This window comes from Mesorhizobium sp. WSM4307 (genome assembly GCF_007003945.1).
Lineage (GTDB): Bacteria > Pseudomonadota > Alphaproteobacteria > Rhizobiales > Rhizobiaceae > Mesorhizobium.
In genome coordinates this window covers 163,633-220,444 of the sequence record NZ_VFTB01000010.1, presented here as the reverse complement: position 1 = coordinate 220,444, position 56,812 = coordinate 163,633, and the positions used below count along the sequence as shown (strand labels likewise).

Sequence of the window (56,812 nt, the reverse complement as noted above, 5' to 3'; positions counted from 1 at the left end):
AGCAGCTGCTCGGCCATGCCGACATATCGACGACACAGATTTACACCCATGTGCTGGAGGAGCGGCTGGTGCGGCTGGTCAACGATCATCATCCGCTTGCCGACTAGGCCTCATATCGCTATGTGAGGACGACATTTCACCGCCGGGGGCCTTGGTTTCAAGGGTTCCGCAGTCCTTGCCTTCCGACGTATCGGTCCGCTCAAGCATGTACAATTACCTCGATTTCGAAAAGCCGGTGCAGGATCTCGAGCTCAAGATCCTCGAGCTCAAGAAGCTTGCCGAGAATGGCGAAGCGGTCGATGTCGCCGATGAGATCACCCGGCTGGAGAAGCGTTCGCGCGACGCGCTGCGCGATCTCTACAAGGCGCTGACGCCCTGGCAGAAAGTGCAGGTGGCCCGCCATTCCGACAGGCCGCATTGCGTCGACTACATCAAGGGCCTGTTCAGCGACTTCACGCCGCTCGCCGGCGACCGCAATTTCGGCGAGGACCAGGCGATCGTTGGCGGTTTTGCCCGCTTTCGCGGCGAGCCTGTCGCGATCATCGGCCAGGAGAAGGGCTCGGACACGACCAGCCGCCTGAGGCACAATTTCGGTTCGGTGCGCCCGGAAGGCTACCGCAAGGCGGTGCGGCTGATGGAACTGGCCGACCGCTTCAAGATCCCTCTGTTGACGCTGGTCGACACGGCAGGCGCCTATCCCGGCGTCGGAGCCGAGGAGCGTGGCCAGGCCGAAGCCATTGCCCGCTCGACCTCGGCCTGCCTTGCGCTGAAGGTGCCGTCGATCTCGGTGGTGATCGGCGAAGGCGGTTCGGGCGGCGCCATCGCCATCGCCACCGCCAACCGTGTCTACATGCTCGAACACGCCATTTATTCGGTGATTTCGCCGGAAGGGGCGGCCTCGATCCTTTGGCGCGACACCACACGCTCCAAGGACGCGGCGACCAACATGAAGATCACCGCGCAGGATCTTCTGGAACTAAAGATCATCGACGCCATCATCCCCGAGCCGATGGGCGGCGCCCAGCGCGCGCCCGAAACGGTGATTGCCGCGACCGGCGACCTCATTGCCAGGACGATGAAGGAATTTGCCGGCGCCAACACCGATTTCCGCGAACAGCGCCGCGAGAAATATCTGGCGATGGGCCGCAGCCTCTGACGGCATCCGCCAGCGGACAAGGCCATTGGAAGCCCCGCGCGCGGGGCAATGTGGCGGCAATGTGCAATTTCGCCACAAAAATGCCGCCGGATTCGGTTCAATGAAATTGCCGTGAGGGGTTGGTCGACGCTTGCGGTAAGGAATTTTCAAGGTTAACGGGCTTACGGTCCGTCGGTGTTCAGCATATGGGCTCGGCAGTTTCGCAGCCATTGGCCCGAGGGAAAAGACATAGCCGTATCCATGTTTGCCAAGCTCGCCCGCACCGGAGTCCTCGCCGCCTCGATAGCCATCGCCGGCTGCAATGATTCGTCGATGAAGGACTTTGCCCCGGAAGCCAACAAGCCGCTGCCGGACAAGATCCTTGCCGACATGAAGGCCAAGGGCATGGTGCGCACCTCCTCGGTGATGGCGCGCATCTTCAAGGAAGAGGGCAAGCTCGAGATCTGGAAGGCCAAGACCAATGGCCGCTACGACATGGTGGCGAGCTACGACATCTGCAAATGGTCGGGCAAGCTTGGTCCCAAATACACCGAAGGCGACCGCCAGGCGCCTGAAGGCTTCTACACGGTCCGCCCGTCGCAGATGAATCCGCGCTCCAACTACCATCTGTCCTTCAACATCGGCTTTCCCAACGCCTATGACCGCGCCAACGGCCGTACTGGCCAGAACCTGATGGTGCATGGCGCCTGTTCATCCTCGGGTTGCTATTCGATGACCGACGCGCAGATCGAGCAGATCTATGCCTTCGGCCGCGACGCTTTCCAGGGCGGCCAGACCGAGTTCCAGGTTCAGGCCTTCCCATTCCGCATGACCGCCGCCAACATGGCTCGCTATCGCAGCGACCCGAACTACGAGTTCTGGAAGATGCTGAAGGTCGGCTACGACAATTTCGAGGTCACCAAGGTGCCGCCGAAGGTCGATGTCTGCGAGAAGCGCTACGTCTTCAACCAGGTCGCCGCCGATGGCCAGACATTCGATCCGACCGGACCATGCCCGGCAACCACCCAGCCGGACTCGCTGAAGAGCGCCTACAACGCCTATCAGAGCACCTATGACGCGGCCTTCAACAGCGCGCTCAAGGCAAGCGTGCCGCCACCGAAGCCGACCATCGCCGGCATCAAGGAAGCCAGCATCGTCTCCGACTGGTCGAAGCGCCGGGCTCGCGGCGAGCGCGTGCCGATCGATCCGCCTTCGCTCAACAATGACGGTACGGTGACCGAAACGGCGCGCATGGGCCGCATCGATTCGCCGGCCGGCCGCAAGATGGCGGCACTCGACGCCGAAAAGGCCGCCAAGCAGAAGGCCGAGGAGCAGAGGCTGGCCGCCATAGAGGCCGCCAAGCAAGCCAAGGAGGCCGCAAAGGCACAGGCGCTGGCCGAAAAGGAAGCGGCCAAGGCGCAAGCCGTGGCGGCAAAGGAAGCGGCCAAGGCCGCCAAGCAAGCCCCGGTCGCCACCGCCACCATTGCCGCCCCGACGGAGGCCGCGCCGGAAGCCGAAACGCAGGCAGCGAGCGCCGATGAGAGCCGGGTGACCAAGCTGAAGAACAAGCTGCTCGGCATGTTCGGCGGCTGAGTTTGGTCTTGGCCGGGGATACCGCTGTCTACGATCTGAAAGGGCTGAACTGCCCTTTGCCGGTACTGAAGGCAAAGAAGCGGCTGGCGGGAATGCAGCCGGGCAGCCGGCTCTGGCTCGAGACCACCGACCCGCTCGCCGTCATCGATATTCCCGCCTTTTGCTCGGATGCCGGCCACCAGCTGATTGAAACAGCCGCAGTATCAGGCGGCCATCGGTTCCTGGTCGAGCGCGGCGGGACCATCTGAATTTCAGTGTGAAGCGCTATCTTCCGGCGATCGCCAGCGGATTGTTTTCCAGCGCCGCGCGGTCGGGCGTGTCGATCGACGGCCGGTTGGTGAAGGCGGCGAACAGCCTGCGCACATAGTCTTCCGGCATGTCGAGCGTGATCAGCACCAGCCGCGCGCCGCGCTGGCCGTTCGGCCAGGCGGGCAACCTTGCCGGCGGATGCAGGATCTTCTGCACGCCGTGGATGACCAGCGGGCGTGACGGATCTTCGCTGAGTTCGATCACGCCCTTCATGCGCAGCAGCTTCTCGCCATGCGTCGAACGCAGCAGGTCGAGGAACATTTCTATCGCTGAAAACGGCACCGGACCGTCATGGACAAGCGAATAGGAGCGCACGCGGGAATCGTGGCGATGGCCATGCCCATGACTGTGATCATGGTCATGACCATCGTGGTGATGGTCGTGGTCATGCGCCGCTTCCTCGCCGAGCCAGCGGCGCACATCGGCGGATTTGGTGGCGGGATTGTAGAGGCCGCAATCAAACAGCGCCGCCACGCCGGTCGTTGAATGGCCGGCATCAAGCAGTTCGGCACCCGGATTGATCTGCCGCAGGCGCGCCCGCAGCGTGTCGAGATCGCCGGCATCGGTCACCAGGTCGGGCTTGCTCAGCACGATGCGGTCGGCGACGGCGACCTGCTTGACCGCCTCGACATGGGCGTCGAGCGTGGCATTGCCATTGACCGCGTCGACCAGGGTGATGACACCGTCGAGCCGGAAAGCCTGGACGAGCGCCGGATGCGCCATGATCGACTGCAGCACCGGCGCCGGGTCGGCCAGCCCCGTGGTCTCGACGATGACGCGGGCAAGCCGGGCGATACGGCCGGTCTGCAGCCGGTCGACCAAATCGGCCAGCGTATCGACCAGTTCGCCGCGCACGGTGCAGCACAGGCAGCCGTCGGAAAGCTGGATGATCCCCTCGGAAGCCTGCTCGACCAGCAAATGGTCGATCGCCACCTCGCCATACTCGTTGATGATGACCGCGGTGTCGGCCAGCGCCGGGTCCTTCAGCAGCCGGTTGAGCAGTGTCGTCTTGCCGGCGCCGAGGAAGCCGGTCAGCACCGAGACGGGGATCGGAAACCCATTCATCAGGCTCTGTCTCTTTGTTTGAGCATGATCTTTTCCGAAAACCGGATTCCACTGTTCGGGATCATGCTCTAGTTCGCGACCTTGACCGGCTGGTCGCCCTGCGCGGCGGAACCGGCAACGGCCGGACCGGAGCCGGTCGGCGCCGGCCGATCGGGCCGCCAGCTCGGGATCGGCACGTCGGCATATTCCTGGCCGCCCTGGTCGAGCATCGCCTTCGGCGCCGGGCCGGTGGCGCCGCCGAGGCCAACGGCGACCAGCGTCGGCACATGGTCGAGCTTTTCCTGATAGGGCGATTTCGGCGCGTCCTTGGCAGCGGCCGCCGGCGGCGCCTCGGACTGCTCCTCCTTCGTCTTCTTCTTGCAGACCTCGTCATGCATGTCGTTGGGCGAAACCGTGTCGCCATAGGGCGCCAGCGTGGCGACGGTGGCCGAACCGGCCGTGGGCGTGTCAAACCCCTGGTCGAGCAGTTTTGCCGCGGTTTCGGCGCGGCTGACCGCCGACTTCTCGCCCAGCACAACCGCGACCAGCGTGCGGCCGTTGCGCGTCGCCGAACCGATCATGTTGAAGCCGGAAGGGCAGACGAAGCCCGTCTTCATGCCGTCGGCGCCGGGATAGCGGCCGATCAGCAGATTGTAGTTCGAAATGGCCTTCTTGCCGACCGCAAGACCTTCGATCGAGAACCACGGCGCATATTGCGGGAACTCGCGGCGGATCGCCATCACCAGCACGGCGAGGTCGCGCGCCGTCGTGTACTGGTCGGGCGAATAGAGGCCGTTCGGATTGACGAAATGGGTGCCGTTCATGCCGAGCCGTGCGGCTTCGGCATTCATCCTTTCGGCGAAGGCGGCCTGCGAGCCGCCGACATTCTCGCCGACAGCCATGGCGATGTCATTGGCCGATTTGACCAGCATCATCTTCAGCGCATTGTCGAGCCGCATCACCGAGCCCGGCTTGAAACCCATCTTGCTTGGCGGCTCACCGGCCGAGTGCTTGGTCACCTTGATCGGCGAATCGAGCTGGACCTCGCCGGCCGCGATCGCCCGGAAGGTCACATAGGCGGTCATCAGCTTGCTCAGCGAGGCCGGATACCAGCGTTTGAAGGCATCCTGGTGCTGCAGGATCTGGCCGTTCTTCAAATCGAAGACAACCACCGGATTGGCCAGCGCCGGTCCGGCCAGGACCGACAGCATGATCGCGCCAGCCGAGAATAGTTTGAGGAAATGCCTGTGCCGCATGATCTAATCCGAAATCGCCTCTTGCCCTGATTGCCCCTGGCTCCGTAAGATTTCGTTACGCGACCGCCAGCACAATGAGTCCGACCCTCAAAAACGGACCACATCGGTGCGGTGCTATTTACCCTATGTGACGCCAACATGGCAAAGTGCCTGACAATCACAATTCCAAAGCCCCGGCACAATTGCAAAACCCCGGGCACAATTGCAGAAGACCAGGCTGAAGCCGGCTGCTCCAACAACGAATGGAACCATCATGCCAATCCTGAACCGCGCCGCTGAAATGCAGGACGAAGTCGCCGGCTGGCGCCGGCATCTGCACCAGACGCCGGAGCTGAACTTCGATGTCTTCAAGACGGCGGCTTTCGTCACCGAAAAGCTGAAAGAGTTCGGCTGCGACGATGTGGTCGGCGGTCTCGGCAAGACCGGCGTCGTCGGCATCATTCGCGGCCGCCAAGGCGAAGGCGCCACCATCGGCCTGCGCGCCGACATGGATGCGCTGCCGCTCAACGAAATCACCGGCAAGCCCTATGCCTCGACCGTTCCCGGCAAGATGCACGCCTGCGGCCATGACGGCCACACGGCGATGCTTTTGGGTGCCGCGAAATACCTCGCCGAGACGCGCAACTTCGCCGGCTCCGTGGCGGTGATCTTCCAGCCGGCGGAAGAAGGCGGCGGCGGCGGCAACGAGATGGTCAAGGACGGCATGATGGAGCGATTCGACATCTCCAAGGTGTTCGGAATGCACAACATGCCGGGCCTGCCCGTCGGCCAGTTCGCCATCCGTCCTGGCCCCATCATGGCGGCGACGGCCGAATTCACCATCACCGTGAAAGGCAAGGGCGGTCACGCCGCGATGCCGCACGGCACGATCGACCCGATCGTCATCACCAGCCAGCTGGTCGGCGCGCTGCAGACGATCGCCTCGCGCAGCACCGATCCGGTCGAGGCCGTGGTGGTGTCGGTGACCAAGTTCCATGCCGGCGACGCCTACAACATCATCCCGGAATCGGCGGAGATCGCCGGCACCGTGCGCACCTTGCGCAAGGAGATCGCCAAGAAATCCGAAGAGCGCATCCGCACCATCTGCGACGGCCTGGCGACCGCTTTCGGCGCCAAGATCGAGATCGACTACCAGGCAAACTACCCCGTGACCTTCAACCATGCCGATGAGACGGTGTTTGCCAGCGATATAGCGGCCGATGTCGCCGGCGACGCCCATGTCCACCGCGGCATCCAGCCGGTGATGGGCGGCGAGGATTTCTCCTACATGCTGGAAGCCCGCCCCGGCGCCTTCATCTTCATCGGCAATGGCGACACCGCCGGTCTTCACAACCCGGCCTATGATTTCAACGACGAGGCCATCCCGCACGGCATGAGCTACTGGGTGAAGCTGGCGGAAACCGCGCTGGCCGCGTGATGAGCACTGCACAAGAGGCCGGCCGATTGCATGCGGCCGGCCTCTTGGCGAAACGGTCCGAAGCGGTTATGTGTCGGGCCGCGTGGTCCCGTAGCTCAGTAGGATAGAGCGGCAGATTCCTAATCTGTAGGTCACAGGTTCGATTCCTGTCGGGATCACCATGCATTTTCAAGTGCTTGGCGAAGAAGTACTGTACCTCTTTGCGAAATCAGGTCCGTTGAAGAGGACGACATCACGCCCTCATGCGCCCCCTTGATAGATGTCGGACCGCGAAGGTGAGCGGGAAACCTCGCTTGCATTGGCATTTCGGCATTCGTCTACTGCACTGGCTGACCGTGGCGGCGCTCGCGGCGCAAATCGCCATTGCCTTCGGGCCGATGCGGGGGCCGGGCATGGCGATGATGAACTGGCTGCCGCTTCACATGTCGATCGGCGCGACGATCCTGGCCATCATCGTCCTCAGGCTTTGCTGGCGCAGCTTCACCCGGGCCCCGGCCAGGCCAACCTCACGGTTCGTGCGGTTCGCGACGGCTTTCTTCCACATGTTACTCTACGTCACCATCCTCGCCGTCCTGATAACGGGATGGCTGGGCTACCGGCCAATGCCTTTCATGCCCCCCGCGCGGCTTTTTGGAACCTTGCCCGTGCCGCTTGCGCCATCCGTTGGCGCGCTGTCGGCAAGGGGTTTCGCGTTCGTGCATCAGAAGCTGGTCTGGATAATGCTTGGACTTGTCGGCATTCACGTCCTGGCTGCCATGGTGCATTTGGGGCTGTTGCGCGATGGCGTCATGCGAAGCATGGTCTTCGGCTGGCCGAAAACGGCCTCGCGCGAATGAGAATGCGGCCTGCGGTCGACGATGTGGAGGTGGCTCACGCCGTCGCCCACAACCCTCCCGCGACGATCACCGCATAGCGTGCAGCCTTGCCTGTCGCGACAAGAGCGACGAACACACCGAGGTTCGTACGCGCAGCGCCCGCGGCAGGGGTGAGAGCATCTCCGACAACCGGCAGCCAGGCAAACAAAAGTGTCCATTCGCCAAAGCGCCGGAACGTTCGAGACGCCTGCTCGTAGCGATCGGCGGTGACCGGAAACCAGCGCCTGTTGCGCAGCCCGTCAATGCCACGCCCCAGAACCCAGTTCAACACGGAGCCGAGCGTGTTGCCGATCGTTGCCACCATAAGGAGCAGCCAGGGGTCACCGCGGCCCGAGACGACAAGGCCGGCGAGCACCGCCTCCGACGAAACCGGCAGGACGGTTGCGGCGAGGAAGGCGCTGAGGAACAGTGCGCCATAGAGCGCCGCCACGCCGGACTATGCCTGCACGTCGACTACGCCCATCATGCCGAGCTGCTCATGCTCGAGGATATGGCAGTGATACATCCTCGGCCCCGGCCGGTCCTGCCGCAGCAGCAGCCTTACCGTCTCCCCGCGCGCGACATTGACGGTGTCTTTCCAGGCGCGATAGGCCGGCTTTGATACGTTGCCGCCGCGTTCGTGCTCGATCACCTGGAACTGCGTCCCATGCACATGGAATGGATGATCCATGTCCGCCTCGTTGACGATCTCCCAGAGTTCGACCTGACCAGCCTTGGCGACGACATCGATGCGCTTCATGTCGAAAGCGGCGCCGTTGATCAGGAAGCCCATCTCCATGCCGCCGGCGTTCATGGCCATGGTTTCGGTGAAGACGAACCGGCGGCTGACAGCCGGAGCGCCGAGTTGCGCGATCGGCCGCAGCCTGTCGGGAAGTGGCGGAACTGGGTCCGCCTCGGTCTGCGAGACATTGACCGTCAGCAGCGTCAGTCCGGCATCGGCTGGTCGCCCGGGACCCATCCAGCCGCGGTCATAATCTTGCGTGGTAAGCGCGGCCGCGCCGGGCTTGTCGAAAGAGACGACCAGTTCGAGCCGTTCCGCCGGGCTGAGCAGGATGTCGCCGGCCGCGACCGGGGTCTCCAGCAGACCGCCGTCGGTTCCGATGATTGTCATCGCCGCGCCGTCAAAGGAGAGCCGCAGAAAGCGCGCGTTGGTCGCATTGTAAAGCCGGAAGCGCCGCTTCGCACCAAAGGGCACCGTCAGTATGGGATTCTTCTGGCCGTTGACCAGCACATGGTCGCCGACGCGCCCGTTCATCAGGTCCGTCATCGTGTTGTCGGGCAAGCTGCCATCGGCCGCAAGGCGCAGGTCGGTGAACACCAGCACGGTATCGCCATAGGCGGCCGGGATCGGATCGGCCTTCGGCTTGACCACGAACGCGCCGGCAAGGCCGCGGTAGACCTGCTCGGCGGTCTTGCCGTGCGGATGCGGGTGATACCAATAGGAGCCGGCGCTGCCTTCCGGCAGATCGAAACTGTAGGTGCGGTCGGTGCCGGCGACGACCGGGTCCATCGGGTTGCCGTCCTGATCGGCCGGCACCGGCATGCCGTGCCAATGAATGGTGCTTGCCTCGTTCGCGATCCGGTTGGCGAAGGTGATCTCGACGCGGTCGCCCTCGACTGCCTCAATCAGCGGTCCGGGGCTGGTGCCGTTGTAAGCGAGGATCGGCGTGTCCAATCCCTCCGCAAAACGTGCCGTGGCGGACCCGGCCGTCAGCGTCGCCTTGAACAGGCCCGGCCTGCTGGCTTGGTTCGCCAGCAGGGGTAATTCGCGCAGCGCCTCGCCCTCGGGCAGAACCACCGTGCCTTGCGGCACGGCGGCCATATCGTGACCTGAGTGACCGCCCATATCCATGCCGGGCATGTCGTCCATCTTCATCTGCGCGACGGCACGCTTGCTCACAAGAACCGTCGCAAGACCTGCCGCCAGAAAACCTCGCCGATGCATCTTTCGTTTCCTCGACCAGTCGTTGAACACCCAAGGGTCCTAGGAGACTGCCGATGCCTGGCCACGTCAATGCGGCGTTTGGGCCGCCTGATCGACACGGCGCCCATAGTTCCTTGACATCGGGTATTTATCCGAAATTATGTAGGAAAGAAGGATCGCAGGCATGGCCGGAATCGCGCTTTCGGGCGTATCAAAGCACTTTGGCACAGTCGAGGTGATCCGCGACGTGAGCTTGGACATTCAGCCAGGAGAGCTGGTCGTGTTTCTCGGGCCGTCCGGTTCCGGCAAGACGACGCTGCTGCGGATGATCGCCGGCCTCGAAAGCATTGACGAAGGCACGCTGACGATCGACGGGGTACGCTCGGAGAACCTTGCGCCGGGCAGGCGCAACGTTGCGATGGTCTTCCAGAACTATGCGCTTTACCCGCATATGACGGTCGCGGAGAACATGGCCTTTGGGCTGAGGAACATTCGGGTCGCGCCGGATGTTATACGCCAACGGATCGCTGAGGCTGCGCGTATCCTGGAGATCGAAGCGCTGCTTCAGCGACGGCCGTCGCAGCTCTCCGGCGGGCAGCGCCAGCGCGTGGCCATCGGGCGTGCGATCGTCAAGGAGCCCAAGGCATTCCTGTTCGACGAGCCGCTCTCCAATCTGGACGCGGCGCTTAGAGCCCGCACGCGCGTCGAGCTTGCCGAACTGCATCAGCGTTTGAAGTCGACGATGATCTACGTCACCCACGACCAGGTGGAAGCGATGACGCTCGCCGACCGCATTGTCATCCTCAACAATTGCCGGATAGAGCAGATGGGCAGACCCGTCGATGTCTATGCACGTCCGGCGTCGCGATTCGTCGCGACCTTCGTCGGGTCTCCGGCGATGAACATTCTGCCTGTCACGGTTTCGGGCTCGGGCGACAGGCTCAATGCGCGCTTGACCGACGGATCGCTGGTCGAACTTCGCGGCGCGCAGGTCAACATGGACTGGCGCGAACTCGGCGTGCGGCCGGAATCGCTGACTGTCGTCGCCGAAGGCGGTGAAACATCGGCCACGGCCACCGTCGTCGAGCGCCTTGGCGAGCGAACGCTGGTCTATGCGCGGCTTGCGGATGGGACGCAGGTCACGGCACAGGACCGTGGGCTTTCGAGCGTCAAACCGGGCGACGCCGTTCGGCTGAAGCTCGACACCACGGCCTTGCATCTCTTCGCCGCGGACGGATCGGCCTGGCACGCGGGCGCTGACGGGGCCTGAACCTGCCGAGCCTAAATCCGGTTCCACGCGACGCGCTTTAGCCCTTGATGCCTGCCGAGAGCGTTATCGCTTCGGTTACCCGGCGCTGGAAGAAGAGGTAGGCCAGTGCCACCGGAAGGCCGGCCAGTACGGCTGCCGACAGCTGGCGCGCGTAATAGACACCGAAGGCGTCATTGACCTGCGTGATGCCGACGGTGATCGTCATCATCTCGGTGCGGGTCACCGAGAGGAACGGCCATAAGAACGCATTCCACGTCCAGATGAAGCAGACGATCGACAGCGCCGTCGTTACCCCCCAGTTCATCGGCATGTAGATCTTGAAGAGGATCCCGAATTCAGACGCATTGTCCATGACCGCGGCCTCGCGGAAGTCCTTCGGGACCTGGTCGAAGAACTGCTTGTACACGATGATGATGACGGGGTGGATGAGCTGCGGCAACATGATCCCGGCCCAGCTGTTGAGCAGGCCAAGGTTGGCGACCAGCACGAAATGATTGATGATCAGCGCCGAAGTCGGCACCATGAAGGAGGCGAGGATCAAATACCACAGCGCGATCCGCCCCGGGAACCGCAACTGCGAGATCGCGTAGCCGCACAGCATCGAGATGAAGATGGTGATGATCGTCACGCCGACCGCGACCGCCACCGAATTGACGTACCAGGCGCCGATCTGGGTGGTGGTCAGGGCGTCAATGTAGTTCTCCAGCGTCGGCGTCTCGGGCCAGAGTTCGATGTAAGGCCGGATGACCTCGTCGTCCGGTTTGAGCGATGAGATCACGCCCCAATAGAGCGGGAACGCCCACAGGATGGCCCAGACGAGCGTCAGCGCCGTGATAATCCCGCCCCAGACGTTCCAGCGTTTCGCTGCCATGGCGTTCATCGGCGCCGCCTTTCGGCAAACCGGAGCAGTTGGAATTGCAGGACCGAGACGACCACCACGAGCACGAAGAGGGTGACGGCGACAGCCGCCGCCCTGCCTCCCTGGTTCTGCTGGAAGGCCTTCTGGAAGACGTAGTAGACAAGCACCATATTGTCGTTCGGCCGGCCGCCTATCGAGAACAGATAGACCTGATCGAAGATCTTGAGCTGCAGGATGAGCTGAATGGTGAATACCAGCGAGGTGATCGGCCACAGCAGGGGCCAGGTGATACGTCGGAAGGTCGTCCATCGCGTCGAGTTGTCGAGTGCGGCGGCTTCGTAGATCTCCATTGGTATGGACCGCAATCCGGCGAGGAAGAGGAGGATCGAGAAGCCCGCGGTCCACCAGATCGTCACCCCGGCCACCGCAGGCAAGAACCAGACGCGCGACTTGAAGACCGGCACGTGCGGGATTCCCAGCCAGTCCAGCACATGCATCGCGATCCCGAACTGGAAATTCAGCGTCCAGTCCCAGATCAGATAGACGACGGACACCGGCAGTATGTAGGGCAGGAAGAACAGCGCCAGCACGATCGCCTGGAACCGGCCCTTGAGACGTGAAACGCCAAGCGCGATCAGCAGGGCGATGAGTGTCCCGGGGACGACCGTCATCACCACGAAGTAGGCGGTATTCCAGAGCGCGCGCCGGAACATCGGGTCGTTGTCAAGCCGCAGGTAGTTGTCGAGACCGACCCACCGCCCCGTGCCGATCAGCGGCGCATCGGTGAAGGAGATGCGAAACATCTGGACCGTCGGATAGACGAACGCCAGCAGGTAGATCGCCAGAAAAGGAGCGATCAGTACCAGCGCGACAAGACGTTCCGTGCGGGAGTTGCGAAGCATGGCTCTTCCTTGGAGATGGCTGGGACCACCCTGGGCAGGGGTCCCAGCCTTTGAGCCCTACATGCTGTTCAGCTCTTCCTTGATGGATTTCACCGCCTCGCCCGGGTCCATCTCGCCGTTGAGGGTCGGCACGAAGTAATTGGACATGATGTCGAAGATCGGTCCGGCGACACCGGCCTTGGGCGACTTCGGATCGAAGATCATGTTGGCCGTCAGCGTCGAGTAGGTCGCATTGGGCTGCATTGCCTTGTATTCGGCCGTCTCGGTGACTGGCTTGTATGCCGGGATGTGGCCTGCCGTGGCCCAGAACAGCGAGTGCTTGTCCATCCATGAGATCACCTCGAGAACGGCGGCACGCTTTTGCGGGCCGATCTCCTTGCCCTTGTTCTTCGGGATTGCGAACGAATGGCTGTCCGCATACGTGCATGGCTTGTCGAAGATCACCGGGATCTCGACGGCGCCCCAGTCGAACAGCTTGCCTTGCTTGGCGAGGTCGGTCATCGTGGGAACTTCCCAGACGCCGTTGATCATCATTGCGGCCTTGCCCGAGGTGAACAGGGCGACGGTCGCGGGATAGTCCGTGTAGGTCGACTGCAGCCCGGCCTTCGTCCACCCTTGCAGGACTGTCAATGCGTTCGCCAGCTTCTTGCCGTTGTCGCCGGCGAGGAACTCGTTGCCCGTCAGAAGCTCGCCGCCTTGCTGGCACACCAGCGAGTAAATGGTGCGGTACATGAAGTTGCCGTCGGCGGTGACGCTGCCCAGCGGGAACTCGACGCCGGCATCCTTCAGCTTCTGCAGTGTCGCGGTGAATTCCTCCTTGTTTTTCATGCCCATGGGACGGCCGTCGTCGCCGAGCACGCCTGCCTTCTTCAGAAGGGCGCGATTGTAATACAGGACGATCGGATGGGTATCGAGCGGCACTGCGTATTGCTTGCCGTCGACCGTCACGGCGCCCATCGTCGTCTCGGCGAAGTCCGAGGCCGAGAGGCCCATCTTGCTCATGTCGTCGGCGGTGATTTCTTGTAGAATGTCCTGGCTCACCGCCAGGGGGATGCGGCTGGCGTGGTAGGTCATGACGTCTGGCGCCTCACCGACCGCCGCCGAGGTCTGCACCTTCGCGTAGAAGGGCGTGCCCCACTCCAGCGTCGTGGCGTCGATCTTGATCTTGCCGGCGTGAGCGGTGTTGAAGTCGGCGATCATCTGCTTCATGCGCACACCGTCGCCGCCGCCGAGGAAATCCCACCACATGACGGTTTCTTCGGCCTGGGCCGCGACGGCCCAAATTCCTCCGGCCGCAACCACCGCTATGGCCATCATCCTGCGAAAGTTCATCTCAGCTTCCTCCCGAGTACGGCGGTTAGATCCGCCTTGAACGTTTCAATGCTACACCAAACCAATCCGCCTGCAACGGATTTTACGGTATGTATCTGATAGTCGGATATTAACTCAGAGCGTCACGCGCACCATCGAATAGGAGTGCGGCGGCAAGTTCAGCGTCATTCCCTTGCTGCTGAGCGTTGCCCCATTGCCTTTGACCGGTGATACGTTGTCCGGCGCCTCCTTCGTATTGCAGGCCTCGAGATCGTCGTGACGGATGATCGTGTGCTCGATGGACTTGGCGGCGAACCGCTCGAGGGCGACGTCGGCCTCTATCGTCTCGGACCCATGCCGGTTGATTGCGAAGAAGGTCAGCGTGCCGGCGTTCGAATCGTGCACGCCTGCTATGTCGAGCCATGGCACCTTGTCGGCCGCAGCCGCGTCATAGGTAGGGACCTCGACCGCCAGTTGCAGCGCGGTGCCGCGGCCGTGCCTGGAGGCCAGCATGAAGGGCCAGTAAATCGTCTGCCTCCAGGCGCTGCCGCCGGGATCGGTCATGATCGGCGCGATAACGTTCACCAGCTGCGCAATGCAGGCGATGCGAACAACATCCGACCGGCGGATGAAGGTGTTGAGGATGCAGCCGACCTGCAGCACGTCCTCGAAATTGTAGATGTCCTCCAGAAGCCTGGGTGCTTCCGGCCAGTCCCAACTGCGCATGCGCGCGGCGTCCTGCTTGCGCTGATGGTACCAGACGTTCCACTCGTCGAAGGAGATCTTCACGTCCCGCTTCGAGCGGGTCTTGGCCTTCACATAGTCGATGATGCCCGCGACCGTGCCAATGTAGCGGTCGAGCTTGGCCGGAAGAGCGAGATACTCGGCCGTATTCTTCTCGTAGTTCTCGAAATACATGTGGAGAGAGATGTAGTCGACCTGTTCGTAGGTCGCCTCCAGCACGGTCGCTTCCCACTGCGGATAGGTCGGCATATTGGAATGCGACGAGCCGCAGACGACCAGTTCCACCGTCGGGTCGAGGCCGCGCAGCGCCTTGGCGGTCTCGTTGGCGAGATGGCCGTATTCGCTCGCCGATTTGTGGCCGACCTGCCAGGGGCCATCCATTTCATTGCCGAGACACCAGAGGCGGCAGTTCCAGGGTTGCGCGCGTCCGTTCTTGGCCCTGAGGTCGGACCAGTAGCTGCCGCCCGGGTGGTTGACGTATTCAACGAAGGCCCGCGCCTCGTCGAGGCCGCGGGATCCGAGATTGACGGCAAGCATCATCTCGGTGCCGGCTTTTTCGGCCCAGTCGGCGAATTCGTGGATGCCGACCAGGTTCGGCTCCGTGGTGCGCCACGCAAGATCGAGCCGCCGCGGGCGGTTCTCCTTTGGGCCTATGCCGTCTTCCCAATTATAGGCGGACACGAAGTTGCCGCCGGGGTAGCGGCAAATCGGAGTGTCGAGCGCACGCACCAGCTCGATCACGTCCTTGCGCATCCCCTCCGCGTCCGCTTGCGGGTGTCCGGGCTCGTAGATGCCCGTGTAGACCGCCCGGCCAAGATGCTCGAGAAACGAGCCGTAAAGGCGTTTGTCGATATCCGCGACGGCATAGGCCGCGTTCGCCGTGACTCTGGCCTTCATGATCCCTCCCACTGCGGATTATCAATCCGACTTTCCGATCTATATCCGGGTCGTGGATCAGTTAAGGGTCGAGTTCGTCCGCGCGTCAAGGGCCAAATATGCTCTCAAGCCTTCAGCAGGCGCAGGACGATGTCGTTGCTGTAATTGCCGAAGCCGCTGCCGAAGATGTTTATGCCGCCGGGGTGACGGGCATCATCCTTCACGCCGATTCGTATCCGGATCGAGCGGTGCCGCTCGAGCTCCAGATCAGCCAGCGAGCATTTGGAAACCTTGGTGTTGTTGCGATAGGTGCCGTTGTTCGTGACGCGCCAGTGTGCGAGGTCGCCATACTGTGATCCGGCCAGCTTCCACCAGCCGGGCGTATGCTTGCCGCGCTTGTCGCCATAGTCGGCCGGCGCCGTCCAAGTATCTATCTCGTGTCCGTTGATCGCGACCGTGATGTCCGACGGCCAATCCTTCGATGTGCCCGGCACCTCGGACGAAAGCTCCATCGCCAGCTCCAGCCCGCCAACTTTGGCATTGGCAAGCGTCGCATTGTTGGGAAACTGGTATTCGACGAAGCCGCGCGTGAACCACAGCAGCCCGGCCCGCATACGGTCGGGATCAAGGAAGGTGTCGGGCACATCGAGAAGTCCGATGACGCCGTCCTTTGAACACAGGCCGCAGGGAGCGGAAACTTCGCATCTTGTATAGAGCCCAAGCGGCATCGCCACTTCTATGACGCCGAGATCCTGCGCCGGGGTGCGGTCCTTGAAGACGACAACCAGCTCGGAGAAGGTCGAATAGCAGACCTTCTGGCTTCCCTTGCGCGCCTTCTGTGATTTCGTCTCGATCAAACCGACATCGACAAGAACCTGGATGTTTGCCGAAATCGTCGATTGCGGAAGACCCAGTTCTTCGGCCACCTGATTGACGTTTTTCGGCCCCTTGCGGTGCAGCAGTTCGAGAATCCGGACCCGGACCTCGCTCGCCAGGCTCTTCAACAGGTCGAGCCGCTCAAGCGGATCGACAACCATGATTTCATTCGACATATGGCCCCGCACTGGTCACACGGGTTATGTATCAGCAGATCAGATACAAATAAAGCCACGGCGTTGTAAATCGAACCGCATGGTCCCCGCCACTTGCAGGTCGGCCCATTGCCGACCTGCCAGCTTGGCACAACCGAGGCGGCCGGCTCAGGCCACCCGGACGACGAAATGCTTGGTCACCGGCTCGATGATCTTCCAGGTTCCCTTGAAATCGGCTTCCACCACGAAAGCGTCGCCGGGGCCGACTTCGACCGGTGTGCCGCCGTCGGGGGTGATGATGATGCGGCCGGCGATCATGTGCACGAACTCATAGTCGGTGTAGGTCGCGTGATAGGTGCCGGGCGACGCCCGCCAGGTTCCCGACATCACCTTGCCGTCCTCCGTCGTGTGCTGGACAGCGGTTTGCATGGTCGGCTGGCCTTCGACCACGACCCAGCCAGGCAGGTCGCCGGCTTCCGCGTGTTCGACGGGGCCGAATTTGAGGATCGTCTTGTTCGTCATGCCGGGTTCCTTCTGCTTCATGTGTCGCAAGGTCGGATAGCCGATGCATGGGACCGGGGCAATGCATGCACCCCGGGAACGAAGAGCGTTAATGCATCCAGGCATCACGCCTGGGCCGTCCTGCCGCCCGCGGCCGCCCTACGGCTTGTGACGGGCCGAGACGAGTTCCGCCTTGCGCCGCGCCGTCTCCAGCCCAAGGCCGATGAAGGCGCGCGCGTGCTTGGCGAGCGCCATATTGTCGGCCCACAGATTGCGCCAGATGGCGGTCTTCTTCGACAGGTTCTCGTCGACGATCTCCGACGAGAAGGATTCGAAGCTGAGATCGTCCGCATAGCCGATGGCGGTCAGCGCATCGAATATCGCTGCAAAATCGATATTGCCGGTGCCGAGGAAGCCGCGATGGCTCTCGCCGATATGGACATAGCCGATCTTGCCAGCGGCGTGGCGGATGGCCAGGCCGACATCGGCTTCCTCGATGTTCATGTGGAATGTGTCGAGGTGCAGGAAGATGTTGTCCGAGCCGCTATCCTCGATGAAGGCGAGACCTTGCGCGGCGGTGTTGAGCAGGTTGCTTTCGAAGCGGTTGACGATTTCGAGATTGAGCGTGACGCCGGCCGCCTTCGCCGTCTCGGCGACCTTGGCCAGCGTTGCGGCGCTGCGGGTCCACTGGTCGCGCGTCGGCGCTTCGACCTGCAGGCCGTGGCTTGCCGACAGGATGCCGGCGACCTTGCGGCCGCCTAGATCGCGCGTCAGCGCGATGGTCTCGTTGAGGATCTCGACGCCCCGCGCGGCGACCGCCTTGTCGGCGCTCGATATGTCACCGCCACCAGGCAATCCGATGCTGATCGCCACGCCGAGGCCGAGATCGGCGATGCGTTTGGCAAGCCCACCAATGTCGACATCGGCCGAGTCGAGATAGGAGAACTCGATCAGATCGAAGCCGGCCTCCCTGGTGTTGGCCAGCGTGCGTTCAAGCTCGCTCTGTTCCGAGCTTGCCGACCAGACGAAAGAATGGATTCCGATGCGCGCCATGATCGTCTCCGGTTCGCGGTGATGAACAAAGGCGCGGCCGGACAAGTCCGGCCGCGCTTGTTGGAGTGATCAGCGGGCCGCGGTCCAGCCCTTGTAGTCCTTCAGGTTCTCGGCTGTGATCAGCTTCGGATCGAGAAGCACTGTGGCCTCAGCCGGCTTCTTGCCGGCAAGCAGCTCGGCCGCCATCGTCAGCGACTGGCCGGCCATCACATAGGGATCCTGCGAGGCCGAGGCCTTGATCATCGAGGAGCCGGACGAGAGCTCCTTTTCGATATCGGGCGCGCCGTCGACCGCGGTGAAGATGAATTCCGAGCGGTTGAGCTGCTTGGCGGCAAGCTGGGCGCCGATCGCCGTCGGATCGTTGATGGCGAACACCGCGTCGATCTTGTCGAAGCGGGTGAGCAGCGACTGGAACACTTTCAGGCCGCCGTCGCGCGAACCTTCGGCGTTCTGGTCGTCGGACAGGATCTTGATGTCGGCATGCTGCGAGAGCACGTTCTTGCAGCCCTTTACCCGCTCCAGGATCGACGACGATGCCGGACCGTTGAGGATGACGTAGTCGCCCTTGCCGCCGGTATGATCGACCAGGTACTGGCAGGCTTCCTCGCCGGCCTTGACGTTGTTGGTCATCACGGTGACGTCGGCGCCCGGCGCCGAAACGTCGAAGGCGGCGACGATGATGCCGGCGGCCTGTGCCTTCTTCACCGCCGGCGCGATCGCCTTGGCGTCCACCGCGTTGAGCATGATCACGTCGACGCCCGCGGCGATGAAGGAATCGACCTGCGAGACCTGCTTGTTGAGATCATAGTCGGCCGATACCGACGTCACCTCGACCTTCGGGTTGATCTTCTTGGCCGCGTCCTCGATGCCCTTGATGGTGGCGACGAAGAAGGGGTTGCCGAGCAGGCCGACCGAGATGCCGACCTTGTTGAGGTCCTTGGCCGATGCCGGCGCGATGGCGACGGCCGCGAACGCGGCGCCGCAGAGCAGTTTGGCGATGGTCTTCATTACGCTTACTTCCTCCTGATGCACCGAGCCTCTCACGGTGCGTTACACAAGCCGGTCTTTGATGCCGGCGACCAGGTCACTCACGTTCTCGCCCCTGCCTGGAGCCGGTAGCGGTCGAGGGCGACCGCCACGATGATGACCAATCCCTTGATGATGTACTGCCAGATGTCCGAGACACCGGCCAAGATGAGCCCGTTGGAGAGCACCGCGATGATCAGGCCACCGATCAGCGTGCCCCAGATCGAGCCGACGCCGCCGACGAAGCTGGTGCCGCCAAGGATGACGGCGGCGATGGCGTCGAGCTCGTAGGACTGGCCGAGCTGCAGGCCGTTGGCGGCGTAAAGCCTTGCCGCCGACATGGCGCCACCGAGCCCGGCGAGCAGGCCGGACACGCCGTAGACGAAGAGCAGCACCAGCGGCACCTTGATGCCGGTCAGCCGCGCCGCCTCGGCATTGCCGCCGACGGCATAGATCCAGGTGCCGAGCACGGTGCGCTTGAGCACCAGCCAGGACAGCACGACGACCGACAGCGCGATGACGACCAGCCAGGGAATGCCGAACAGCGAGCCATTGCCGATGAAGTCGAAAGGCAGGTCCGAGTTGAACACCGTCGTGTCCTGCCCGAGCAGGCGGGCGATGCCGCGCACGGCCGTCAGCGAACCCAGCGTGACGATGAACGGCGGCAGCCTGATATAGGCGACGAGCAGCCCGTTCACGAGCCCGAAGCCGAGGCCGACGAGGATGGCCGCCGGCACGCCGAGCAGACCCCAGTCGGGCGCCAACGACACCAGCACCGCCACCATCGCCGACGCGGCGAGGATGGAGCCGACCGACAGGTCGATGCCGCCGGTCAGGATGACGAAGGTCATGCCGGCGGCAAGCACGATGTTGATCGACGATTGCTGCGTGACGATGAGCAGATTGGTCTCGGTGAGGAAGCGGGGATTGATGAACTGGAAGCCGGCCGCCAGCAGCACCAGCACCGGCAGCATGCCGAGCGCCGCGAAGGTTGTGCGCAGCCGCCGGCTCCTGACCGCCGCCTGATCCACGCTCGTCGTCGTTCTGTCGGTCATTCCTGGGCCGCTCCCGTCGCAAGTTCCATGATCGCCTCCTGGCGCAGCGGCTCGCCTCCGGATGCCGTCACCTCGCCTGCTATGGAGCCGTCGCGCATCACCAGCACGCGGTCGGCGACGCCGATCACCTCGGGCAATTCGCTGGAGATCATCAGGATGGCGATGCCCCGGTTGGCGAGGTTGTCGATCAGCCGGTAGATTTCCGACTTGGCGCCGACATCGACGCCGCGCGTTGGCTCGTCAAGGATGACGACCTTCGGCTCGGTCTCAAGCAGCCGGGCGAGCAGCACTTTCTGCTGGTTGCCGCCCGACAGCGAGCCGGCATTGGCCTGCGCCGAACGGGTGCGGATCGACAGGTCCGCGATGGCTTTCGCCGCGCGCCTGTCGGCGGCGCCGAAGTCGCGCAATCCGCCGGTCCGCGCGTCCCTGGCCAGCACGCCCATGCTGATGTTGTCGGAAATCGACATGTCGAGGAACAGGCCGAGTTCCTTGCGGTCCTCGGTCAGGTAGGCGATGCCGGCGTCGAGCGCTTCGCGCGGCGAGCCGATTGAGATCGGTTTGCCGTCGAGTTCCAGCGTGCCGGCGCTGCGCCTGTCGGCGCCGAAGATCAGCCGGGCGAGCTCGGTGCGGCCGGAGCCGACAAGACCTGCCAGAGCCAGCACCTCGCCCTTGTGCAGGTCGAACGAGCAGTTCTTCAGCAGACGTCCGTCGGACATGCCGCGCACCGAGAGTGCGATGGCGCGCTTCGCGTCCGGCGGACGATGATCCTTCTTGTAAAAGGCGGAGAGATCGCGGCCGACCATCATCGACACCAGCCGCGAGGCGTTGAGGTCGGCGCGCTCCAGTGTGCCGACATAGCCGCTGTCGCGCAGCACGCTGACACGGTCGGCGAGCTGGTAGACCTCTTCCATGCGATGGCTGATGTAGATGATGGCGATGCCATGCGCCTTCAGCGTCGCGATCACCTCGAACAGGCTGTCGGTCTCGCGCGACGTCAGCGACGTCGTCGGCTCGTCCATGACGATGATGCGCGCATTGGTCGACAGCGCGCGGGCGATCTCGACCAGCTGGCGCTCGCCGAGCGACAGGCTGGAGACCAGCGCACGCGCCGAGAAGGAGACGCCGAGCCGCGCGATGATTTCGTTCGCCCGCCGGTTGCACTGATCGCGGTCGACAATGCCGAAGCGCCGCGGCTCGTTGCCGAGGAAGATGTTCTGCGCCACCGTCAGATTGGGCGCCAGAGACAGCTCCTGATAGATCACCGCGATGCCAGCGGCGCGAGCCTTGATCGGATCGCCGGTCGCGGCGGGCACGCCATCGATCAGGATCTCGCCGCCGGCATCCGGCCGATAGGCGCCCGACAGCACCTTCATCAGCGTCGACTTGCCGGCGCCGTTCTCACCCATCAGGGCATGCAGCTCGCCGGCATGGACGGTGAGCGAAACATCCTGCAAGGCGCGGATCGCGCCGAAGGTCTTGGAGATGTGCCGCATCTCCAGCACCGGATGGCCGCTTGCCCGCTTTTGTGCCGCCGCGCTCATCGTGCACCACCCGCCGCCTTGATGGCGTCGCCCCGCCCGCCAACGCGATCGCGCCAGGCGTCGCGATAGCCGGCAAGGCCGGCGAAGCGTGCCGCATGCACCGGCTCCGGCGCCTCGGCGGCGAAGTCGCGTCCGACGCCCTCGAAGGCAAGTGCTGCCGCGCCCGTGGCGCTGCCCTCCAGCGTGGCGCCCTGCAGGAAGGCCTGGCCGGGACGCAGCTCAGCCAACACTCCGCCAAGCAGGCCGCCAGCGTTCAGCCCGCCATCGACGATGACGGTGTCTTGAGAATGGATGAGGTCAAGGCAGAGATCGACCATCAGCGCCACATAGAGCAGCGCCGCCGCGGCGCGTTCTGCGGCATCGGGCGTGCGCCCGACCAGGCGGCCGGGATGGTCCGGCATCGGCCCCCCCGGCGCGAAGCTCGGCAGCGCCATGATGCCGGCATCGATCGCTTGCTGGATCGAGCCATGCGGGATCGCGCCTTGCCAGTCGCCGCTGATGGCGGCGAATTCGCGCCCGCCCATGAAGCGGATGGTCGGCACCGGGCCGCCGTCGACATCGACATTGACCAGCATGTCGCGGTCACGGTCGAGAACGTCCAGCGGGCAGTCGGGATTGAGCACGACGACCCAGGTGCCGGTCGACACCACGGTCAGCGGGCCAAGCTCCTGGCGGCGATAGGCATGGAGCGCCGCATTCGAGTCGTGGACGCCATTGTGGATGGCCATTGGCCGTGCCGCTCGGCCAAGACGCCGCTCGCCGATGACCGCGCCGGCGCGCGCGAAGGCCGGCATCTGGCGGCGCCAGCCCTCGGCATCGACCAATGAGGAAAAGTCCCGTTTGCGCGGCGCCCACAAATGCGAATGGCAACCGAGATAGGACACCTCCGAGACCGGCCTGCCACCGAGGCGCCAGCTCCAGTACTGGGGGTAGCCGAGGATCGATTTCGCCGCCGCGAACGCATCGGCATCGACGTCCTGCAGCCACAGCATGTGACGGCCATAGTTGAAGCCGAGCGGCAGGCGGGGCGAGAATGTCTCGGCAAAATCCGGAATGCGGCGATCGATCCGGGCAGCGATTTCGGCCGGCGGCTCCTGTTCGTAGTCGAGGATCGGATGCGTCAGCGCCGCGTCGTCCACAAGGGCGAAGGTGCAGCCATGGCCCGATACCATCACCCCTTCCACGCCATGGTTCTCGACCGCGTCCGTGACGGCAGCGAGCGCCCAGTCATGGAGGGCGGCCTCGTCGAGCACGCTGAAGCCGTCCTGGCGCATCCATTTCGGTTGGGTCCGGCGCTCGTCGAGGATGCGTCCATCCTGGCCGAAGACGAACAGCTTCGAATTGGTCTTGCCAAAATCGAGCACCGCCACTTTCACGGGACGGCTCCCGTGGTGGACGCGATCCGCACCATGACGCCGGCATCCTCCAGCATGCGCGCATCGGCATCCGAAAGACCGTCATCGGTGATCAGCGTGCCGATGCGCGACAGCGGCAGAGCGACATTGCGCGCGTGGATCGACAGTTTTCGGCTGTCGGCCAGCACCACGATCTGGTCCGCGCACAGGCTGAGATCGACAATGGAGCGCACCAGCAGTGGATGCGATTCCAGCACGCCTTCCTGGTTGAGGCCTTGCGCGCCGAGAAAGAATTTCGACGCGTAGAAGGGCGTCGCCTGGACCGACGAATGGATGATGCCGGGTTCGCGATGCAGCTCGCCGCCGGCAACGGTCAGGCTGCAATGGCCATGGTCGCTCAGATAGGCCGCGAGCGGCATCGAATTGGTGTAGAGGCGGATGTTGCGCTCGGCGAGCTTGACGCCGAGATGGAAGCAGGTCGAGCCGCCATGGACGATGACCGCGTCGCCGTCGCGCACCATGGTCGCCGCGATGGCCGCGATCTGCCGCTTGGCCTCGACTGCGAGGTCACGGTTCTCGTCATAGGGCCGGGCATAGGCAACACCCGCATGCGATGCGCCGTCGAGCGCGGAAATCCCGCCATAGACCTTGCGCGCCTCGCCGGCCTCGTCGATCCGGTCGATGTCGCGCCTGACCGTCGCCGCCGAAACGCCAAGCCGCTCCTGCAGCTCGCGCACCGAGGCGAACGGGCGGTCCCGCAGCAGTTCGACGATCTGACGCTGGCGGCCGGAGTCGCTCAACTCTTTTCCTCCCAATGCCATTTTCCACGGCAATTGGTGTAACTTACTCAACATTAGTCAGATTGCAAGCTGGTTTTGATGATAGTAGATCACTGTTGACGTAAGTCGCTCGCATCTGCGATATCAGCGCCAACACCCGGTCCCGGCGGCGGATCCCGGGCAAGCGTTGAAGGAAAGGCGCCATGGCAACCCAAGCTGACGCGCAGGAACTGGCGGCCTTGCGGACGCTTTCAGCCCGTATCGGGCTCAACCCGCATATGACCCAGGCGGCGGGCGGCAACACGTCGCTCAAGGCCGGCGACACGCTGTGGATCAAGGCCTCCGGCACCTGGCTGAAGGATGCGCTCAGCGACGACATCATGGTTCCGGTGGCGATGGCGCCGCTGCTCAAGGCGGTCGAAGAGCGCGATCCCGCCGCCGACAAGCCGCAGGCCTTCGCCATCGACGAACTCAATCCGCGCGGCCTGCGCCCCTCGATCGAAACCACGGTGCATGCCTTGATGCCGCAACGCGTGGTTCTGCATGTCCACTGCGTCGACACGATTTCGCTTGCCGTGCAGGCCGACGGCGAGGCCGAGGTCGCCAGGCGGCTCGGCGGCGTCGAATGTGCCTATGTGCCCTATTGCCGGCCGGGTCTGCCGCTCGCCCGCGGCATTGCCGAGAAACTGCGGCCTGGTGTCGATGTGCTGATCCTTGGCAATCATGGGTTGGTCGTCGCCGCGCAAACCGTGGCCGAGGCGGAGCGGCTGCTCCATCGCGTCCGCTCGCTGTTGGCACGGCCGGCGCGCGCGACCGCCGCGGCCGACATCGCGGCCCTGACAGCGCTTGCCGCCGACAGCGTCTATCGATTGCCGGTGGATCTGGAAGCCCACGCAGTTGCGCTCGATGCGCAAAGCCGCCGCATGGCGGAGGCCGGCAGCCTCTATCCCGACCATGTCATCTTCCTCGGCCAAGGTTCGGTGGTGGCCAAGCCAGGCGAGAACGCGGCTAGCGTCGCCGCGCGACTCGGCACGGCCCCTGTGGCGATCCTGTTTCCCGGCGCCGGCGTGCTGATGCGCGGCGACGCCAGTGCTGGCGCCGACGCCATGCAGCGCTGCCTCGCCGACGTGACGGCTCGCGTCGATGTCGCGGCGCGGTTGAATTATCTCACCGCTGCCGAGAACGACGAACTGGTCAATTGGGACGCCGAGCAGTATCGCCAGAAGCTCAATGCCACAGGCAGCTAGCAAAGGACTGAAGACATGATGCCTCTTGTCATCGGCATCGACATCGGCACATCGGGCGCGCGCGCCGTCGCCATGCGTCCGGATTTTTCCATTGCCGGCCAGTCGGCGGTCCGGCTCGACAAATTCGGCCAAAATCCCCGCTCCCCCGCGGCATGGTGGCAAGCGGTCCGGGCGGCTCTGACAGACCTGCTTTCGGGCATCGACCGCACTGCTGTCCGCGCCATCGCCGTCGACGGCACGTCGGGCACGCTGCTGCCCGTCGACGCCGCCGGGCAACCGCTGGCCGAGCCGCTGATGTACAACGACAAGGTCGACGACGCCGGCATCCTGGCAGCCATCGCCCGCGAGGCGCCTGAGGCGAGCGCCGCGCACGGCGCGACTTCAGGCCTGGCCAAGGCGTTACGGTTCCAGCATCTGCCCGGCATCGCGGCCGTGCTGCACCAGGCCGACTGGATCGCCGCAAACTTCTCCGGCCGCTACGACGTCAGTGACGAGAACAATGCGCTGAAGACGGGCTTTGATGTCGAGGCGCGCCGCTGGCCGGACTGGATCGCATCCACCGGCATGCGCATGGACTTGCTGCCTCATGTGGTCGAGCCGGGCGATGTCACCGGCACGTTCACCGTGGCCGCGGCGGAACTGTTCGGCCTGCCGCGCGATGTGGTCGTGGTCGCCGGCACGACGGATGGCTGTGCCTCGTTCCTGGCGACGGGCGCCACGACGGCCGGCGACGGCGTCACGGCGCTGGGATCCTCGCTCACCATCAAGATCCTGTCCGGCCGGCCGATCTCGGCACCGCGCTTCGGCATCTACAGCCATCGCCTTGGCGACACCTGGCTGGCCGGCGGCGCGTCGAATTCCGGCGGCAAGGTGCTGGCCCAGCATTTTCCGCTGGCGCGGATCATCGAACTCAGCGCGGCAATCGATCCTACGACGCAAACCGGTCTCGACTACTATCCGCTTGGTACGACGGGTGAACGATTTCCGATCGCCGATCCCACTTTGCCGCCGCGTCTTTCGCCGCGACCAGCTGATGATGCCGACTATCTCAAGGCGATGTTCGAGGGCATGGCGGCGATCGAGGCGCTCGGCTACCGCAGGCTGGCCGAGCTCGGCGCGCCGGCGCTGACCTCGGTCAGGAGCGTCGGCGGCGGCGCCGCAAATCCGGCCTGGACCGCGATTCGGCGACGCAAGCTCGGCGTCGATTTCCTGCCCGCACTTTCCGACGAGGCGGCCGCCGGCACGGCGCGGCTGGCGCTAAAGGCTGCAAGCAAGGCAGGACGGGCATGAGCGCGAAAGCAATCGAACGCCTCGACGGTATCGGGCCGCTGGCCGAGCGCTACCAGGTGTTCCTGCTCGACCAGTTCGGCGTGCTGCATGACGGCCAGGCTTCTTATCCAGGCGCGGTAGAGGCATTGTCGGCGCTGAAGCGCGCCAGCAAGACGGTGGTGCTGATCTCCAATTCCGGCAAACGCGCCAAGCCCAATGAGGACCGCTTGCTGAAGCTCGGCTTCGCCGCCGGCAGTTGGGACCATTTTGTCTCCTCCGGCGAGGTGGCGTGGCGATCCTTCAACGAGATGGCGGCATCGGGAAAGCTGCGTCGGGGGACAAAATGCCTGCTAATCAGCCGCGACAACGACCGCACGGCGGTCGAGGGCCTGCCCTTTGTGCTGACCGAGGCCGGCGAGGACGCCGACCTGGTACTGATTTCGGCCAGCGAGGGCGACCGCCACGACCTCGACCATTATCGCCGGCTGCTCGCCCCGGCGGCGGCGCGACAGGTGCCGTGCTTCTGCACCAACCCCGACAGGATCATGCTGACGGCGGTCGGACCGCGCTTCGGCGCCGGCGAGATCGCCGACCTCTACGAAAGCCTGGGCGGCAGCGTCACCCGCATCGGCAAGCCCTATCCGGCGATCTTCGACGCGGCCCTGGCGCTGGCCGGCGAACCTGACCGCGGCAGCGTGGTCTGCATCGGCGACAGCGTCGAGCATGACATAGCTGGCGGCAATGGCGCCGGCGTCGCCACGGCGCTGGTGCTCGGCGGCATTTTGGCGGACACGCCGGACCTTGCCGCCGTTTTCGACGAGCAACAGGCCTGGCCCGACTACATCACGGCATCCTTCAGCTTGCGCTGACCGCCTCGAGCATGCGCTTGGCGCTTTCCTCGTCGGTGATCAGGATCGTCGGCGCAATCAGGTTCATCGCGCCGAGCAGCGCCTCGGTCTTCTCCTCGCCGCCGGAGGTGAGGATGCGGATTGGCGCCGCGCGCAGACGGTCGACTTCCACCGACATCACATGGCTGTTGACGGGATGGTCGACCAGATCGCCGTTGCGGTCGAAGAAATGGAACAGAAGGTCGCCGACAGCGCCACGCTCGAGCAGGGCCTCGCGGTCCGCTTCCCTGAGAAAACCGCCGCGAGAGAAGGTGGTGGCCGAGGCGATGCCGCCGACGCTCAGCAGAACCGCATCGAGCACGTTGGCCATCTCAAAGACCTCCTGCAGGCCGCAGCGCTCGACCAGCGCGATCTTGGTCTCGACGCTGTCGACAACGGCCGGCGTCGGGATCAGATAGCCGTCGCCCTGGAAGATCTGGGCGAAGCGCCAGGCGAACTCGGCCGGGTTGTAGCGTCGCACGACGCCGACGCCGCCCAGCAGCGAAATGACCTTGAAATCGGAGAGCGACTTGGCGCTGATGAAGGGCAGGCTGGAGAACAGCGTCCGGCCCCAGCCGACGCCGACGCGCATGCCGGATTTCATCGTGTCGGACAGGAAAGCCCCGGTCTTGGCGCTGATTGCGGGGATCGGATCGGCATTGGGCGCGGTGAGCGGGGCGACCAGCGCCTGCTGCAGGCCGAAGGTCCGCTCCAGAGCGCGCTCCAGCCGTACGATCTCCGACAATTCGCTCTCGATGGTGATCTTCACTTCGTTGCGCGAGCGGGCCTCGGCAAGCATGCGCACGATGGTGACGCGGCCGACGCCAAGCACGTCGGCGATTTCGTTCTGCGTCATCTGCTCGACGAAATACATCCAGGCGGCGCGAATCCTGAGGCGGTCCGTCCGGCTTTCACCAGCGACCTGCTCGGTCGTCTCCGCTCCTGTCCGCCCTTCTTCGGCCCGCCCTTCTTCGGTTTGTCGTCGCCTGGCCAATCATCCCTCCCCCGCGGCGACGGACGAGCGCGCCGTCGCCGATTCTGCATGCTGGTCTAGTATCGCCTATTGATCTACCAATCGATAGGAACAATGTAGAGTCGGTGGCTGGCCCTGGCCGGCCGTCCTGCAAGGCACTTTCGAGGCAGACCGCGATGCTCCGACAAATCTCCGAAGACGTCCGCGTCAATTTGAAGGACCGGTTGCGGGAGGTCCGCGACATCATCCGGCAAAGCCGCCATGACGGCACCGGTGACGCCAGCGTGCTGCACGAAGCGACCAGCCATCTGCCGCCGTTTCCGGGCAAAGGCATCGAAGGCCTGCTCAGCCATGCCGCAAGCGCCGTCGACGAGGCGCTGTCGATCGCCGAATCCTTTGTTCCGCACGAGCGCCCGATCAAGGTGGACGGCACGACCGTGAAAGGCCTCGGCACCTATTTTCCGGCCGGAAACGAAGAGCGGCAGTTGAGCGCCGAGCGCCTGTTCCGGCGCGACATGTACTATTTGACGAAGGCGGTGCTCGCCGAGCTGAAGATCGACAACGCCCGCATCCACGAAGCCGATTTCGCCGCCGCGCATGCCACGATGCGCAAGCGCCATGGTGATTTCCTGTCCGCGTTGACCGCGCCGGGCTCCGGGCTGCAGGCAATCGCGGCCACTTGTGCGGCGTTGCTGGTCGAGTTGCTCAGCCAGCGTCCGGTGCACTTTGGCGAAGCCGCGCCGGGAATCGCCGGGGAGCGCGCGCTCGACATAAGCTGCCTGGCGCCTGTGGTTCTGGCCTGCGGCTTGGCGACAACCGGCCGTGACGGCGCGCCTGAACCCGACATGCTGGAGATCGCGATCCTGGCTGCCGATATCCGTCACGATCGCATCGTACAGGCCTGCGCCAAGGCAAGCCCGGTCGATGAACTGACGCCAGTCTTCGCCACCTTGCTTGCGCATTTGCCGTAAGCTCCAGCAGCGCTTCGGAAATCCAGAGCGTCTCACCGTTTCATGGAAACGGCGAACCGCTCTAACTCTTTGTTTTGACGCAATTCCCAAGGGAAAGCGCTACGCGCTTTCCCGGGAAAACCGCTCACACTTTTCCTGGAATGGCGGCTGCCATGGCCGTGATCGTCTTCTTGGCGCGCTGGATGGAGGCCGGGCTCATCGAAAGCTCGGTCAGACCCATTTCGATGAAGGCCGGGATCAGATCCGGGCGTCCGGCCGCCTCACCACACATGCCCACCATGATGCCGGCGGCGACGCCGGCTTTGGCCGTCAGCTCGATCGCCGACATGACCGCCGGATTGGTGACGTCGTTGAGCCTGGCGACCGTCGGGTTGAGCCGGTCGGCGGCCATGATGTATTGGGTCAGGTCATTGGTGCCGATCGAGAAGAAGGCCACTTCCCTGGCCAGCGCCAGCGCGATCAGCACGGCCGCCGGGGTTTCGATCATCACGCCGAGATCGAATGTCGCATAAGGCACGCCTTCGGCCTTGAGTTCGGCGGCGCATTCATCGACCAGTGCGCGGGTGCGCGTGACTTCGGAAATATCGGACACCATCGGCAGCATCACCTTGATGTTGCCGTGCACGGCGGCCCGCAGCAGCGCCCTAAGCTGGCGCTTGAAGATATCGGGCCGGTCAAGACACATGCGGATGCCGCGCCAGCCGAGAAAGGGGTTCTCCTCGTCGGGAAACTCGATGCCGGCGATCGGCTTGTCGCCGCCGATGTCGAGCGTGCGCACGATGACCGGATAGGGCGCGAAGGCCTTGGCCAGCGCTGCATAGGTCTCGGCCTGCATGTCCTCCGAGGGAAGATGCATATGACGCATGAACAGGAGTTCGGTGCGGAACAGGCCGACGCCCATGGCGCCCGCCTCCTGCGCCGCCTCGATCTCCTCGAGCGACCCGATATTGGCCGCGACCTCGATCACCTTGCCGTCGGGGCGTTTCGGCGTCACTGTCTTGAAGGCGGTCAGGCCGGCGCGTTCCTTCGCCGCCGCTTCGACGCGGCCGGCATAGTCTGCGCGCGTCGCCGCGTCCGGGTCGATGATCACGTGGCCGGTGTTGCCGTCGAGCGCCACGTCGCGCGCGGTGCGCAAGGCATTGACCTGGTCGCCAAGGCCCAGCACCGCCGGAATGCCGTGCGAGCGCGCGATGATGGCGATGTGCGAGGTGGCGCCGCCATGGCCGCAAATAACCCCGCCAATGCGCTTCAGCGGCGCCCGCGCCAGATCCCAGGCGCCGATGTCGTCGGCGATCAGAATGGCGCCTTCGGGAATGCTTTCGAGGCTGACGTCGTCCTGGCCCAGCAACACCAGGCAGATCTGCCGTCCGACGGCGTGGACATCGTCGGCCCGCGCATTGAGGTAGTGATCGTCGACCGCGCTGAAATCGGCGGCGATCGTGGAGGCTGCGGTGATGACGGCAGACACCGCGTCGTTGCCGCCCCTGATCGCCTTTTCGGCCTCGCCGGTCAGGCTGTCGTCGGCGGCGATATCCCTGAGTGCCGCGACGATGCCGCGGTCTGCGGCAGACAAGCTGTCGTGCGCCAAGGTCCGGTCCATGCGCGCCTGGACGGCGGCGACGGCGGCACGGAACCTGTCAATCTCGCCGGCGATCTCTTCCGCCTGCAGCATGCGGCCCTGTCCGGCGATCTCGGGCGGGAAATGCGCGAAGGCCGGCCCGACGGCGACGCCCTCGCTTGCCGCGACCCCGCGCAGGCCGTTCGCTTGGCCTGTTGCAGCCGGCACGGATTGGGGTGCTGACAAGGATGCCGCCTGGCCGGCATCATTCGCCGGGCGCTGCGGCTCGACTTCGTCGTCGAGACCCGCCTTGGGATTCTCGAGATAGCCGATCAGCGCTTCGATCGCCTCGATGGCGTCGGCGCCGTTCGCCCGCACGGTAACTTCCTGGTTTTCCTTGACCGCCAGCAGCATCAGCTTGACGGAGCTCTTGGCGCTGACCGCCTTGCCGTCCTTGACCAGCTCGACATCGGATTCGAAGCCCTTGGCGAGCTTGACGAACCGCGTGGCGGGACGGGCGTGCAAACCTTCATGCACTCTGACGATGGTCGAGCGTTCCATGGCAAATACTCTGCTTTTTTAAGCGCCAAAACCAGATGGGTCGCGGCGCGAATGCTTCAGGCGGCGATGGTGATGATCGCGTCCGTTTTCAGTGCGGACACGAGCGCCTGGGCATCGACCTGCGATGCGCAGATCTCGCCCGGCCTCTCGGCCTCGGTGGCGCCGTTGAACGAGATGACGACGTGGCCCATCTCGAGCACCTTGCTCCACGCGCTGGAGCCGACGGCGGTTATGACCGCGGAAACCGGACCAAGGGTGATCGAAGCGCCCTTTTGCGGCGCACCGTCGCTCGGTCCGACCTCCGTCTTGTGGAGCACCGAAACCTCGGCAAGCTCCGGCGGCGAGCCATCCGCAAACAGGATGACCACGCCCCCTTCGGCAAGATCCGCCACTTCGGGCCCGATGGAAGTGACCCGTGTTCTCAGCAGAACCGTCATGTGGCGAACCTCATTCTCTTATGTCCTTAGAATACGATCAGGCTGACGACCCATGCGATCAGCACGGATACGGGGCCCATGATCTGGCGGCTGATGAGCACCGCCGGCACACCGATTTCAATCGTCTTCGGCTTGGCTTCACCGAGCGCCAGCCCGACGGGGACGAAGTCGCAGCCCACCTGGGTATTGTAGGCAAACAGCGCCGGCAGAGCCATCGCCGGCGAAATCGTGCCGTTGGCGATCTGCGGGCCGATGATGGCCACGCCGATGACCTGCGCGATGACGGCGCCCGGCCCGAGGATGGGAGACAGGAACGGCAGGCCGCAAATGGCCGAGATGATCAGCAGGCCGACGATGTTGTTGGCCAGCGGTCCCATCGGCTGGGCGAGCACGTCACCGATGCCGGTGTAGAGGATCAGGCCGATGAGCATGGTCACGAAGGCCATGAACGGCAGCACGTTGCGCACCACCTGGTCGATCGTGCGGCGGCCGGCATTGAAGAAGATGCCGACCACCCGGCCCATGACGCGTCCGATCGAGCTGATCAGGCCGATCAGACCGCCTTCGCTCGGCAGCGGCTGTGGCGCCGCCGCTGCTGTGTTATTGCCTGAACTCATCGATGCTGCTCCCCCCGCAGTGGTGACCGCCTCGGATCCGTCCGCCATTGTGACGTTGGCCGGCTTCACGCCCGAAACGTAGATGTCCTCGGTGATGAACTGGGCGAGCGGCCCAGCCTGGCCGACCGGCGTCAGATTGACGGTCGGGATGCGCTTGCGCGGATAGACGCCGCAGCGTGCGGTGCCGCCGCAATCGACGACGACCACTGCCATCTCACCTTCGATCGGCGGCGCCTTGAAGCCGTCGACCGCCGTGGCGCCGGTCATGTCGGCGATGAGTTGGGCGACGGGATGGATGCCGCCGCCGGTGACGGAGACGACCTTGTCGCGCTGCGCGGTCGGCTCGATGACGAGCGGGCCGCCCCAGCCTGTGTTGCCCCGGGAGATCTTTACGGCTTTGAATGTCCTGTCCATGATGTCCTCCCCGCCCTTACAGCTCGACGCCCTGGCGGCGTGCCATGATGGTGGTGATGCGCTCGGTGAGCATGCCCTTGAGCAGGATGACGACGAGGCCGACAATGGCGTACCAGATCGCCACCTTGACGTGGTAACCGGCGACGACAACGCCCTTCTTCTCAAGCTCGAGCAGAGCCACGAGAATGCCGCCCCAGACGAAATATTCGCCCGGATTGATGTGCGGGAACAGGCCAAGCGGCGGATGCACGTAGGACACGGCCGCGTCATAGAAGGCCGGCTTGTGCTTTTCTTCCAGGAACGATCCGAACGTATAGGCCATCGGGTTGGTGAGGAAGAACACAGCCAGCAGCGGCAGCAGCGTATACCGGGTCAAGGCAATCCTGCCGGCGCCGCGCGCCAGGCCATGCACGCGCTCTTCGCCGACCAGTTCGGTGACGGCGTAGAAGGCGGTCATCAGCACCACCAGCGTCGGAATGATGCCGGTGACGAAGCCGGCGAACACTTCGCCGCCCTTCTGGAAGATGCCGATGAAGTACTTGCCGATGGCGGTCAGCCAGCCGAGCTGCTCTTCCTGCTGGACTTCCTTCAGCTTTTCCTTGAACTGATCGACGGTTATGGGTCCGCTGTCCGCTTGTGCCAGGACAACGAGATGGTCGGAAGCATGCTCGACGGCGAGCTTGCCATGCAATGCGGCATCCGAGACCATGGTACCTGCGACATGCAGATTGTGCACGGCCATGTCGGCATGCTGCGCCAACAACGAAAATACAGACATTTCTCCTCCTTATGCCGCCCGCCGGTTATCCCAGTCGGTGCGCGGCGTCCTCTAAGCCCTTGCTACGTTCAAGCCGGCCAGGCCCGGCTTCTTCCCCGGCTCCGACCGTGTTTTGTCGATCTGTTCGATCGCCCGTTTCACGGCCTCGGCCACACCGGGTTCCCCCTCCCCCATGATCGCAGGGTTGGACCGGAGTCGATCGAGGGGAACACCCTCGAATTCTTCATGTCTTTTGAACTTGGTGAAGACGGACCGGCCGCTCATCACCATCAGGCGGCGCACGATCAGGTCGGGCGTCACCACGACGAGCGCGATGGTGCCCTTGGCCAGCCGACCGCGAAAATTGCCGGCTCCGACGAAGCCGTCCTTGTACTGGTCGGTGACGCCCCGGAAGACATCCGAATAGTGCCGCATCTGCAGCCAGACGCCGAGCGACTGCAGCGCCCACACAATAACCAGCAGAAGCAGTCCCCACTGCCAAATCGCCATTCGGTTCTCCTCCCGAAGCCTCCGTTGAACCGCACCTTGGACCGGCACGCGACAACATCAAAGTGAGAACATTTGTTTCCGCGAATGTCAATATGTAAGATATTAGTCTCCGCTACGCCATCCACAGAGCCGTCTGCCGATTTCGGCGGCGGCATGGCTGTGCTAGCCTGTCGTCAAACGGGATGCATCAAATGGAACTGCCCTTCAGGGATGAACTGGCCCTTATGCCCGACCTGCGCCACCGGCTGCGGCAGCTGCGCTGGTTTCGCGCCACTTTCCGCGGCAGCGCCAAGGTGGTCTCGGAGACGTTCGGCGTGCGTTTCGAGATCGACGAGGCGAAGCTGACGCGGGCCTTTCTCGACTGGGTCGAGATCATGGAAGCGCAGAAGCGCTTCGCCGCGATCGACCGCGCCGATTTCATCGTCTTTGCCGCCGGCCTCGTGCTGCGCGAGCTGATCAAACAGGCGCCGGCAAGGGAGATCTCCGGCCTCGCGCAACTCATTGAAACGGATCAGAATGCCGGCACGCTGGACATCATCCGCTTCTGGCCGGAAGGCTTCCTCTACACCAACTACTGCGTCTCCGTGATTTCGGCGATCTATGAGCAGGAGTTCGGCAACGCGCCCAGCATCGACAAATGCGCCGACGATCTGCGCACCTGGTGGTCCTATCGCGAGAATGTGACCGAGATGCCGGCCTATGCGGTGGCGTTCCTCGACCGCTTCCTCGGTGCGGAGCCGAACTGGATCACGCCCGACCGCGCACAATCCCGGCAAGCCATGCAACGGGCGCTCGGATCCGGCCGCGCAAGCGATGCGCTGCGCCAGCTTTGACTGCCCGCCGTTGCAGCCCCAAAACGCGCTGAAGACATCGCACTATTGAACATTTGACTTTTTGCCGATAGCGATGTGCGAAATTTGACGTGAGGAGACAAGCGCGTGGCGCGACCAAGGCCTATCATCTTCGATTGCGACGGTGTTCTCGTCGACAGCGAGCCGCTGGCCGCCAGGGCCTACGAACGCGTCTATGAAAAGCACGGCATGCCGGGCGTCCATGGCGGCATCATCGCCCAATGCGTCGGCATGAAGCAGTCCGACATCATCGCCAGGATCAGGGAATTGACCGGCCATCAGTTTCCCGCTGCCGCCGACGGCGACATCTGGGCCGAGACCAAGATCCTGTTTACCGAGGAATTGAAACCGACCCCGGGGATCGCGGCGTTTCTGGAGACGCTCGAGGGCGAACGCTGCGTCGCCTCGTCGTCCTCCGTCGAGCGCATCAACCACAGCCTGGCCGTCACCGGGCTGGCGCCGTTCTTCGGCGAGGCGATCTACAGCTCCTCCATGGTCAAGAACGGCAAGCCGGCGCCCGACATCTTCCTGTTCGCCGCCGCCAGGATGGGCGCCGATCCGGCCGACTGCATCGTCATCGAGGATTCGCCCTTCGGCATCCAGGGCGCGGTTGCCGCCGGCATGACGGCGATCGGCTACACCGGCGGCGGCCACACCTATGCCGAGCACGCCGCGCGGCTGAAGGCGGCCGGTGCCGATTTCGTCTGCGCGGACTGGCAAGAAATTAGCCGGCAATTATCCGGGCTCGGCGTGCCGGCCTGATCTAGTAGGGGCTGGGTAATCTAAGACCGCCCCAGTCGCTGGGCGGGATTGGTACCCCCACGCGGAAGTTGAAGGACAGGACCCTCGTCGCATCGGTGTCGACCTCGCACCGAAAGCCCAGATGGTACCATGTGGTTGTCGTGCTGAAAGCGACATCCGGGGCGTCCAGAATATTGCCCACCTTCAGCGGAAGAGATGGTACCCATTTGGGAAAATAGGAAGCATCCAGCAACTCCTGCTGCAACGCGCTGGCGCAGAGTTTGGCCACACGCTGACCGCGAGGCACCCCGCCCATCGAGGTCGTGGCCAGCGCATCGCCGGTGGCGCCCTGCGAGTAGAGCCTGCGAACACCCGGAAGGCCCGAATCGTTGCGAGATGCAGACTTCGAGGCCTTCGAGGGGCTGGGCTTCGGCGCATTTGCGGGTTTGGGCTTTGGTGCTTCGGCTGATGTGGGAAGCTCGATCTCGCCGCCGCTATCGGCAGCCAAAGGCGCTGGTGCCCCGCCCTGTTGCTTGGCGTCGTCGAGCGCCGCCTGCTTGTCTGGCTCCTGTTTAGCTGCCTGTTGTTTATCCATCTCCGCGCTTGAAGCTGCCTGCCCCTCGGCGTCTGCCGGCGTGACAGGTTGGCTGTCTGCAGGCTTCGGCCCGACAGGCGGCTTCGGATCGCCATCCTTGGCCGGCGACGGCGAGCTGTCTTGGGCGCTGGTCCCGTCCAGCGATTTCCTCGGGCCGGTATCCTTGTCGCCGAACTGAAAGACAGGCCTCAGGACCTCGCCTGGCGGCGGCTTCTCGGACGGAAGTTGTTTTTCAATTTTCTGCTCAGGCGGCTTTTCAACCTTCGGTTCCGGTGGCTTTGGCGCAGGCGGAACAGGTTTCGGCTTTGGCTGATCGGGCGGAGGCACGATCGCGACATTGACTGGCTGCTCCTCGCGCGGCGGTTGGAGAGGCACGGGCAGGCCATACACAAGGAGCGCCGCAGCAAGCACGTGCAGGATCAGCGATGCGGGAATGCCCCACAACAGATACCGGCGCCGTTCTCGTGCCTCGTCCTTCATCCTGACCGATGTGGAATGAAATAGCGGCGGCTTCAAGCATAAGCACTGGATTTGCGCATATGGCCGCGACAGGTTGTCGATTTGATCACCACACCCAGGGCGGCCCAGCCAAGTCGCCCGGGCGGCTCAATGCGCCGCCGCCGGCATGACGGCGATCGGCTATACCGGCGGCGGCCACACCTGTGCCGGGCACACCGCGCGGCTGACGGCGGCCGGTGCCGATTTCGTCTGCGCGGACTGGCAAGAATTAGCCGGCAATTGTCCGGGCTCGGCGTGCCGGCCTAATTCAGCGGATACTTGGTGAATCCACGGCTAGCCCATTCGCCAGGCGGGACCAATGACCCCACACGAAAGTTGAAGGATAGGACCCTCGTCGCATCGGGATCGACTTCACATCGGAAATTTAGATTGTACCAGGTGTTTCTGGTGCTGAAGGCCGCTTGGCTAGGGTTGAGAACATTGCCTTTGTCCAGCGTAATGGTTGGCACCCATTTGACCAAATAGTCGGCGCTTTGCAGTTCCTGGCTCAGAACATTGCCGCAAAGGGTGGCCACGCGCTGACCGCGCGGCACATTCTCCATGGAGCTTGTGGCGAAGGCATTGCCGGTTGCTCCCTGCGAGTAAAGCTTTCTGACACCCGGAAGGCCGGAATAGATTGGCGATCCTGCAACATCGTCATTGGCGGGATTTGACCTTCCAGCATTCCCGATCGGCGCTTTGAAGGCCCTTGCGGGTTTGAACGTCAACGTCTTGGCCGGTTTGGGCTTTGCCTTTCCGGTTGAGGCTGGAGGCGCTGGCTTGCTACGAGTCTCGGCCGCCAATGGCTTTGGTGTCACAACCGCTTGCTTTTCGGCGGGCTGCGGTGCGACCCCATGTTTGTCCGGCTGCTGTTTGTCAGCGTCCTCGGTCGCCTGCTTCTCCTCGTTTTGCGCGGGATTGGCGTCCGGCGAGGCGGCCTCCTGCTTTTCCTCGCCTTGCGCGGGCTTTTCGTCCGGCGCGGCGGTAGCCGGCTTCTCGCCAGGCTTGCTGGGCTCTGCCTTCTGCTGCGGCGTTGCAGCCGGGGCGGGCTGGGTCGGCGCGGGTGTCGGTGTTATAGGCGGCTTCGCCGCCTCATCCTTGTCCGGTGACGGCGTGTTGGGTTTGGCGCTGCTTCCGTCGAGCGATTTCTCCGGCCCCGTATCTTTCTGGCCGTACTGGAAAACGCGCTTCAGAACATGGTCGTCTGGCGGTTTCGGGGGCTCCGGAGGCGGCTTTTGTTCAGGCGGCTTTTCAGCCTTGTTTTCGGGTTTCGGCTCCGGTGGCTTTGGAGCAGGTTTCGGCTTAGGCTTCTCGGGCGGCGGCACAATCGCGACATTGACGGGCTGTTCCTGCTGTTCCGGCTGCTGCTCGGATCTCGGCACGCCAAAGAACAAGAACGCTGCGATCAAGGCATGCAGGATCAGCGATGCGGCCATGGCCCATCGCCAATTGCGAAACCACTCTCGTATCTTGCCGTTCATTGCGCCCGATGTGGAATGAAATAGCGGCGGCTTCAAGCACAGGCATCGGATCGGCGCGGTTTAGCCGCTGACAGCTTGGTGATCGGGACGGTCGGACATAGGAAGCTCAGTCCAGAATCCCGCCCACAAACCGTTCGTCCAGCCGCGTTTCGCCAAACCAGTTCAGCCTGTTGATGCTGACGAAGCCGGTATCGATCGCCTCGTTCTCGTCGCCCGGCTCACTGGCCTGAGCGCGCCCGCGCGGCACCGTGATGACGGTACGATCGCCTTCGCTTTCCACGATCTCGGCCGTGCGGCCGATCTTGTCACGGCCGATGCGCGGCTGCCGGATTTCCGCCGGCAGCGCGGTCGGCAGGTTCACGCTCAACCAATGGCCTTCTGTCGCCCAGTTGGCGCGATTGCCACAATGACGCGATCAGCGCGCCAAGCCATGGGTCGTCGCCGTCGGTGAACTCAGGATTCTTCACGCGCGACAACAGCCAGCTCAGCGCACCGACATGATCCTCGTGGGCGTGCGAGACGAAGAGCGTCTATGTCGTCGACCGGACCGTCGAGCGCCGGATAATATTCCGCGCCGGAGGCGCCGACCTTGATGCCTATATCGAGCAGGATGCCGTCGCCGCCGCTGCCGACGGCAAGGCTGGTGCGGCCCTTTTCCCCGAAGCCGCCAAGCAGGTCCAGCATCATCACGAACCGGGCCCCGCCGGGATCAGCCAGCCGGATCTTATGCGCAGCCGTGCCTGGGCTCCGCTCCCGAGCGCAACCGGGTCTGGCTGCTCGAAATGCAAAGTGAGGTCGGGCGCCGCGGCGGGCGCGAATTCGATGCGCGCACCGCCACCCTGGTAGATCACCCGTTTGACGAGACCGTCAAAGCCTGGCCCATCCGGCGAGACGTCGAGATCGGCCGACCGGCAGCAGATCTTAGCACCCGCACGCGGCCGTTCGCCGGGGCGGCAGCGGACCACCAGCTCGGTTCCCAGGACCCTGACCTTGCAATGGCCGCCGTCTTCGCCCGTCAGGACATCCGCCGGCAGCAGGATGCCTTGCGAGATGAAAGACGCCACCATCTCATTTGCCGGCTCATGATAGAGCTCGCGCGGCGTCGCCAGCTGTGCCAGGCGGCCATGATCCATCACGGCGATGCGATCGGCCAGCGCCATCGCCTCGGCCTGATCGTGGGTGATGTAGACGATGGTCGTACCGGTGCGCTTGTGAAAAGCGGCGAACTCATCCTCCATCGAGGCCCTCAGATGCACGTCGAGATTGGCGAGCGGCTCGTCGAACAGCACCAGCGACGGTGCGGCGACGAGACAGCGCGCCAGCGCCACGCGCTGGCGCTGGCCGCCGGAAAGATTGGCCGGCCTGCGCTCGCCCAGTCCCTGCAAATTGACCAGAGCCAGCGCGTCTTCCACCTTCTGGCGCGCCACCGCCTTGTCGAGCTTCGCCACCTTCAGCGAATAGCCGATATTCTCGGCCACCGTCATGTGCGGCCACAGCGCATAGTTCTGGAAGACGATGCCGACGCGCCGCTTTTCCGGCGCGACGCTGCCGACGCTGCTCGACACGACATCGCTGCCGATGCGGATTTCGCCCGAGCTCACTTTCTCGAATCCGGCGACGAGCCTGAGCAACGTCGTCTTGCCGCAGCCGGAAGGTCCGAGCACGGCGAGGAACTCGCCGTCGGCAACGTCGATCGAGACGTCCTTCACGGCGTCGAAGTTGGCGAAGCTCTTGGTCACATGGTCCAGGCTCAGTCGCGCCATGGCAACACTCCGCTGGGAAGGTAAGGGGCAAGCAGATTGGTCACCAGCATCAGCACGAAGGTGACCGCGACCGTGATGACCGACATCGCCGCCGCATAGTTGGAATCGCCGCCCTGTTCGAAGGAAAACATCACCACGCCGATCGTCTCCGAGCCTGACGACCACAGCAGCGCCGAGACGGTGAGTTCGCTGAGCGCCGTCATGAAGATCAGCAGACCACCGGCGATCGCCGCCGGCGCGACCAGTGGAAAGATGATGGTGCGCATGCGCGTGAACAGGCCGGCGCCCGCCACCTGCGCGGCCTCCTCCAGCGCCCGGTCGATCTGGTGATAGCCGCTGATGGTCGGCCGCAGCGCCAGCACCAGGAAGCGGGCGAGGTAGGCGTAGAGGATGATCCAGACCGTGTTGTAGAGTTGGATGCCGGTCAGTGGGATCGGCCTGAGGAAGAGCAGCAGCGAGGCGATCGCCAGCACCACGCCGGGCAAGGCATAGGGCAGTTCGACCGCCAGATTGAGCAGCCGCACCCAGCGCTGCTTGCCCCAGGCGATGAGATAGGCGACCGGCACGGCGACGATGACCGCGAAGAAGGCGGCGGCAACCGACAGCCAGAAACTGTTGAAGAAGGCGCGGTTGGCCGCATCATGCTCGAACAGCACGAAACGGTAATTGTCGAGCGTCGCCGTCTTGGCCGTGAGCGCGATGCCATAGCCCGGCACCAGCGAGGTCAGCACCAGCCCGAACAACGGCAGGAACAGCACCAGCACGATCAGCAGCCACAGGCCGGCCTGGACAATAGCCCGCCAGCGGCCGAGTTCGTAGGGTTCGGCCGGCAGCGATGTCGAAGAGATGCGGTAGTCGCGGCGGCGGCTCATCACCTCCTGGGCGAGAATCCCGGCCATGGCGATGACGCCGATCAGCACCGATAGGAACGCGGTCTCGCCGAGCATGCCCGGACCACCGCCGGCCAGCTTCTGATAGATAAGGGTCGGCAGCACCAGGTAGTTGGCGGGAATGCCGAGGAAAGCCGGAATGCCGAAATTGCCGACGCAGGACACGAAGGCCAATGCCGCCGCCGCCATGATCGACGGCGTCATCAGCGGCAGCACGATGGTGACCAGCACCGTGAACCAGTCGGCGCCACCGGCGCGTGCCGCCTCCACCAGTTCGCGCGGCAGCTTGCGCAGGCCGGCACGCACCAGCAGGAACACCAGCGGGCCATATTGGACGCCCAACAGCAGGATGATGCCTGACGTCGAGTAAAGCGGGTTTTTCGTGCCGAGCGGCGGCGCGGCTCCGAACAGCTTGAGGAATGGGCTTGCCGGGCCGAACAGCTGCAGCCAGGCCAGCGCCGTCACCTGCGGCGCGATCATCAGCGGCATGACGTAGCACAGCACCAGTGCGCTGCGGCCGCGTATGTCGGTCAACGAGACCAGCACCGCCACCAGCGTTCCCGACAGCACCGCAAGCAAGGTGCCGCCGATGCCGACGACCAGCGTATGCCATGTCGCGATCCAGGTCGCCGGGCTTCTCAGCCCGGCCGCAATGGCCACGGTCGACAGCGTGCCGCCAGGTGCCACGATCTCCCTGACCAAGCGCAGCATGGGCAGCAGCGAAAGCAGCACGATGACGACGGCTACCGCCGCCGTCAGGGCCATTTCCTGGCCCCGGCTTTCCCTGATGCGTGTTGGCATGGTTGTGTTTCCTGAGATCCGGGATGCCGCCGAAACGACATCCCGCCGCGATTGCCGGCTCAGCCGCCGAACAGTTCCTGGAACTTCGCCTTGTCGGCGTCGGTCTTGGCGACGATCGCCTTGGTGTCGAACGGCATCACCTTGACCTTGACGCCGTCCGGCAGCCATTCGGGACGGCCGACCGAGGCACGCGCCGGCAGATAGCCCATGGACAGCGCCAGCTTCTGGCCTTCATCCGACAGAATGAAGTCGACGAACTTCTTGGCGCCGTCGACATCCCTGGCGGTCTTCATGATGGCGACCGGTTCGGTCACCGCCGGCACGCCTTCGCTCGGGAACACGAACTCGACCGGCGAGCCCTTCTTCTTGGCGTTCATCGCCATGAAGTCGACGAGGATGCCATAGGGCTTCTCGCCTGATGCCACCGACTTCAGCACGGCACCGTTGCCGCGCACACTGACGGTGTTGTTGGTCTTAAGCTTCTGGAAGAAGTCCCAGCCATAGTTGCTATCGCCGGCAAAGCCGGAAAGCAGATAGGCGGCCGCACCCGAATAGAGCGGGCTCGGCATGACCAGGCCATCGGCATAGGCGGGTTTGGCGAGATCGGCCCAATGCTGCGGCTTTTCGGCAGCCGCGGTGTTGTAGACGATGCCGGTGGTGATCAGCTTGCTGCCGAAATAGGTCTTGTCGGCGTCATAGGCATCGGCTTCGATGCCATCGAGCTTGGCTTCGGGATAAGGCAGCAGCCGGTCGTCCTTCTTCAACAGCTCCATCGAGACCGCGTCGGCGATCAAAAGCACGTCGGGCTGCGGGCTGCCGGCGGCGAACTCGGCCGCCATCTTGGTGAGGATGTCGCTGGTCCCGGAACGATAGATGGTCACGTCGATGCCGGGCTGCGCCTTCTTGAAGGCGTCCACGGTCTTGGCCGCGTCGGCTTCCGGCTGCGATGTGTAGAGCGTCAGTGTTTCGGCGTTTGCCACGCCGGCAAACAAAGTTGCCGCGAGCGCCAGCTGGCTGGCCAGCAGCTTGATGAGTAGCGTCTTCATGAGACCTCCTGTCTTGTCTGTGCATGACCGGTCCGGCCCCTGGCCGGCTCCCCGTCTCTTCCTCCCTGCACGGCGCATATGACTGGTGGATGACAGTACGCAAGGGCAAACAGATCAGGCAACAGCCTGGCGCTGAATGCTCTCACGGCATGACGATACGGGCCCGCGGAACGGGCGTCCCACGAGCCTCAGGGCTGCTTTGACAGGCTTCTAGACCAGCATGCCCATCGGGTTCTCGATCAGCCGTTTGAAGGCGACCAGAAGTTCGGCGCCGAGCGCCCCGTCAACCGCGCGATGGTCGGTCGACAGCGTCACCGACATCACGGTGGCGATTTTGATCTCGCCATTCTTGACTACCGCCCGCTCCTCGCCGGCACCGACCGCCAGGATCGTCGCATGCGGCGGGTTGATGACAGCGGCAAAATCCTTGATGCCGAACATGCCGAGATTGGAGACGGCCGTCGTGCCGCCCTGATACTCTTCCGGCTTCAGTTTGCGGCTGCGGGCGCGGCTGGCCAGGTCCTTCATCTCGTTGGAGATGGTGGACAGCGTCTTTTCATCCGCATGCCGAATGATCGGCGTGATCAGGCCGCCGGGGATCGACACGGCGACGCCGACATCGGCATGCTTGTGCTTGACCATGGCGCTTTCGGTCCACGAGGCATTGGCATCCGGCACCGCCTTCAGCGCCATCGCCATCGCCTTGATGACCATGTCGTTGACCGACAGCTTGTAGGCCGGAGCCTCGCCCTTTTCGGTCTTCTTCATCGGGGCGGCGGCATTGATCTGCGTGCGCAAGGCCAGGAGCGCATCGAGTTCGCAGTCGAGCGTGAGGTAGAAATGCGGGATGGTGGACTTGGCCTCGACCAGGCGACGCGCAATGGTCTTGCGCATGTTGTCGTGCGGGACGAGTTCGTAGGAGCCGGGTTCAAACAACTTCAGCACCTGGTCGTCCGACATCGGCTTTGCTGACGGGACTGCTGCGATAGCAGCGGCGGGAGCCTCAGGGATCACCGCCTCCTTGAAGCCACCCTTGGCAATCGCCGCGTCAATGTCCGCCTTGACCACGCGGCCGTATGGGCCGGTGCCGATGATGCTTGCAAGAGCAAGTCCTGCCTCGCGAGCCAGACGTCGCGCAAGCGGTGTCGCGCGTGCGCCCGACGGCGATTGGCCAATCTCCTCCCTTGTGGGGGAGATGCCCGGCAGGGCAGAGGGGGGCGTGACCGAATGCGACGTTGGCGGGGTCCCTTCTGTCGGCTTCGCCGACATCTCCTCCACGGGTGGAGAGATTGGCCCTTTGTCCTGCTTTGCCGCAGTGACATCAGCCCCATAAGCCTCATCGTCGGCATAAATCCACGCAACCGGCGCGCCGACCGGAATGTCGATGCCTTCCTTGCCGGTGACGTCGCGCAGCACGCCGCTGGCCGGCGCGTCGATCTCCATCGCCGCCTTGTCGGTCTCGATCTCGAACAGCACATCGCCCTTCTTGACGCGCGCGCCTTCCTCGGCGAACCAGCGCGAGATCTGTCCGGTCGCCATGTCCATGTCGACCTTGGGAAGAATGACTTCGGTCGGCATGTCTCAGCGAACCCCTTTGACGAGGTCGCGCGCGGCGCTGATGATGTCGGGAACCTGTGGCACCGTGGCTTTTTCGAGCTCCGGATTGTAGGGGATCGGCGTCTCGGCACCGCCCAGCCGCACGATCGGCGCATCGAGATAGTCGAACGCCTCGCTCTCGGCGATCATCGCGCTGACCTCGGCGCCGATGCCCAGCGTCTTGACCGCTTCGTAGACGCACATCAGCCGCGACGTCTTCTTGACGCTGTCGATGACGGTCTGCTTGTCCATCGGCCGGATGGTGCGGAGGTCGACGACTTCGACGTCGATGCCTTCGGCTTCCAGCGTGGCGGCAGCGTCGAGCGCCTTCTGCACCATGATCGAGGTGGCGACGATGGTGAGGTCGCGGCCTTCGCGGCGGATGTCGGCCTTGCCGATCGGCACCGTGTAATAGCCCTCGGGAACCGGGCCCTTCATCTTGTAGAGCAGCTTGTGCTCGAAAATCATCACCGGATCGGGATCGGCGACGGCCGCCAGGAGCATGCCCTTGGCATCATAGGGCGTCGCCGGCTGGATGACCTTCAGCCCAGGCACATGGCCGAGCCAGGCTTCCAGGCTCTGGCTGTGCTGAGCGGCCGCGCCTGTGCCCGAGCCCGCGGGAAAGCGCATCACCACGGGAACCGAAACCTCGCCGCCCAGCATGAAGCGCATCTTGGCCGCCTGGTTGACGATCTGCTCCATGGCGAGCGTGGCGAAATCGGAAAACTGGAACTCGAAGATCGGCCGCATGCCGGTGAGCGCCGCACCCACCGCAACGCCCGCGCCGCCCAGTTCCGAGATCGGCGTGTCGATCACCCGCTCGGTGCCATAGCGCTCGACCAGATCGCCGGTCACCTGGAAGGCGCCGCCATAGACGCCGATATCCTCGCCCATCAGGAAGACGCGTTCGTCCATGTCCATGGCGATCGCCATGGCTTCCTGGATCGCCTGGGCGTAGCTCAGTTCACGCACCATCGCGTCCATCACGCCTGCTCCGTATACACGTAATTTCCGGTCTCGCTGACGTCAGGCGACGGGCTCGCCTTGGCGAACTCGATGCCATCGGCGATCTCCTGCGCCACCTCACTGCGAATGGCTTCGATGCCCTTGTCGTCGATGAAGCCGAAGTCGCGCAGTTCGTTCTCGAACAGCGTGATCGGGTCGCGGTTCGACATCCAGTCCTCGATCTCTTCCTTGGTGCGGTAGCGGTTGCGGTCGCTCTTGGAATGGCCGCGATGGCGGTAGGTCTTGGACTCGATCAGCGTCGGCCCCTCGCCGGCGCGGGCGCGCTCGACGGCCTTGTACGAGGCCTCGGCGACCTCCGAGAAAATGTTGCCGTTGACGATGACGCCGGGCATCGAATAGGCGGCGGCGCGGTCGGCGATGTTCTTGGCCGCGGTCGAACGGGCGGTCGAAGTCGACATGCCGTAACCATTGTTTTCGCAGACGAAGATGACCGGCAGCTTCCAGACCGCCGCCATGTTGAGCGCCTCGTGGAAGGCGCCTTCATTGTTGGCGCCGTCGCCGAAGAAGGAGACGACGACCTTGCCGGTCTTCATCATCTTGGAGGAGAGTGCCGCCCCGACGGCGATCGGAATGCCGCCGCCGACGATGCCGTTGGCGCCGAGATTGCCCTTGGCGACATCGGCGATGTGCATCGAACCGCCGCGGCCCTTGCAGTAGCCGGTGGTCTTGCCGAAGAACTCGGCGAACATGCGCTTGACCTCGGCGCCCTTGGCGATGCAGTGGCCATGCCCGCGATGCGTCGAGGTGATCTGGTCATCCCCGCCAAGCGGCATGCAGATGCCCATGGCGCTGGCTTCCTGGCCGATCGACAGGTGCATGGTGCCGTGGATCAGGCCGCGCGTGTAGCTCTCCTCCGCGCCCTCTTCGAAGCGGCGGATGAGGTACATCTTGTAGAGCACCTGCTTGAGCTGCTCGGCGCTGTACTGGCGATAGACGAAAGGCAGGTTGGCGCGACTGTCCGCGACGGCTTTGCTGGCTCCGGCCATGATCAGGCTCCCACGGTTCCGTAGACGAGCTTGTCCTGGCGGGCGCGCAGTTCGGCGATCTTGGAGCCCGGGGCCGGGGCGGCATTGGCATAGGTGATAAGCTCGCCCTTCTTGATCGGCGCGGTGACCGAGCCGCCCTGCAGCAGCCCGCAGGGAATGGCCCTGGCGGCATGCGCTTCCGGCGCCGTCATGATCCAGGCGCGGTAGCAATATTCGCCGATCGCATCGAGCTTCTCGCCGGGCTGCATGTCTTTCTTGGCCACGGCGGCGACTTCGGCCACGGGCCTGGCCAGCGGCACCATGTCGGCTTTGCCGTAAAGCACGACGCGGGCGCAGGTCAGCGGCACTTCGAGCGAGGTCAGGTGATAGGGGCGGTGGAAGGTGAAATACGGGCCCTTGCCCATCTTCAAATCTTCCATGCGCTCCGAAATGCGCGGATGCGACATGTCGGCGACGACGAAGACGCCGGGCGCCACGCCCTTGCCGATCGAGTAGTCGACGACGCCGACCCTGGACAGCACGCCGCCATCCTTTTCAGGCACCAGTACTTTCGAGAGCTCGCCGAGAGTCGCGGCGGGGCCATGCATGCCGGCCTTGTCGGGCACCAGCCCGGTGGCATTGGCGATCGCCGCCATCTCGACCATGGTTTTCGAACCGTCGACGAATTCCACCAGCATGCGCACATTCATATGCCTGCGCCTAGCCTCCTCCTCGTAGGCCGGCGGCGTGGCGTCGATGTTGAGCGGATTGTTCTTGCCCTTGCCGGCGGCGACGATGGGATGGCCCATGGCCGAGACGAATTCGATCAGCTCCATGCACGAGGACGGCTCGTCGCCGGCGCCCAGCGAATAGGTGACGCCCAGCCGGTCGGCCTCGCTCTTCAGATAGGCGCCGATGGTGACGTCGGCCTCGACATTCATCATCACCAGATGCTTGCCATGCTCCATGGCGCGCAGGCCGATCTCGGCGCCGACGGCGGGAACGCCGGTCGCGTCGATCACCACGTCGATCAGATCATTGTTGATGACCAGGCTGGCGTCATTGGTGACCGCCACCTTGCCGGCCTCCATGGCAGCCGTCATCGCCGAAGCGTTCGACACTTCACGCGCATGGCCGGTTTCCTGGAAGGCGATGTCCACCGCCTTGCTGGCGGCCGGCAGGTTCAGTTCCGAGATCGCGCCGATCTCGATGCCGGACATATGGGCGACGCGGGTGACGATGTCGGTTCCCATCTCGCCGGAGCCGATCAGGCCGATGCGGATGGGCTTGCCCGATTTGCCGCGCTCATCGAGATCGCGGGCAAGGCCCGTCAACGAAATATTGGAAGCCATACCGCTCATTCCTCCCACATTGCAGGCTTGTTCATTCGCTTGACGGGTATTGAACATCTGTATTTCTGTCAAGACTAATGTCCAAATTCGAATGCTTTTTTGACGTCGCTGCGCAGACTGCGAACAAGTGTAAAAGCCCGCAGCCGCGACGGCGGCACAGGACTTGTCCACCGGCCATGGCGACTGTGTCGTCAGGACCGCTATCCAGGGATGGACGGCCTTACGGAGCCCGGTCAGCAGCGCCGACGGGAAAATCGTGAAAATGCACGATCGCCCCCTCCGCATCGATCAAGATCACGGCATAGGCGGGCGGCTCGTGCCCCAGGCTCCAGCTCTGCGAAAAATCGAGCGCGGTCTGGTGGTTGGTGCTGCGCAGCGTGCTGACCGGTATTCCGCGCCAGCTGCCGGCGATCTGTCGGTGGACATGGCCGGCGAAGATATGGCGGACATTGCCGTGGCGCGACAGCACGTCATGGAAGGCATCGGCGTCCGCAAGCCTGACCTCATCGAGCACCGGCATGTGTATCCGGAACGGCGGGTGATGCATGAACAGGAAGACCGGCCGGTTGCCCGCCTCTTGCAGCCGTTCGTCGAGCCAGTCGAGGCGCGCCGGGCAGAGCCTGCCCTCGACATGGCCGCTGTCCAGCGTGTCGAGCAGGATCAGCCGGCCCTCTGTGCCATCGAACACGCTCTGCACAAACCCCTGCTCGGCGGCGGCATCGGGGAACATTTCGAGGAAGAGCGTCCGGTCGTCATGGTTGCCGAGCATCAGCCGGCAGGGCGGCGAAAATTGCGCCAGCCCGTCCCGCAACGCCGCATAGGCCGCACGCTCGCCGTCATTGGTCAGGTCGCCTGAGATCACCACCAGTTCGGCATCGGCGTGGTTCTTGCCGATGTCGGCAAGGCAGGCCTCCAGCCTTACGAGCGGATCGGACCCGTAGAGCAGGCCACCCGGCGTCATCAGATGCGGATCGGAGAGCTGAATGATTTTCATGGAACTGGCCGTACCCTTCCCGCCGGTGCCGCGTGGCGCCGGCCAGAACACGCGACGCTCGATTGCCCCTCTACTGTGCCGTCCAGCCGCCGTCCATTGGCAAGGTCGTGCCGGTGATCTGCCTGGCGGCATCGGAGCACAGGAACAGCGTCAGCGCGGCAAGTTCCTCGACAGTGACGAATTCCTTCGTCGGCTGTGCGGCGAGCAGCACGTCATGCTTGACCTGTTCCTCGGTCATGCCGCGCGCCTTCATCGTGTCGGGGATCTGCTTTTCGACCAGCGGCGTCCAGACGTAGCCGGGCGCGATGGCGTTGACGGTGATGCCGTCCTGCGCGACTTCCAGCGCCACCGTCTTGGTCAGCCCTGCAATGCCATGCTTGGCCGACACATAGGCCGATTTGAACGGCGAGGCGACCAGCGCGTGCGCCGAAGCCGTGTTGATGATGCGGCCCCATTTGCGCGCCTTCATGCCCGGCACCGCAGCCTTGATGGCATAGAAGGCCGCCAGAAGATTGATGCGGATGATGGCTTCCCATTTGTCGTCGGGAAACTCCTCGATCGGCGCGACATGCTGGATGCCGGCATTGTTGACTAGGATGTCGAGACTGCCGAACGCCGCCTCGGCATCATGCACCATGGCGCTTACCGCCCCCCCATCCATCATGTTGGCGTCGGAGTAGCGGCACTTGACGCCGAAATCCCTCTCGATGCCCAAGCGCTCCTGCTCGATGGCCGCGGGGTCGCCAAGACCATTGATTGTGACGTTGGCGCCCTCGGCGGCGAAGGCGCGGGCAATGGCCAGGCCGATACCGCTGGTCGAGCCGGTGACGAGGGCATTCTTCGAAGACAGGGAACCCATGGTGATCTCGCGAGAGGTGGGAGGGGAATGACAGCATATAATTGTGCGTCGCAACATGACAATGACAGAGCCATGTGTCGATGCGATTACAGCCAGACGACAGCGCCGGCACGGCCTCGCCCGCCGCGAAACCACGGTCGTTTGGCTGACACGGCACTGTCATGGTGCCGTGCAACATAATCGGTTGCGCATTCGCGCGGTCATTCCTGAACGAAATTCATCCGACAGAACCTTGGGGGTGCAGCTTGGAAATCGCCGATGTCGTGAAGCGCGCCTATGCGATGCCGCTGACCAACCCGTCCTTCCCGCCAGGTCCCTACCGGTTCTTCGACCGCGAATACATCATCATCACCTATCGCACGACACGCGAGGCGCTGGAGGCCGTCGTGCCGGCGCCCCTGGAGATCGACGAACCGCTGGTCAAGTATGAATTCATCCGCATGCCCGACTCCACCGGCTTCGGCGACTATACCGAGACCGGCCAGGTCATTCCGGTGAAGTACAAGGGCCAGCATGGCGGCTACGTCCACTCGATGTATCTCGACGACGACGCGCCGATCGCCGGCGGCCGCGAGCTGTGGGGCTTTCCGAAGAAACTGGCCAATCCCAAGATCATCCATGAAGGCGAGGTGATCGTCGGCACGCTGCATTATGGCAGCGTTCTGTGCGCCACCGGCACGATGGGCTACAAACACCGGGAAGCCGACCATGATTCCGTGCTCGCCGCGCTCGCCGCGCCCAATTTCCTGATCAAGATCATCCCGCATGTCGACGGCGGCCCGCGTATCTGCGAGCTGGTGCGCTATTACCTCACCGACATCACGCTGAAGGAGGCCTGGACGGCGCCGGCGGCGCTTGATCTCAGGCCCCACGTCATGGCCGACGTGGCCAAGCTGCCGGTGCTCGACATCGTCTCCGCCGTCCACTTCAAGGCCGATTTGACGCTTGGGTTGGGCGAGGTTGTCCACGACTATCTTGCCGATCACAGCCGGCTCGCAACCAGCACAACCCAGCCGGAGAAAATTCGTGCTTGAACGCTATCGAAACAAGGAAGCCGCCGCCACGATCGCGGAGATCTCGGCGCAATATGACCGCATCGCTTTGGTGTTCCAGGGCGGCGGCGCGCTCGGCGCCTACCAGGCCGGCGTCTATCAGGCGCTGGCCGATGCCGGCTGCGAGCCGAGCTGGCTGTCGGGCGTGTCGATCGGCGCCATCAACGCCTCGATCATCGCCGGCAACGAGTCCAGCCGCCGCCTGCAGCGGCTCGAACAGTTCTGGCAGACCATCTCGGGCCGCAAGATCTGGGCCTATACGCCGGAAGGCGACATCTACCGCGACATCCGCAACCGTACCTCGTCGTGGATGACCATGACCATGGGCCAGCCCGGCTTCTTCAAGCCGCGCAATCCCAACCCCTGGTTCGAGCATCCCGGCGCCGAGGGCGCCACCAGCTTCTACGACACCGCCGAGCTGAAGGACACGCTGGAGAGCCTGATCGATTTCGACATCCTCAACGACGGCAAGAAACGGCTGAGCGTCGGCGCGGTCAATGTGCGGACCGGCAACTTCGTCTATTTCGATACCGACAAGGTCCGCATCGGGCCCGAGCACATCATGGCCAGCGGCGCGCTGCCGCCGGCCTTTCCGTCGGTCCGCATAGAAGGCGAGTACTATTGGGACGGCGGCATCGTCTCCAACACGCCGCTGCAATATCTGCTCGACCAGGAAGAGGACCGTTCGTCGCTGGTGTTCCAGGTCGACCTGTTCAGCGCGCGCGGCGTGCTGCCGCGCAGCATGCCGGACGTGCTGTCGCGCCACAAGGACATCATGTATTCCAGCCGCACGCGCCAGAACACCGACAATTTCAAGCGCATCCATGGCCTGAAGATGCGCCTGCTCGAGGCGCTGAAGCGCGTGCCCAAGGAGCAGCTGACGCCGGCGGAAGAAGCGCTGATCGCGGACTATTCGGATGCCGGCCTGGTCAACATCGTGCACCTGATCTACCAGCACAAGGGCTATGAAGGTCACGCCAAGGACTACGAGTTCTCCGGCACCTCGATGCGCGAGCATTGGGACACGGGCCTGGAAGACACGCAACGCACCTTGCGCCATCGCAAATGGCTGACACTGCCGACCAATGCCGACGGCGTCACCATCCACGATCTGCACCGCGAAGACCCGACCTGACATTTGCGTCCAGGACAAGCGGAGCAATCTTACGGAATCCTTCGCCGGTTGATCAACCGGCGCGGCGCATCGTGCCTATCAGAAGCGCTGCCAGGCATGCGGGACAAGGATGCGATCCGCCTGGCCGTCACCATGAGTTCCGCGGCAGGTCGGCGAAACTACGGTGCGACCGCGTAGGCACGCCTTCGAGCAAGCCCGGCCGGACTGTGAAGTTCTTCTTCACAGCCTATCAAGATTGTCGCGGATATTGGCTCGCTGAAAGCGGGCGTACATTTGAGCAGGCAAATGCGCTAGCGCGTTTCACCGTTTCATGGAAACGGCGAACCGCTCTAACTCTTTGTTTTGACGCAATTCCAGACGGAAAACCGCTCACACTTTTCCTGGAATTGCCCTGGGCTTAATGGAGTACCGCTGATGACCGTCGAAGCTGTTTCCCCTGCTATCGTTCCGTCGCGTGACGCCTGGCGCGGCCTGCTCTGGTTTGCGCCGCTCACGTTGCTTTGGCTCCTGGTGATCTACAGATGGCCGGCGATCCCGGCCACCGGCATTCCGACCACGGCCCACCAGCTCGCGGCCCACGGGCTCATCGCGCTGGGATTGTGGCTCGGCCTCGAACACACGAGCCTGACGCCAGCTCAACGCCGCACGACCTGGCTGGCGATCATGATCCCGGACACGCTGTGGCTCGCCTTCGCCTGGAGCGCCGCGATCAACGGCTTCTTCCACGCGGACACCGCGTCTTTTCCGGTATTGCCATCGGCGATCTTCCTGCCGGTGATCATCGGGGCGCCGCTCCTGCTACTCTCGAAGCGGATCGGGCTGGTGCTCGATGCGATGCCAGCGCGCTGGCTCGTGATGCTTCAGCTCTACCGCGTGTTCGGCACCTGGGCTATCGCGGCCTGGCTGCGTGGCACACTGCCTGGCGTTTTCGCAGCGCCGGCAGGCATCGGCGACATGCTGACCGGTTTGTTCGCGTTGCCGGCTGCGATCGCAGTGGCGACCGGCACAGACAAAGGCCGGAGGGCGGCAACTCTCTGGAACATCCTCGGGCTTGCCGACTTCGCTGTCGCGATCACCATGGGCATGATCACCTCGCCCGGCCCATTGCAGTTGATTGTCCCGGATGTGCAGAGCATAGGCGCAGGCGATTATCCGGGTGTGCTGACCCCTGCATTCGTGGTGCCAAGCTCGATCCTGCTGCACATGTTGTCGCTACGCCAGCTGCGCCGCCGTAACAGGGCGGACGTTGTGCGGCGGTGAGCCTCGGCTGGAGCCGGCCAACCATTCCATCGAAAGCTGAACCGTTCGAAGCGGCGCGCCCGCTTGGGAAGACGCACGCTCTGACTCTTCATTGGTCTTCGCAGGATAGGCCGAGAAAGAGAACGGCGCCGCAGGTGGCGCCGTTCTCTTGAGGGTCTGACGCTCAAAACACCTGGCGGAAGACGATGAACAGCACGAAGGCAAGCGCGATCGAGCACGGCAGGGTCAACACCCAGGCCAGCAGCAGGTTGCGCACCGTCGACCATTGCAGGCCTGAGCCATTGGCGGCCATCGTTCCGGCGACGCCCGACGACAGCACATGGGTGGTCGAAACCGGCAGGCCGAGCCGGTCGGCCATGCCGATGGTCACCATGGCGACGAGTTCGGCCGCCGCGCCCTGGCCATAGGTCAGGTGGCTCTTGCCGATCTTCTCGCCGACCGTGACGACGATGCGTTTCCAGCCGACCATGGTGCCGAGACCCAGCGCCAGCGCCACCGCGATCTTCACCCAGAGAGGGATGAACTTCGTCGCATTGTCGACGGCCTTGTGGTAGTCGGTCACCGCCTTGAGATCGGCGGCCTGCATCGGCAACAGCTGCTTCTTGTCGATCAGCTTGAGGGCCTCGCCGATCAGATAGATGTCGTTGCGGGCGTTGCTGACCAGATCGGTCGGCACGTTGTCGACCGACGCATAGGGCTGCAGTCCAGCCGTCGTGTTGTGGATATAGGTCTGCAAGGCGACCGTTGTCTTGTCGCTCCAGCTGCGGGTGCGCACGGCATCCTGGACGGCTGCCTTGGCATCCTTGGCATCCGTGACGGTGACGCCGGGCTTCGCATATTTGCCCAGCGCCGTTTCGACATTGGCTGAAGCCGACTTGTAGGCTTCGAGATAGTTGATGTCGGGCGTGCGGTTCAGCGCATAGGCCGTCGGCACCACGCCGATCAGGATCAGCATGATCAGGCCCATGCCCTTCTGCCCGTCATTGGAGCCATGCGCGAAGCTGACGCCGGTGCAGGTGAAGATCAGCAGGCCGCGGATCCACCAAGGCGGCGGAGCATTGCCTTTCGGGGCTTCGTAGAGGGCCGGATTGCGAACCAGAAGCTTCATCGCATAGAGCAGGATCGCGGCGGCGAAGAAACCGATGATCGGCGACACCAGCAAGGTCACGCCGACATTGGTCGCCTGTGACCAGTCGACGCCGCTGGTGGCGCTGCCGGACGGCGCCATGAACTGGTTGGCGAGGCCTACGCCGATGATCGAGCCGACCATCGTGTGCGAGCTCGATGCCGGCAGGCCGAGGAACCAGGTGCCGAGGTTCCACAGGATCGCGGCGACGAGCAGCGCGAACACCATGGCAAAGCCGGAGGAGGAGCCGACCTGCAGGATCAGCTCGACCGGCAGCAGCGACAGGATGCCGAAGGCCACCGCGCCGCTGGAGGTGAGAACGCCGAGGAAGTTGAAGACGCCCGACCACATGACGGCGAATTCGGCCGGCAGGGAGCGCGTGTAGATGACGGTCGCCACCGCATTGGCGGTATCGTGGAAGCCGTTGACGAATTCGAAGCCGAGCGCGATCAGCAAGGCGATGCCGAGCAGGATCCACGGCACGGTCTTGGCCACCGCCAGGTCCTGGCTCAGCGCGTAGCCGACATAGACCACGCCGACCAGAACCAGCACGCCGAAGGCCGGCAGGAACCACTTCGCGCCGCCCGAACTGTCCAGCGGATGATCCGGTCTCGGAATGCCCGCCTCACTAGACACTATGTCCACCATGTCCCACTCCTATTGCATTGCAGCAAAGAACTGGGAAAGACGCTATGTCCGCACGATGAACCCTGTGTGACGCCGAAATAAGGGTCTCCGCCTTGGGAGCTCCTATGCCGGAGCGGAACGCGTCTTCAGGATCGCCGAGAACAGCGGATCGAAGGCGCGGCTGATCGGCGCCGCGGCCGCACCGAGCGCGATCGACCAGGGGTCGGTGGTGCCGAGTTGCAGGCGAGGCAACATTCTTGCGGGCCGGTCGGCGATCGACGGCAGCAGCGGGTGCATTGCCTCGACAAGCCGGCGCGCCAGCGCTTCCGGCGCGCCACTGGTCAGGATCACGGTCTGCGGATCGAAGATCGTCTCGATGAGATGCACGCTCCAGCGCAGATCATGCGCTGCCCCGTCGATCCAGGCCATCATCTTGGCATCCTCGGCCAGCACCAGGGCGTTCATCTGTTCGTAGATATCACTGTCCGCCGGATTGAGGCCTAGATGCTGGTAGAGCGAGGCCAGCGAGGCGCGGTGCTCGAGCGGCGTCGAGCCCGGTCTGGCCGGCGCCAGCAGCGCCATGCCGATTTCGCCGGCATTGCCATGGCCGCCGCTGTAGAGTTCGCCATTGAGGATCAGCCCGGCGCCGATGCCGTAGCCGACATAGAGACAGACCGCGTGGTCGACGCCATGTGCCGCGCCGACGATACGTTCGGCAGTGGCGCAGGCGGCGGCATCGTTCTGCAGGCCGACATTCAGCCCCGTGCCTTTGGCCAGCGCCTCCAGCAGCGGAAACTTCTGCCAGGCCGGCATCATCCACTTGTCGTCCGAATCCTTCAGTCCGAAAGGACCGGGCATGGCAACACCGAGACCGACCAGCCGTTTTTCCGACTGGACCGAAATGCCGGCCAGGTCACGGCGCACACCGACGATCAGCTTCAGGATGATCTCGACACCCTTCGACGGCTCATCGAAAGGCAGGTTCGCCTCGGCCCGCGCCAGCACGCTGCCCATCAGGTCGACGGCCACGGCGCGCGTCAGATGGCGGTCTATATGCAAGCCGATCGCGAAGGCGCCTTCAGGCACCAGCCTGTAGGGCGTCGACGGCTGCCCCCTGCCCTTGCGCACCGCGTCGAGCGCGACGACCAGGCCGTCGCTTTCGAGATCTTCGATGATGTTGGAGACCGCCTGTTTGGTGAGCTGCGTCGCCCGCGCCAGGTCGGCCCGCGACAGGGCGCCATTGAGACGCAGCGCCTCGATCATGACCCGGCGGTTGTGTGCGCTGGTGCCTTCCTGGTTGGTGCCGCTTTTGGCGCGGATTGGGCTGATGTCATCCACCGGCTTTTCCCCTCTTGACTCCATTAGAATATTGATCGACTAATTAAGTCAAGCGAGTTGACTTAATGCAAACTGAATGTCCCAGAACAAGATGGCCAAGGGCTTCCGCCTGTCGCCACCGGTCAGCGGGTAAGCATCAGGTCACGCGACATGGATCCGGGAAGGCGAAGCGAAACGCCCGCATCGCCGGCCCGTCAACGCCGGAAATGGGAGAAGAAGATGCTTAAGACAATCACCAAGACACTGGTCGGCGCGGTCTTCGCCGGAGGACTGCTCGTCCCTCACGCTTTCGCCGAAACGACGCTCAATGCGCTGTTCATGGCGCAGGCCGCCTACAGCGAGGCCGACGTACGCGCCATGACGGACGCCTTCACCAAGGCCAATCCTGACGTCAAGGTCAATCTCGAATTCGTTCCCTACGAAGGCCTGCACGACAAGACCGTGCTGGCCCAGGGTTCGGGCGGCGGCTACGACGTCGTGCTGTTCGACGTCATCTGGCCGGCCGAATACGCCACCAACAAGGTGCTGGTCGACGTTTCGTCGAAGATCACCGACGACATGAAGAAGGGCGTGCTGCCCGGCGCCTGGACCACGGTCCAGTACGACGGCAAATACTATGGCATGCCATGGATTCTCGATACCAAATACCTGTTCTACAACAAGGACATCCTGGAAAAGGCCGGCATCAAGACGCCGCCGAAGACCTGGGAAGAGCTTGGCGCGCAGGCCAAGACCATCCAGGACAAGGGCCTGCTGAAG

General features: G+C 64.0%; 53 protein-coding genes, 1 tRNA gene and 1 pseudogene (2 of these 55 running past the window's edge). 18 read left to right on the top strand and 37 right to left on the bottom strand.

Annotation, left to right across the window (positions count from 1 at the left end):
• From FJV83_RS24845 to FJV83_RS24830, 4 genes are all read left to right on the top strand, one after another.
• Positions 1–107: the 3' end of a site-specific tyrosine recombinase XerD gene (locus FJV83_RS24845; RefSeq protein WP_142885648.1), read on the top strand. Its footprint begins 811 nt before the window's first position; only the last 107 of its 918 coding nucleotides appear in the window; its start codon lies beyond the left edge, outside the window; it ends in the stop codon at positions 105–107.
• A gap of 98 nt (positions 108–205) precedes the next feature.
• On the top strand, positions 206–1,156 hold the full coding sequence (locus FJV83_RS24840) for an acetyl-CoA carboxylase carboxyltransferase subunit alpha (RefSeq protein WP_095772234.1): 951 nt from the start codon (positions 206–208) through the stop codon (positions 1,154–1,156).
• Between the two features lie 240 nt (positions 1,157–1,396).
• Positions 1,397–2,728 (top strand): murein L,D-transpeptidase family protein, encoded by a 1,332-nt coding sequence (locus tag FJV83_RS24835; RefSeq protein WP_095787909.1) that lies wholly within the window; start codon positions 1,397–1,399, stop codon positions 2,726–2,728.
• Between the two features lie 8 nt (positions 2,729–2,736).
• Complete coding sequence (locus FJV83_RS24830; protein ID WP_185973358.1) at positions 2,737–2,976, top strand: sulfurtransferase TusA family protein; 240 nt, start codon at positions 2,737–2,739, stop codon at positions 2,974–2,976.
• A 16-nt stretch (positions 2,977–2,992) separates the two neighbouring features.
• On the opposite strand, the gene FJV83_RS24825 is transcribed toward FJV83_RS24830, so the two are convergent.
• Positions 2,993–4,102, bottom strand: coding sequence for a GTP-binding protein (locus FJV83_RS24825; RefSeq protein ID WP_185973359.1), 1,110 nt, complete (start codon positions 4,100–4,102; stop codon positions 2,993–2,995).
• Between the two features lie 68 nt (positions 4,103–4,170).
• Positions 4,171–5,337, bottom strand: coding sequence for a D-alanyl-D-alanine carboxypeptidase family protein (locus FJV83_RS24820; protein WP_142876525.1), 1,167 nt, complete (start codon positions 5,335–5,337; stop codon positions 4,171–4,173).
• A 253-nt stretch (positions 5,338–5,590) separates the two neighbouring features.
• Here FJV83_RS24820 and FJV83_RS24815 point away from each other — a divergent pair, with 253 nt between their 5' ends.
• From FJV83_RS24815 to FJV83_RS24805, 3 genes are all read left to right on the top strand, one after another.
• Entirely contained in the window at positions 5,591–6,754 is a 1,164-nt protein-coding gene (locus FJV83_RS24815; RefSeq protein ID WP_142885651.1) for a M20 aminoacylase family protein, read from the top strand.
• 84 nt (positions 6,755–6,838) lie between these two features.
• Positions 6,839–6,915: transfer RNA gene (locus FJV83_RS24810), tRNA-Arg, on the top strand.
• A gap of 132 nt (positions 6,916–7,047) precedes the next feature.
• Positions 7,048–7,590 (top strand): cytochrome b, encoded by a 543-nt coding sequence (locus tag FJV83_RS24805; RefSeq protein ID WP_246691915.1) that lies wholly within the window; start codon positions 7,048–7,050, stop codon positions 7,588–7,590.
• Positions 7,591–7,624: 34 nt separating this feature from the next.
• Here the strand turns inward: FJV83_RS24805 and FJV83_RS24800 are convergent, their stop codons facing one another.
• Entirely contained in the window at positions 7,625–8,059 is a 435-nt protein-coding gene (locus FJV83_RS24800; protein WP_142885653.1) for a YqaA family protein, read from the bottom strand.
• Between the two features lie 6 nt (positions 8,060–8,065).
• Positions 8,066–9,574 (bottom strand): multicopper oxidase family protein, encoded by a 1,509-nt coding sequence (locus FJV83_RS24795; RefSeq protein ID WP_142885654.1) that lies wholly within the window; start codon positions 9,572–9,574, stop codon positions 8,066–8,068.
• A 163-nt stretch (positions 9,575–9,737) separates the two neighbouring features.
• On the opposite strand from FJV83_RS24795, the gene ugpC reads away from it, so the two are divergent.
• A complete protein-coding gene (ugpC, locus tag FJV83_RS24790; RefSeq protein WP_142885655.1) occupies positions 9,738–10,823 on the top strand; it encodes a sn-glycerol-3-phosphate ABC transporter ATP-binding protein UgpC in 1,086 nt (361 codons plus the stop codon).
• Positions 10,824–10,860: 37 nt separating this feature from the next.
• On the opposite strand, the gene FJV83_RS24785 is transcribed toward ugpC, so the two are convergent.
• The 12 genes from FJV83_RS24785 to FJV83_RS24730 all read right to left on the bottom strand — a co-directional run bounded on the left by FJV83_RS24785 (position 10,861) and on the right by FJV83_RS24730 (position 23,877).
• The gene (locus tag FJV83_RS24785) at positions 10,861–11,703 is read right to left on the bottom strand and encodes a carbohydrate ABC transporter permease (RefSeq protein WP_095772225.1); all 843 of its coding nucleotides are present in this window, start codon (positions 11,701–11,703) and stop codon (positions 10,861–10,863) included.
• Positions 11,700–12,584: a sugar ABC transporter permease gene (locus FJV83_RS24780; protein ID WP_142885656.1), complete on the bottom strand. Its 885-nt coding sequence runs from the start codon at positions 12,582–12,584 to the stop codon at positions 11,700–11,702. Before FJV83_RS24780 ends, FJV83_RS24785 begins: the two co-directional genes overlap by 4 nt.
• Before the next feature lie 57 nt (positions 12,585–12,641).
• Complete coding sequence (locus FJV83_RS24775) at positions 12,642–13,916, bottom strand: extracellular solute-binding protein (protein ID WP_142885657.1); 1,275 nt, start codon at positions 13,914–13,916, stop codon at positions 12,642–12,644.
• A gap of 114 nt (positions 13,917–14,030) precedes the next feature.
• Positions 14,031–15,536: an alpha-N-arabinofuranosidase gene (locus FJV83_RS24770; protein WP_095787918.1), complete on the bottom strand. Its 1,506-nt coding sequence runs from the start codon at positions 15,534–15,536 to the stop codon at positions 14,031–14,033.
• A gap of 104 nt (positions 15,537–15,640) precedes the next feature.
• Positions 15,641–16,567, bottom strand: coding sequence for a transcriptional regulator (locus FJV83_RS24765; protein ID WP_095772221.1), 927 nt, complete (start codon positions 16,565–16,567; stop codon positions 15,641–15,643).
• Positions 16,568–16,714: 147 nt separating this feature from the next.
• Positions 16,715–17,068 carry a cupin domain-containing protein gene (locus tag FJV83_RS24760; RefSeq protein WP_095772361.1) on the bottom strand — a complete coding sequence of 118 codons (354 nt, stop codon included), beginning with the start codon at positions 17,066–17,068 and terminating at the stop codon, positions 16,715–16,717.
• Positions 17,069–17,206: 138 nt separating this feature from the next.
• The gene (locus FJV83_RS24755) at positions 17,207–18,100 is read right to left on the bottom strand and encodes a sugar phosphate isomerase/epimerase (RefSeq protein WP_142885658.1); all 894 of its coding nucleotides are present in this window, start codon (positions 18,098–18,100) and stop codon (positions 17,207–17,209) included.
• A gap of 69 nt (positions 18,101–18,169) precedes the next feature.
• Positions 18,170–19,108 (bottom strand): ABC transporter substrate-binding protein, encoded by a 939-nt coding sequence (locus FJV83_RS24750; RefSeq protein ID WP_032931897.1) that lies wholly within the window; start codon positions 19,106–19,108, stop codon positions 18,170–18,172.
• Between the two features lie 80 nt (positions 19,109–19,188).
• Positions 19,189–20,181 (bottom strand): ribose ABC transporter permease, encoded by a 993-nt coding sequence (locus FJV83_RS24745; RefSeq protein ID WP_142885659.1) that lies wholly within the window; start codon positions 20,179–20,181, stop codon positions 19,189–19,191.
• Positions 20,178–21,722 carry a sugar ABC transporter ATP-binding protein gene (locus FJV83_RS24740; RefSeq protein WP_142885660.1) on the bottom strand — a complete coding sequence of 515 codons (1,545 nt, stop codon included), beginning with the start codon at positions 21,720–21,722 and terminating at the stop codon, positions 20,178–20,180. The genes FJV83_RS24745 and FJV83_RS24740 overlap by 4 nt, the downstream gene beginning before the upstream one ends.
• Positions 21,719–23,098: a carbohydrate kinase gene (locus tag FJV83_RS24735; RefSeq protein WP_142885661.1), complete on the bottom strand. Its 1,380-nt coding sequence runs from the start codon at positions 23,096–23,098 to the stop codon at positions 21,719–21,721. Before FJV83_RS24735 ends, FJV83_RS24740 begins: the two co-directional genes overlap by 4 nt.
• Positions 23,095–23,877 (bottom strand): DeoR/GlpR family DNA-binding transcription regulator, encoded by a 783-nt coding sequence (locus tag FJV83_RS24730; protein WP_095772216.1) that lies wholly within the window; start codon positions 23,875–23,877, stop codon positions 23,095–23,097. Before FJV83_RS24730 ends, FJV83_RS24735 begins: the two co-directional genes overlap by 4 nt.
• 182 nt (positions 23,878–24,059) lie before the next feature.
• Here FJV83_RS24730 and FJV83_RS24725 point away from each other — a divergent pair, with 182 nt between their 5' ends.
• From FJV83_RS24725 to FJV83_RS24715, 3 genes are read left to right on the top strand one after another with little or no spacing between them, the layout of a single operon-like run.
• A complete protein-coding gene (locus tag FJV83_RS24725) occupies positions 24,060–25,103 on the top strand; it encodes a class II aldolase/adducin family protein (protein ID WP_142885662.1) in 1,044 nt (347 codons plus the stop codon).
• A 15-nt stretch (positions 25,104–25,118) separates the two neighbouring features.
• A complete protein-coding gene (locus FJV83_RS24720; protein ID WP_142885663.1) occupies positions 25,119–26,393 on the top strand; it encodes an FGGY-family carbohydrate kinase in 1,275 nt (424 codons plus the stop codon).
• On the top strand, positions 26,390–27,241 hold the full coding sequence (locus tag FJV83_RS24715) for a TIGR01459 family HAD-type hydrolase (RefSeq protein ID WP_142885664.1): 852 nt from the start codon (positions 26,390–26,392) through the stop codon (positions 27,239–27,241). Before FJV83_RS24720 ends, FJV83_RS24715 begins: the two co-directional genes overlap by 4 nt.
• Here the strand turns inward: FJV83_RS24715 and FJV83_RS24710 are convergent.
• A complete protein-coding gene (locus FJV83_RS24710; protein WP_095772212.1) occupies positions 27,228–28,253 on the bottom strand; it encodes a sugar-binding transcriptional regulator in 1,026 nt (341 codons plus the stop codon). The genes FJV83_RS24715 and FJV83_RS24710 overlap by 14 nt on opposite strands.
• 155 nt (positions 28,254–28,408) lie before the next feature.
• Between FJV83_RS24710 and FJV83_RS24705 the strand changes: the two genes are divergently transcribed.
• Positions 28,409–29,203: a hypothetical protein gene (locus FJV83_RS24705; RefSeq protein ID WP_095787926.1), complete on the top strand. Its 795-nt coding sequence runs from the start codon at positions 28,409–28,411 to the stop codon at positions 29,201–29,203.
• Between the two features lie 124 nt (positions 29,204–29,327).
• Here FJV83_RS24705 and ptsP read toward each other — a convergent pair whose 3' ends face one another.
• The 5 genes from ptsP to FJV83_RS24680 are packed head-to-tail and all read right to left on the bottom strand — an operon-like array spanning position 29,328 to position 34,057.
• Positions 29,328–31,322 carry a phosphoenolpyruvate--protein phosphotransferase gene (gene ptsP, locus FJV83_RS24700; protein ID WP_142885665.1) on the bottom strand — a complete coding sequence of 665 codons (1,995 nt, stop codon included), beginning with the start codon at positions 31,320–31,322 and terminating at the stop codon, positions 29,328–29,330.
• A 56-nt stretch (positions 31,323–31,378) separates the two neighbouring features.
• Entirely contained in the window at positions 31,379–31,759 is a 381-nt protein-coding gene (locus FJV83_RS24695; protein WP_095787928.1) for a PTS glucitol/sorbitol transporter subunit IIA, read from the bottom strand.
• Positions 31,760–31,785: 26 nt separating this feature from the next.
• The gene (locus FJV83_RS24690; RefSeq protein ID WP_010911816.1) at positions 31,786–32,790 is read right to left on the bottom strand and encodes a PTS glucitol/sorbitol transporter subunit IIB; all 1,005 of its coding nucleotides are present in this window, start codon (positions 32,788–32,790) and stop codon (positions 31,786–31,788) included.
• A 16-nt stretch (positions 32,791–32,806) separates the two neighbouring features.
• A complete protein-coding gene (locus FJV83_RS24685; RefSeq protein WP_095772208.1) occupies positions 32,807–33,568 on the bottom strand; it encodes a PTS glucitol/sorbitol transporter subunit IIC in 762 nt (253 codons plus the stop codon).
• Between the two features lie 51 nt (positions 33,569–33,619).
• Positions 33,620–34,057: a transcriptional regulator GutM gene (locus tag FJV83_RS24680; RefSeq protein ID WP_095787930.1), complete on the bottom strand. Its 438-nt coding sequence runs from the start codon at positions 34,055–34,057 to the stop codon at positions 33,620–33,622.
• A 191-nt stretch (positions 34,058–34,248) separates the two neighbouring features.
• Here FJV83_RS24680 and FJV83_RS24675 point away from each other — a divergent pair, with 191 nt between their 5' ends.
• Positions 34,249–34,890: a hypothetical protein gene (locus FJV83_RS24675; protein WP_095772359.1), complete on the top strand. Its 642-nt coding sequence runs from the start codon at positions 34,249–34,251 to the stop codon at positions 34,888–34,890.
• 105 nt (positions 34,891–34,995) lie between these two features.
• On the top strand, positions 34,996–35,670 hold the full coding sequence (locus FJV83_RS24670; protein ID WP_142885666.1) for an HAD family phosphatase: 675 nt from the start codon (positions 34,996–34,998) through the stop codon (positions 35,668–35,670).
• 1 nt (position 35,671) lies between these two features.
• Here the strand turns inward: FJV83_RS24670 and FJV83_RS24665 are convergent, their stop codons facing one another.
• The 13 genes and pseudogenes from FJV83_RS24665 to FJV83_RS24605 form a co-directional block, all read right to left on the bottom strand.
• On the bottom strand, positions 35,672–36,724 hold the full coding sequence (locus tag FJV83_RS24665) for a DUF930 domain-containing protein (protein WP_142885667.1): 1,053 nt from the start codon (positions 36,722–36,724) through the stop codon (positions 35,672–35,674).
• A 281-nt stretch (positions 36,725–37,005) separates the two neighbouring features.
• A complete protein-coding gene (locus tag FJV83_RS24655; RefSeq protein ID WP_142885668.1) occupies positions 37,006–38,223 on the bottom strand; it encodes a DUF930 domain-containing protein in 1,218 nt (405 codons plus the stop codon).
• A 106-nt stretch (positions 38,224–38,329) separates the two neighbouring features.
• On the bottom strand, positions 38,330–38,590 hold the full coding sequence (locus FJV83_RS24650) for a hypothetical protein (RefSeq protein ID WP_246691914.1): 261 nt from the start codon (positions 38,588–38,590) through the stop codon (positions 38,330–38,332).
• A 100-nt stretch (positions 38,591–38,690) separates the two neighbouring features.
• Positions 38,691–38,910: pseudogene (locus FJV83_RS36535) on the bottom strand (MBL fold metallo-hydrolase); the annotation flags it as partial.
• Positions 38,910–39,986: an ABC transporter ATP-binding protein gene (locus tag FJV83_RS24645; RefSeq protein ID WP_095772203.1), complete on the bottom strand. Its 1,077-nt coding sequence runs from the start codon at positions 39,984–39,986 to the stop codon at positions 38,910–38,912. The gene FJV83_RS24645 and the pseudogene FJV83_RS36535, both read right to left, overlap by 1 nt.
• On the bottom strand, positions 39,974–41,677 hold the full coding sequence (locus FJV83_RS24640; RefSeq protein ID WP_142885669.1) for an iron ABC transporter permease: 1,704 nt from the start codon (positions 41,675–41,677) through the stop codon (positions 39,974–39,976). Before FJV83_RS24640 ends, FJV83_RS24645 begins: the two co-directional genes overlap by 13 nt.
• A 59-nt stretch (positions 41,678–41,736) precedes the next feature.
• Positions 41,737–42,723: an ABC transporter substrate-binding protein gene (locus FJV83_RS24635; RefSeq protein ID WP_142885670.1), complete on the bottom strand. Its 987-nt coding sequence runs from the start codon at positions 42,721–42,723 to the stop codon at positions 41,737–41,739.
• A gap of 210 nt (positions 42,724–42,933) precedes the next feature.
• On the bottom strand, positions 42,934–44,301 hold the full coding sequence (locus tag FJV83_RS24630; protein WP_142885671.1) for a pyruvate dehydrogenase complex dihydrolipoamide acetyltransferase: 1,368 nt from the start codon (positions 44,299–44,301) through the stop codon (positions 42,934–42,936).
• 3 nt (positions 44,302–44,304) lie between these two features.
• Positions 44,305–45,303 carry an alpha-ketoacid dehydrogenase subunit beta gene (locus FJV83_RS24625; protein ID WP_019861532.1) on the bottom strand — a complete coding sequence of 333 codons (999 nt, stop codon included), beginning with the start codon at positions 45,301–45,303 and terminating at the stop codon, positions 44,305–44,307.
• Complete coding sequence (locus FJV83_RS24620) at positions 45,303–46,331, bottom strand: thiamine pyrophosphate-dependent dehydrogenase E1 component subunit alpha (RefSeq protein WP_142885672.1); 1,029 nt, start codon at positions 46,329–46,331, stop codon at positions 45,303–45,305. The genes FJV83_RS24625 and FJV83_RS24620 overlap by 1 nt, the downstream gene beginning before the upstream one ends.
• Positions 46,332–46,333: 2 nt before the next feature.
• Positions 46,334–47,662 (bottom strand): NAD(P)H-dependent oxidoreductase, encoded by a 1,329-nt coding sequence (locus FJV83_RS24615; protein WP_095787940.1) that lies wholly within the window; start codon positions 47,660–47,662, stop codon positions 46,334–46,336.
• Between the two features lie 220 nt (positions 47,663–47,882).
• On the bottom strand, positions 47,883–48,656 hold the full coding sequence (locus FJV83_RS24610) for a phosphodiesterase (RefSeq protein ID WP_095772358.1): 774 nt from the start codon (positions 48,654–48,656) through the stop codon (positions 47,883–47,885).
• A 70-nt stretch (positions 48,657–48,726) separates the two neighbouring features.
• Positions 48,727–49,515: a 3-hydroxybutyrate dehydrogenase gene (locus tag FJV83_RS24605; RefSeq protein ID WP_095772196.1), complete on the bottom strand. Its 789-nt coding sequence runs from the start codon at positions 49,513–49,515 to the stop codon at positions 48,727–48,729.
• A gap of 245 nt (positions 49,516–49,760) precedes the next feature.
• On the opposite strand from FJV83_RS24605, the gene FJV83_RS24600 reads away from it, so the two are divergent.
• From FJV83_RS24600 to FJV83_RS24590, 3 genes are all read left to right on the top strand, one after another.
• On the top strand, positions 49,761–50,549 hold the full coding sequence (locus FJV83_RS24600; RefSeq protein ID WP_095772195.1) for an acetoacetate decarboxylase: 789 nt from the start codon (positions 49,761–49,763) through the stop codon (positions 50,547–50,549).
• On the top strand, positions 50,542–51,702 hold the full coding sequence (locus FJV83_RS24595; RefSeq protein WP_095772194.1) for a patatin-like phospholipase family protein: 1,161 nt from the start codon (positions 50,542–50,544) through the stop codon (positions 51,700–51,702). Before FJV83_RS24600 ends, FJV83_RS24595 begins: the two co-directional genes overlap by 8 nt.
• Positions 51,703–52,116: 414 nt before the next feature.
• Positions 52,117–52,962, top strand: a complete 846-nt coding sequence (locus tag FJV83_RS24590; RefSeq protein WP_095793175.1) for an MFS transporter — start codon at positions 52,117–52,119, stop codon at positions 52,960–52,962.
• Between the two features lie 163 nt (positions 52,963–53,125).
• Here the strand turns inward: FJV83_RS24590 and FJV83_RS24585 are convergent, their stop codons facing one another.
• Together FJV83_RS24585 and FJV83_RS24580 are read right to left on the bottom strand one after the other, a co-directional pair.
• On the bottom strand, positions 53,126–54,736 hold the full coding sequence (locus FJV83_RS24585; RefSeq protein WP_142885673.1) for an inorganic phosphate transporter: 1,611 nt from the start codon (positions 54,734–54,736) through the stop codon (positions 53,126–53,128).
• A gap of 102 nt (positions 54,737–54,838) precedes the next feature.
• Entirely contained in the window at positions 54,839–56,053 is a 1,215-nt protein-coding gene (locus FJV83_RS24580; protein ID WP_142885674.1) for an ROK family transcriptional regulator, read from the bottom strand.
• A gap of 219 nt (positions 56,054–56,272) precedes the next feature.
• Here FJV83_RS24580 and FJV83_RS24575 point away from each other — a divergent pair, with 219 nt between their 5' ends.
• Positions 56,273–56,812, top strand: partial view of an extracellular solute-binding protein gene (locus FJV83_RS24575; RefSeq protein ID WP_095793273.1) — the 5' portion only. The gene runs 699 nt beyond the window's last position; the window shows 540 of its 1,239 coding nt (coding positions 1–540); the start codon lies at positions 56,273–56,275; its stop codon lies off the right edge, out of view.

What these genes read in the sequence shown, in the direction of transcription:
- FJV83_RS24825 (WP_185973359.1), bottom strand. Translation starts at nt 4,102, where the DNA reads ATGAATGGGTTTCCGATCCCCGTCTCGGTGCTGACCGGCTTCCTCGGC.
- FJV83_RS24785 (WP_095772225.1), bottom strand. Translation starts at nt 11,703, where the DNA reads ATGAACGCCATGGCAGCGAAACGCTGGAACGTCTGGGGCGGGATTATC.
- FJV83_RS24605 (WP_095772196.1), bottom strand. Translation starts at nt 49,515, where the DNA reads ATGGGTTCCCTGTCTTCGAAGAATGCCCTCGTCACCGGCTCGACCAGC.
- FJV83_RS24675 (WP_095772359.1), top strand. Translation starts at nt 34,249, where the DNA reads ATGGAACTGCCCTTCAGGGATGAACTGGCCCTTATGCCCGACCTGCGC.
- FJV83_RS24585 (WP_142885673.1), bottom strand. Translation starts at nt 54,736, where the DNA reads ATGGTGGACATAGTGTCTAGTGAGGCGGGCATTCCGAGACCGGATCAT.
- FJV83_RS24745 (WP_142885659.1), bottom strand. Translation starts at nt 20,181, where the DNA reads ATGACCGACAGAACGACGACGAGCGTGGATCAGGCGGCGGTCAGGAGC.
- FJV83_RS24630 (WP_142885671.1), bottom strand. Translation starts at nt 44,301, where the DNA reads ATGCCGACCGAAGTCATTCTTCCCAAGGTCGACATGGACATGGCGACC.
- FJV83_RS24635 (WP_142885670.1), bottom strand. Translation starts at nt 42,723, where the DNA reads ATGAAGACGCTACTCATCAAGCTGCTGGCCAGCCAGCTGGCGCTCGCG.
- FJV83_RS24665 (WP_142885667.1), bottom strand. Translation starts at nt 36,724, where the DNA reads ATGAAGGACGAGGCACGAGAACGGCGCCGGTATCTGTTGTGGGGCATT.
- FJV83_RS24640 (WP_142885669.1), bottom strand. Translation starts at nt 41,677, where the DNA reads ATGCCAACACGCATCAGGGAAAGCCGGGGCCAGGAAATGGCCCTGACG.
- FJV83_RS24610 (WP_095772358.1), bottom strand. Translation starts at nt 48,656, where the DNA reads ATGAAAATCATTCAGCTCTCCGATCCGCATCTGATGACGCCGGGTGGC.
- FJV83_RS24695 (WP_095787928.1), bottom strand. Translation starts at nt 31,759, where the DNA reads ATGACGGTTCTGCTGAGAACACGGGTCACTTCCATCGGGCCCGAAGTG.
- FJV83_RS24740 (WP_142885660.1), bottom strand. Translation starts at nt 21,722, where the DNA reads ATGAGCGCGGCGGCACAAAAGCGGGCAAGCGGCCATCCGGTGCTGGAG.
- FJV83_RS24820 (WP_142876525.1), bottom strand. Translation starts at nt 5,337, where the DNA reads ATGCGGCACAGGCATTTCCTCAAACTATTCTCGGCTGGCGCGATCATG.
- FJV83_RS24835 (WP_095787909.1), top strand. Translation starts at nt 1,397, where the DNA reads ATGTTTGCCAAGCTCGCCCGCACCGGAGTCCTCGCCGCCTCGATAGCC.
- FJV83_RS24690 (WP_010911816.1), bottom strand. Translation starts at nt 32,790, where the DNA reads ATGGACAGGACATTCAAAGCCGTAAAGATCTCCCGGGGCAACACAGGC.
- FJV83_RS24645 (WP_095772203.1), bottom strand. Translation starts at nt 39,986, where the DNA reads ATGGCGCGACTGAGCCTGGACCATGTGACCAAGAGCTTCGCCAACTTC.
- FJV83_RS24750 (WP_032931897.1), bottom strand. Translation starts at nt 19,108, where the DNA reads ATGAAGACCATCGCCAAACTGCTCTGCGGCGCCGCGTTCGCGGCCGTC.
- FJV83_RS24765 (WP_095772221.1), bottom strand. Translation starts at nt 16,567, where the DNA reads ATGTCGAATGAAATCATGGTTGTCGATCCGCTTGAGCGGCTCGACCTG.
- FJV83_RS24685 (WP_095772208.1), bottom strand. Translation starts at nt 33,568, where the DNA reads ATGTCTGTATTTTCGTTGTTGGCGCAGCATGCCGACATGGCCGTGCAC.
- FJV83_RS24755 (WP_142885658.1), bottom strand. Translation starts at nt 18,100, where the DNA reads ATGGCGCGCATCGGAATCCATTCTTTCGTCTGGTCGGCAAGCTCGGAA.
- ugpC (WP_142885655.1), top strand. Translation starts at nt 9,738, where the DNA reads ATGGCCGGAATCGCGCTTTCGGGCGTATCAAAGCACTTTGGCACAGTC.
- ptsP (WP_142885665.1), bottom strand. Translation starts at nt 31,322, where the DNA reads ATGGAACGCTCGACCATCGTCAGAGTGCATGAAGGTTTGCACGCCCGT.
- FJV83_RS24775 (WP_142885657.1), bottom strand. Translation starts at nt 13,916, where the DNA reads ATGAACTTTCGCAGGATGATGGCCATAGCGGTGGTTGCGGCCGGAGGA.
- FJV83_RS24770 (WP_095787918.1), bottom strand. Translation starts at nt 15,536, where the DNA reads ATGAAGGCCAGAGTCACGGCGAACGCGGCCTATGCCGTCGCGGATATC.
- FJV83_RS24840 (WP_095772234.1), top strand. Translation starts at nt 206, where the DNA reads ATGTACAATTACCTCGATTTCGAAAAGCCGGTGCAGGATCTCGAGCTC.
- FJV83_RS24680 (WP_095787930.1), bottom strand. Translation starts at nt 34,057, where the DNA reads ATGGCGATTTGGCAGTGGGGACTGCTTCTGCTGGTTATTGTGTGGGCG.
- FJV83_RS24615 (WP_095787940.1), bottom strand. Translation starts at nt 47,662, where the DNA reads ATGGCTTCCAATATTTCGTTGACGGGCCTTGCCCGCGATCTCGATGAG.
- FJV83_RS24620 (WP_142885672.1), bottom strand. Translation starts at nt 46,331, where the DNA reads ATGGCCGGAGCCAGCAAAGCCGTCGCGGACAGTCGCGCCAACCTGCCT.
- FJV83_RS24720 (WP_142885663.1), top strand. Translation starts at nt 25,119, where the DNA reads ATGATGCCTCTTGTCATCGGCATCGACATCGGCACATCGGGCGCGCGC.
- FJV83_RS24725 (WP_142885662.1), top strand. Translation starts at nt 24,060, where the DNA reads ATGGCAACCCAAGCTGACGCGCAGGAACTGGCGGCCTTGCGGACGCTT.
- FJV83_RS24760 (WP_095772361.1), bottom strand. Translation starts at nt 17,068, where the DNA reads ATGACGAACAAGACGATCCTCAAATTCGGCCCCGTCGAACACGCGGAA.
- FJV83_RS24795 (WP_142885654.1), bottom strand. Translation starts at nt 9,574, where the DNA reads ATGCATCGGCGAGGTTTTCTGGCGGCAGGTCTTGCGACGGTTCTTGTG.
- FJV83_RS24655 (WP_142885668.1), bottom strand. Translation starts at nt 38,223, where the DNA reads ATGAACGGCAAGATACGAGAGTGGTTTCGCAATTGGCGATGGGCCATG.
- FJV83_RS24715 (WP_142885664.1), top strand. Translation starts at nt 26,390, where the DNA reads ATGAGCGCGAAAGCAATCGAACGCCTCGACGGTATCGGGCCGCTGGCC.
- FJV83_RS24705 (WP_095787926.1), top strand. Translation starts at nt 28,409, where the DNA reads ATGCTCCGACAAATCTCCGAAGACGTCCGCGTCAATTTGAAGGACCGG.
- FJV83_RS24815 (WP_142885651.1), top strand. Translation starts at nt 5,591, where the DNA reads ATGCCAATCCTGAACCGCGCCGCTGAAATGCAGGACGAAGTCGCCGGC.
- FJV83_RS24625 (WP_019861532.1), bottom strand. Translation starts at nt 45,303, where the DNA reads ATGGACGCGATGGTGCGTGAACTGAGCTACGCCCAGGCGATCCAGGAA.
- FJV83_RS24590 (WP_095793175.1), top strand. Translation starts at nt 52,117, where the DNA reads ATGACCGTCGAAGCTGTTTCCCCTGCTATCGTTCCGTCGCGTGACGCC.
- FJV83_RS24780 (WP_142885656.1), bottom strand. Translation starts at nt 12,584, where the DNA reads ATGCTTCGCAACTCCCGCACGGAACGTCTTGTCGCGCTGGTACTGATC.